General features: G+C 35.2%; 55 protein-coding genes (1 of these 55 only partly in view). 54 read left to right on the top strand and 1 reads right to left on the bottom strand.

Annotated features, from left to right (window positions below; genetic code table 11):
- Window positions 1–276 precede the first annotated feature (276 nt).
- From COC46_RS09790 to COC46_RS09610, 37 genes are all read left to right on the top strand, one after another.
- Window positions 277–1,131 (top strand): class II fructose-bisphosphate aldolase, encoded by an 855-nt coding sequence (locus COC46_RS09790; protein WP_025671031.1) that lies wholly within the window; start codon window positions 277–279, stop codon window positions 1,129–1,131.
- A 444-nt stretch (window positions 1,132–1,575) separates the two neighbouring features.
- Window positions 1,576–2,874, top strand: a complete 1,299-nt coding sequence (locus COC46_RS09785) for a UDP-N-acetylglucosamine 1-carboxyvinyltransferase (protein WP_098809521.1) — start codon at window positions 1,576–1,578, stop codon at window positions 2,872–2,874.
- Window positions 2,875–2,946: 72 nt separating this feature from the next.
- Window positions 2,947–3,912, top strand: coding sequence for a class II fructose-bisphosphatase (glpX, locus tag COC46_RS09780; protein ID WP_098809520.1), 966 nt, complete (start codon window positions 2,947–2,949; stop codon window positions 3,910–3,912).
- 344 nt (window positions 3,913–4,256) lie between these two features.
- The gene (rho, locus tag COC46_RS09775) at window positions 4,257–5,531 is read left to right on the top strand and encodes a transcription termination factor Rho (protein ID WP_098809519.1); all 1,275 of its coding nucleotides are present in this window, start codon (window positions 4,257–4,259) and stop codon (window positions 5,529–5,531) included.
- A 159-nt stretch (window positions 5,532–5,690) separates the two neighbouring features.
- The gene (locus tag COC46_RS09770) at window positions 5,691–5,936 is read left to right on the top strand and encodes a type B 50S ribosomal protein L31 (RefSeq protein WP_098809518.1); all 246 of its coding nucleotides are present in this window, start codon (window positions 5,691–5,693) and stop codon (window positions 5,934–5,936) included.
- Window positions 5,937–6,139: 203 nt separating this feature from the next.
- A complete protein-coding gene (locus COC46_RS09765) occupies window positions 6,140–6,754 on the top strand; it encodes a thymidine kinase (protein WP_098809517.1) in 615 nt (204 codons plus the stop codon).
- A gap of 166 nt (window positions 6,755–6,920) precedes the next feature.
- A complete protein-coding gene (gene prfA, locus COC46_RS09760) occupies window positions 6,921–7,988 on the top strand; it encodes a peptide chain release factor 1 (protein WP_141550889.1) in 1,068 nt (355 codons plus the stop codon).
- Window positions 7,988–8,848, top strand: a complete 861-nt coding sequence (gene prmC, locus COC46_RS09755) for a peptide chain release factor N(5)-glutamine methyltransferase (RefSeq protein WP_098809515.1) — start codon at window positions 7,988–7,990, stop codon at window positions 8,846–8,848. Before prfA ends, prmC begins: the two co-directional genes overlap by 1 nt.
- A gap of 137 nt (window positions 8,849–8,985) precedes the next feature.
- A complete protein-coding gene (locus COC46_RS09750; protein ID WP_098809514.1) occupies window positions 8,986–9,891 on the top strand; it encodes an ATP-grasp domain-containing protein in 906 nt (301 codons plus the stop codon).
- Window positions 9,888–10,742 (top strand): ATP-grasp domain-containing protein, encoded by an 855-nt coding sequence (locus COC46_RS09745; protein ID WP_098809513.1) that lies wholly within the window; start codon window positions 9,888–9,890, stop codon window positions 10,740–10,742. The genes COC46_RS09750 and COC46_RS09745 overlap by 4 nt, the downstream gene beginning before the upstream one ends.
- 535 nt (window positions 10,743–11,277) lie before the next feature.
- The gene (spoIIR, locus tag COC46_RS09740; RefSeq protein ID WP_483295514.1) at window positions 11,278–11,982 is read left to right on the top strand and encodes a stage II sporulation protein R; all 705 of its coding nucleotides are present in this window, start codon (window positions 11,278–11,280) and stop codon (window positions 11,980–11,982) included.
- A gap of 58 nt (window positions 11,983–12,040) precedes the next feature.
- Window positions 12,041–12,499, top strand: a complete 459-nt coding sequence (locus COC46_RS09735; RefSeq protein ID WP_098809511.1) for a GNAT family N-acetyltransferase — start codon at window positions 12,041–12,043, stop codon at window positions 12,497–12,499.
- Window positions 12,500–12,605: 106 nt separating this feature from the next.
- Window positions 12,606–13,649 (top strand): L-threonylcarbamoyladenylate synthase, encoded by a 1,044-nt coding sequence (locus COC46_RS09730; RefSeq protein ID WP_098809510.1) that lies wholly within the window; start codon window positions 12,606–12,608, stop codon window positions 13,647–13,649.
- 506 nt (window positions 13,650–14,155) lie between these two features.
- Entirely contained in the window at window positions 14,156–14,713 is a 558-nt protein-coding gene (locus COC46_RS09725) for a manganese efflux pump MntP (protein WP_098809509.1), read from the top strand.
- 121 nt (window positions 14,714–14,834) lie between these two features.
- Window positions 14,835–15,272 (top strand): low molecular weight protein arginine phosphatase, encoded by a 438-nt coding sequence (locus COC46_RS09720; protein ID WP_098809508.1) that lies wholly within the window; start codon window positions 14,835–14,837, stop codon window positions 15,270–15,272.
- A 127-nt stretch (window positions 15,273–15,399) separates the two neighbouring features.
- Window positions 15,400–15,849, top strand: a complete 450-nt coding sequence (gene rpiB, locus COC46_RS09715) for a ribose 5-phosphate isomerase B (protein WP_098809507.1) — start codon at window positions 15,400–15,402, stop codon at window positions 15,847–15,849.
- 116 nt (window positions 15,850–15,965) lie between these two features.
- The gene (locus COC46_RS09710) at window positions 15,966–16,532 is read left to right on the top strand and encodes a TIGR01440 family protein (protein WP_098809506.1); all 567 of its coding nucleotides are present in this window, start codon (window positions 15,966–15,968) and stop codon (window positions 16,530–16,532) included.
- Window positions 16,533–16,698: 166 nt separating this feature from the next.
- Entirely contained in the window at window positions 16,699–17,940 is a 1,242-nt protein-coding gene (gene glyA / locus COC46_RS09705) for a serine hydroxymethyltransferase (protein WP_141550888.1), read from the top strand.
- A gap of 212 nt (window positions 17,941–18,152) precedes the next feature.
- The gene (locus COC46_RS09700; RefSeq protein ID WP_098809504.1) at window positions 18,153–18,671 is read left to right on the top strand and encodes a DoxX family protein; all 519 of its coding nucleotides are present in this window, start codon (window positions 18,153–18,155) and stop codon (window positions 18,669–18,671) included.
- Between the two features lie 286 nt (window positions 18,672–18,957).
- Window positions 18,958–19,587: a uracil phosphoribosyltransferase gene (gene upp / locus COC46_RS09695; RefSeq protein ID WP_098809503.1), complete on the top strand. Its 630-nt coding sequence runs from the start codon at window positions 18,958–18,960 to the stop codon at window positions 19,585–19,587.
- Between the two features lie 114 nt (window positions 19,588–19,701).
- Window positions 19,702–20,643, top strand: coding sequence for a DNA-binding transcriptional repressor DeoR (locus tag COC46_RS09690; protein WP_098809502.1), 942 nt, complete (start codon window positions 19,702–19,704; stop codon window positions 20,641–20,643).
- A 214-nt stretch (window positions 20,644–20,857) separates the two neighbouring features.
- Entirely contained in the window at window positions 20,858–21,523 is a 666-nt protein-coding gene (deoC, locus tag COC46_RS09685; RefSeq protein WP_098809501.1) for a deoxyribose-phosphate aldolase, read from the top strand.
- Window positions 21,524–21,662: 139 nt separating this feature from the next.
- Window positions 21,663–22,067, top strand: coding sequence for a cytidine deaminase (locus COC46_RS09680; RefSeq protein WP_098809500.1), 405 nt, complete (start codon window positions 21,663–21,665; stop codon window positions 22,065–22,067).
- Between the two features lie 120 nt (window positions 22,068–22,187).
- Complete coding sequence (locus COC46_RS09675; RefSeq protein WP_098809499.1) at window positions 22,188–23,372, top strand: NupC/NupG family nucleoside CNT transporter; 1,185 nt, start codon at window positions 22,188–22,190, stop codon at window positions 23,370–23,372.
- A gap of 113 nt (window positions 23,373–23,485) precedes the next feature.
- A complete protein-coding gene (locus COC46_RS09670; RefSeq protein ID WP_098809498.1) occupies window positions 23,486–24,118 on the top strand; it encodes an AmiS/UreI family transporter in 633 nt (210 codons plus the stop codon).
- 177 nt (window positions 24,119–24,295) lie between these two features.
- Window positions 24,296–26,500 (top strand): S8 family serine peptidase, encoded by a 2,205-nt coding sequence (locus COC46_RS09665; RefSeq protein WP_098809497.1) that lies wholly within the window; start codon window positions 24,296–24,298, stop codon window positions 26,498–26,500.
- Between the two features lie 261 nt (window positions 26,501–26,761).
- On the top strand, window positions 26,762–26,986 hold the full coding sequence (locus tag COC46_RS09660; RefSeq protein WP_098809496.1) for an AtpZ/AtpI family protein: 225 nt from the start codon (window positions 26,762–26,764) through the stop codon (window positions 26,984–26,986).
- 4 nt (window positions 26,987–26,990) lie between these two features.
- Window positions 26,991–27,371, top strand: a complete 381-nt coding sequence (locus tag COC46_RS09655; RefSeq protein ID WP_098809495.1) for an ATP synthase subunit I — start codon at window positions 26,991–26,993, stop codon at window positions 27,369–27,371.
- Window position 27,372: 1 nt separating this feature from the next.
- A complete protein-coding gene (atpB, locus tag COC46_RS09650; RefSeq protein WP_098809494.1) occupies window positions 27,373–28,107 on the top strand; it encodes a F0F1 ATP synthase subunit A in 735 nt (244 codons plus the stop codon).
- Window positions 28,108–28,187: 80 nt separating this feature from the next.
- Entirely contained in the window at window positions 28,188–28,403 is a 216-nt protein-coding gene (gene atpE, locus COC46_RS09645; RefSeq protein ID WP_025568599.1) for a F0F1 ATP synthase subunit C, read from the top strand.
- A gap of 181 nt (window positions 28,404–28,584) precedes the next feature.
- Window positions 28,585–29,112 (top strand): F0F1 ATP synthase subunit B, encoded by a 528-nt coding sequence (gene atpF / locus COC46_RS09640; RefSeq protein ID WP_098809493.1) that lies wholly within the window; start codon window positions 28,585–28,587, stop codon window positions 29,110–29,112.
- Window positions 29,109–29,648 (top strand): F0F1 ATP synthase subunit delta, encoded by a 540-nt coding sequence (locus COC46_RS09635; protein ID WP_098809492.1) that lies wholly within the window; start codon window positions 29,109–29,111, stop codon window positions 29,646–29,648. The genes atpF and COC46_RS09635 overlap by 4 nt, the downstream gene beginning before the upstream one ends.
- A 22-nt stretch (window positions 29,649–29,670) precedes the next feature.
- The gene (gene atpA, locus COC46_RS09630) at window positions 29,671–31,179 is read left to right on the top strand and encodes a F0F1 ATP synthase subunit alpha (protein WP_098809491.1); all 1,509 of its coding nucleotides are present in this window, start codon (window positions 29,671–29,673) and stop codon (window positions 31,177–31,179) included.
- Between the two features lie 86 nt (window positions 31,180–31,265).
- The gene (locus COC46_RS09625; RefSeq protein ID WP_098809490.1) at window positions 31,266–32,120 is read left to right on the top strand and encodes a F0F1 ATP synthase subunit gamma; all 855 of its coding nucleotides are present in this window, start codon (window positions 31,266–31,268) and stop codon (window positions 32,118–32,120) included.
- A gap of 63 nt (window positions 32,121–32,183) precedes the next feature.
- Entirely contained in the window at window positions 32,184–33,596 is a 1,413-nt protein-coding gene (gene atpD / locus COC46_RS09620) for a F0F1 ATP synthase subunit beta (RefSeq protein WP_098809489.1), read from the top strand.
- Window positions 33,597–33,680: 84 nt separating this feature from the next.
- Window positions 33,681–34,082, top strand: a complete 402-nt coding sequence (locus tag COC46_RS09615; protein ID WP_098809488.1) for a F0F1 ATP synthase subunit epsilon — start codon at window positions 33,681–33,683, stop codon at window positions 34,080–34,082.
- Between the two features lie 885 nt (window positions 34,083–34,967).
- The gene (locus tag COC46_RS09610; RefSeq protein ID WP_098809487.1) at window positions 34,968–35,954 is read left to right on the top strand and encodes a nuclease-related domain-containing protein; all 987 of its coding nucleotides are present in this window, start codon (window positions 34,968–34,970) and stop codon (window positions 35,952–35,954) included.
- Here COC46_RS09610 and COC46_RS09605 read toward each other — a convergent pair.
- On the bottom strand, window positions 35,918–36,574 hold the full coding sequence (locus COC46_RS09605) for a TetR/AcrR family transcriptional regulator (RefSeq protein WP_098809486.1): 657 nt from the start codon (window positions 36,572–36,574) through the stop codon (window positions 35,918–35,920). The two genes, COC46_RS09610 and COC46_RS09605, sit on opposite strands and share 37 nt — an antisense overlap.
- 210 nt (window positions 36,575–36,784) lie before the next feature.
- Between COC46_RS09605 and COC46_RS09600 the strand changes: the two genes are divergently transcribed.
- The 17 genes from COC46_RS09600 to spoIID all read left to right on the top strand — a co-directional run.
- Window positions 36,785–37,447: an HlyD family secretion protein gene (locus COC46_RS09600; RefSeq protein WP_098809485.1), complete on the top strand. Its 663-nt coding sequence runs from the start codon at window positions 36,785–36,787 to the stop codon at window positions 37,445–37,447.
- 12 nt (window positions 37,448–37,459) lie between these two features.
- Window positions 37,460–39,205, top strand: a complete 1,746-nt coding sequence (locus COC46_RS09595) for a DHA2 family efflux MFS transporter permease subunit (protein ID WP_098809484.1) — start codon at window positions 37,460–37,462, stop codon at window positions 39,203–39,205.
- Between the two features lie 382 nt (window positions 39,206–39,587).
- Window positions 39,588–39,956 carry an NADH-quinone oxidoreductase subunit A gene (locus COC46_RS09590; protein WP_056469320.1) on the top strand — a complete coding sequence of 123 codons (369 nt, stop codon included), beginning with the start codon at window positions 39,588–39,590 and terminating at the stop codon, window positions 39,954–39,956.
- Complete coding sequence (locus tag COC46_RS09585; RefSeq protein ID WP_056469321.1) at window positions 39,947–40,465, top strand: NuoB/complex I 20 kDa subunit family protein; 519 nt, start codon at window positions 39,947–39,949, stop codon at window positions 40,463–40,465. Before COC46_RS09590 ends, COC46_RS09585 begins: the two co-directional genes overlap by 10 nt.
- Window positions 40,462–41,760, top strand: coding sequence for an NADH-quinone oxidoreductase subunit C (locus tag COC46_RS09580; RefSeq protein WP_098809483.1), 1,299 nt, complete (start codon window positions 40,462–40,464; stop codon window positions 41,758–41,760). Before COC46_RS09585 ends, COC46_RS09580 begins: the two co-directional genes overlap by 4 nt.
- Window positions 41,761–41,768: 8 nt before the next feature.
- Window positions 41,769–42,869, top strand: a complete 1,101-nt coding sequence (locus COC46_RS09575; protein ID WP_098809482.1) for an NADH-quinone oxidoreductase subunit D — start codon at window positions 41,769–41,771, stop codon at window positions 42,867–42,869.
- Entirely contained in the window at window positions 42,869–43,870 is a 1,002-nt protein-coding gene (nuoH, locus tag COC46_RS09570; RefSeq protein ID WP_098809481.1) for an NADH-quinone oxidoreductase subunit NuoH, read from the top strand. The genes COC46_RS09575 and nuoH overlap by 1 nt, the downstream gene beginning before the upstream one ends.
- 31 nt (window positions 43,871–43,901) lie before the next feature.
- Window positions 43,902–44,321 carry an NADH-quinone oxidoreductase subunit NuoI gene (gene nuoI, locus COC46_RS09565; protein ID WP_025568978.1) on the top strand — a complete coding sequence of 140 codons (420 nt, stop codon included), beginning with the start codon at window positions 43,902–43,904 and terminating at the stop codon, window positions 44,319–44,321.
- On the top strand, window positions 44,318–44,836 hold the full coding sequence (locus COC46_RS09560; RefSeq protein WP_098809480.1) for an NADH-quinone oxidoreductase subunit J: 519 nt from the start codon (window positions 44,318–44,320) through the stop codon (window positions 44,834–44,836). Before nuoI ends, COC46_RS09560 begins: the two co-directional genes overlap by 4 nt.
- Complete coding sequence (gene nuoK / locus COC46_RS09555) at window positions 44,833–45,147, top strand: NADH-quinone oxidoreductase subunit NuoK (RefSeq protein ID WP_025568976.1); 315 nt, start codon at window positions 44,833–44,835, stop codon at window positions 45,145–45,147. The genes COC46_RS09560 and nuoK overlap by 4 nt, the downstream gene beginning before the upstream one ends.
- Before the next feature lie 17 nt (window positions 45,148–45,164).
- The gene (gene nuoL, locus COC46_RS09550; RefSeq protein ID WP_098809479.1) at window positions 45,165–47,021 is read left to right on the top strand and encodes an NADH-quinone oxidoreductase subunit L; all 1,857 of its coding nucleotides are present in this window, start codon (window positions 45,165–45,167) and stop codon (window positions 47,019–47,021) included.
- Window positions 47,018–48,526 carry a complex I subunit 4 family protein gene (locus COC46_RS09545; protein ID WP_098809478.1) on the top strand — a complete coding sequence of 503 codons (1,509 nt, stop codon included), beginning with the start codon at window positions 47,018–47,020 and terminating at the stop codon, window positions 48,524–48,526. The genes nuoL and COC46_RS09545 overlap by 4 nt, the downstream gene beginning before the upstream one ends.
- A 3-nt stretch (window positions 48,527–48,529) precedes the next feature.
- Window positions 48,530–50,026 (top strand): NADH-quinone oxidoreductase subunit NuoN, encoded by a 1,497-nt coding sequence (nuoN, locus tag COC46_RS09540; protein ID WP_098809477.1) that lies wholly within the window; start codon window positions 48,530–48,532, stop codon window positions 50,024–50,026.
- 208 nt (window positions 50,027–50,234) lie between these two features.
- On the top strand, window positions 50,235–50,471 hold the full coding sequence (locus COC46_RS09535) for a DUF1146 family protein (RefSeq protein WP_098809476.1): 237 nt from the start codon (window positions 50,235–50,237) through the stop codon (window positions 50,469–50,471).
- Window positions 50,472–50,551: 80 nt separating this feature from the next.
- Window positions 50,552–51,271, top strand: coding sequence for a YwmB family TATA-box binding protein (locus tag COC46_RS09530; protein WP_098809475.1), 720 nt, complete (start codon window positions 50,552–50,554; stop codon window positions 51,269–51,271).
- Between the two features lie 32 nt (window positions 51,272–51,303).
- Window positions 51,304–52,608 carry a UDP-N-acetylglucosamine 1-carboxyvinyltransferase gene (gene murA / locus COC46_RS09525; protein ID WP_098809474.1) on the top strand — a complete coding sequence of 435 codons (1,305 nt, stop codon included), beginning with the start codon at window positions 51,304–51,306 and terminating at the stop codon, window positions 52,606–52,608.
- A gap of 277 nt (window positions 52,609–52,885) precedes the next feature.
- On the top strand, window positions 52,886–53,685 hold the 5' portion of the coding sequence (spoIID, locus tag COC46_RS09520; RefSeq protein ID WP_098809473.1) for a stage II sporulation protein D. 214 nt of this gene lie beyond the right edge of the window; only the first 800 of its 1,014 coding nucleotides appear in the window; it begins with the start codon at window positions 52,886–52,888; its stop codon lies off the right edge, out of view.

Genomic DNA, 53,685 nt, shown 5'->3' with positions numbered 1-53,685 from the left:
CACTCCCTCCTACTCGATTTGTATTCATCAAATGAAAGCGTTTTCGGAAAAAACGGATAAAAAGCATTAAAAAAATGCTTTATTGTCCAATATGTTACGATAATACGAACATTAGATGATATTGGTTGTGTTTTTATATCATTTTTTGTATTCTTATGTTGTGATATAAATACCTAATAATTTACATAATAAAGAACGATTTGTTGCATTATATTCTTGTTAGTACAATTATGGGTGCAGATTAATTTCCATTAATGATAATAAGGAGGGCTTAAAATGCCTTTAGTATCTATGACTGAAATGCTTAATAAAGCAAAAGAAGGTAAATACGCAGTTGGTCAATACAACATTAATAACTTAGAGTGGACTTTTGCTATTCTTACTGCTGCTGAAAAAGAACAATCACCTGTAATCCTTGGTGTATCTGAAGGTGCAGCTAAATACATGGGTGGATTTAACACTGTTGTAAAAATGGTTGAAGGTTTATTAATTGATTTAAAAATTACTGTACCTGTAGCAATCCATCTTGATCACGGTTCAAGCTTTGAAGCATGTAAGGCAGCAATTGATGCTGGATTTACTTCAGTTATGATTGACGCTTCTCATGATCCATTTGAACAAAACGTTGAAACAACTAAAAAGGTTGTAGACTATGCTCATTCTCATGGAGTATCTGTTGAAGCTGAATTAGGAACTGTTGGTGGACAAGAAGATCACGTTGTTGGAGACATCATTTATGCTGATCCAGCAGAGTGTAAAGAACTAGTAGAACGTACTGGTATCGATTGCTTAGCTCCAGCTTTAGGTTCAGTTCACGGACCTTACAAAGGTGAACCAAAATTAGGTTTTGACGAAATGGAACAAATCGGTAACGAGACGAATGTACCATTAGTATTACACGGTGGAACAGGAATCCCAACTGAACAAATTCAAAAAGCAATCGCTCGTGGAACTGCTAAAATTAACGTAAACACTGAGAACCAAATTGCTTTCAATAAAGCTGTTCGTGAATTTGTTGCAAATGATGAGAAACAATATGACCCACGTAAAGTTCTTGGACCAGGTCGTGAAGCGATTATTGCAACAGTAGCTGGTAAAATCCGTGAATTCGGTACTAGCAACAAAGCATAATATTTTAAGTTTTTTAGCTTAAAATATGATATATTATAATAAATTAAGGCCGTCTAAATTATGTTTAGACGGTTTTCTTGTTTAACAAATTCGTTTAAAAGTTTTGTCTGTTTTTTCATTTAGACTTGAAGACATAACACATTAATGATTAGAATTAGTAGAGGTTTATTTAATAATTTACCAATAATCTATTTCTACTTTTCTTTTATTATTCAAAAGTTATCAGAGGTTTTCCTTAATTTTTATGGAAATTGAAGTTGTTGTAAATAAAAATGTCGAGTAAATCCGATGCAGAAGTCTTTACAGTAGACTGTACCTCTCGTATAAACTAAGATTAGGGAAGTAGAAATTTGGGGAAAATAGGTAGAAACTAATCGACAGTCGAGAAGATAATAAATTTACTTCTCTACTATTTTCTTCTGCTCATTTAGAAGGGAGTATGCTATGGAAAAGCTTGTGTTAGAAGGCGGTATACCTTTAAAAGGGACAATTCGTGTTAGCGGTGCCAAAAATAGTGCGGTGGCATTAATCCCAGCAACTATATTAGCAAGCTCACCTGTAACACTTGAAGGTGTTCCAAATATTTCGGATGTTCAAACACTGTGTGACCTTTTAGAGGAAATTGGTGGCCAAGTTGAAATATCTGATGAAAAAATAATGATTGATCCAACAAATATGGTCGCAATGCCACTTCCAAGTGGAAAAGTAAAAAAATTGCGAGCTTCTTATTATTTAATGGGTGCGATGCTAGGTAGATTTAAGCAAGCGGTTATAGGCTTACCAGGGGGTTGTTATCTTGGACCAAGACCTATAGATCAACATATAAAGGGTTTTGAAGCATTAGGTGCAAAAGTTACGAATGAGCAAGGGGCAATTTATTTAAGAGCAGAAGAACTAAAGGGTGCACGTATATACTTAGATGTAGTAAGTGTCGGTGCAACGATAAATATCATGTTAGCAGCGGTTTTAGCAAATGGTAGAACCGTTATTGAAAACGCTGCAAAAGAGCCTGAGATTGTTGATGTTGCGACTTTATTAACTAGTATGGGTGCTAAGATTAAAGGTGCGGGTACTGATGTAATTCGAATTGATGGTGTCGAATCATTATCGGGCTGCACTCATACAATTATTCCGGATCGTATTGAAGCAGGAACTTATGCAATATTAGCTGCTGCAACTGTGCAAGAAGGGGACAAGGTTATTGTTGATAATGTTATTCCTCATCACTTAGAGTCGCTTATAGCGAAAATGAGGGAAATGAATATAGATATCGATACGAATGACGATCAAATAATCGTTACCGGATCAAATAAAGAACTAAAATCAGTTGATATTAAAACATTAGTTTATCCAGGATTTCCGACTGATTTGCAGCAACCCTTATCAGTATTATTAACGAAGGCTAATGGGACAGCCGTTATTACTGATACAATATATGGTGCCAGATTTAAGCATATTGATGAGCTTAGAAGAATGAGTGCTACCATTAAAGTTGAAGGTAGTACGGCAATTATTTCTGGTCCATCTCAGTTGCAAGGCGGTCGTGTAAAAGCAAGTGATTTAAGAGCTGGAGCAGCATTAGTTATAGCTGGTCTAATTGCAGAAGGTAAAACAGAACTAACTGGATTAGAGCATGTTGATCGAGGATATGAGGATTTGGTAGAAAAGCTTTTAGGATTAGGGGCAAATGTATGGCGTGTTCAACTAACCGAGCAAGAAGTTGAACAATTAAAAAATGCGTAAATTTGGGTGTCTATATACTCCAGTTTAACATAATTAAGATAGTTTTCATTTACATCAAAGGGGGAGTTTTGAATGGAAAGAAGTTTATCAATGGAGTTAGTACGAGTTACTGAAGCAGCAGCATTAGCATCAGCAAAATGGATGGGATTAGGCAAAAAGGATGAAGCAGATGATGCTGCTACAACAGCGATGCGTGACGTATTTGACACAATTCCTATGAAGGGGACAGTTGTTATTGGAGAAGGGGAAATGGACGAGGCTCCAATGCTTTATATTGGTGAGAAACTTGGAAATGGATATGGTCCACGAGTAGATGTAGCAGTTGATCCACTTGAAGGTACAAATATCGTAGCATCTGGTGGATGGAATGCTTTAGCAGTTATTGCGATTGCTGATCATGGTAATTTATTACATGCTCCAGATATGTACATGGAGAAAATTGCAGTAGGACCTGAAGCTGTAGGAAAAGTTGATATCAATGCAACTGTACTAGAAAACCTAACGGCTGTAGCAAAAGCAAAAGGAAAAAACATAAATGAAGTTGTTGCAACAGTTTTAAATAGAGAACGTCATGCGAAACTAATTGAAGAAATTCGCGCAGCAGGCGCACGAATTAAATTAATCAATGATGGTGATGTTGCTGGCGCAATTAACACAGCATTTGATCATACAGGTGTTGATATTTTATTTGGAAGCGGTGGAGCACCAGAAGGAGTTATCGCTGCAGTAGCTTTAAAATGCTTAGGTGGAGAACTTCAAGGAAAGCTATTACCTCAAAATGAAGAAGAGATTGAACGTTGCAAACTTATGGGCATTGAAGATCCAAACCGTGTATTATACATGGACGATCTAGTTAAAGGTGATGACGCAATTTTTGCTGCTACTGGAGTTACTGATGGAGAACTATTAAGAGGTGTACAATACAAAGGTAATGTAGGTTCTACGCATTCGTTAGTTATGCGAGCTAAATCAGGAACTGTTCGTTTTGTAGATGGACGCCACAGCTTAAACAAAAAACCAAACCTAGTAATCAAATAATAAGAATGCATAAAGGCTAGACGTTGAAAACCGTAAATAGAGTCGTTTATTTGAGAATCAAAATCTAGTTTAGTTTATTAAAATAATGACTCTTTCCTTTATTTGCCAAAGGGGAGAGTCATTAAATAGTTTAGTCGAAAAATAGTTGGCATAAAAAACTCTTTCGAATTATAATCTCAATAGATAGTAAACCTATTAATTCTAATTACTTAGAATATTTTTAGGGGAAAAGGTTACACTAAAGAGTAATACTTTATGTAAGTTTCCTTCAAAAAACCTTCTAAATAACCTTCCGAATTAAGAAAACCCTAATTTGACCGAAAAAAAGTAAAGAGTGGTGTTGTATGAGTTTAACAATCTCTGCATTAGAAAACATGAAATTAAAAGATTTGTATGAACATGCGAAAGTAATGAAAATTTCGTATTACAGCAAATTGACGAAAAAGGAACTTATTTTTGCGATCCTAAAAGCGCAAGCTGAAAAAGATGGATTAATGTTCATGGAAGGTGTATTAGAAATTATTCCTTCAGAAGGATACGGATTCTTACGTCCAATTAATTATTCACCTAGTTCAGAAGATATTTATATTTCTGCATCTCAAATTCGTCGTTTCGATATGCGAAATGGTGATAAGGTTTCTGGAAAAGTACGTCCTCCAAAGGAGAATGAAAGATACTTTGGTCTACTTCAAGTAGAAGCAGTTAATGGTGACGACCCTGAGAATGCTAAAGAACGTGTTCACTTCCCAGGACTTACTGCATTGTATCCTAATAGACAAATGAAGCTTGAAACTTCACCTGCTAAGTTTTCAACAAGAATTATTGATATGATTGCCCCAGTAGGGTTTGGTCAGCGTGGTTTAATTGTTGCCCCTCCAAAAGCAGGTAAAACAGAATTATTAAAAGAAATTGCAAATAGCATCACAACAAACCACCCAGAAGCAGAATTAATTGTATTGTTAATCGATGAGAGACCAGAAGAAGTAACGGACATCGAACGTTCTGTAAAAGGAGATGTCGTAAGTTCGACTTTCGATGAAACTCCTGATAGTCACATTAAAGTTGCAGAATTAGTATTAGAACGTGCTATGAGACTAGTAGAGCACAAGAAAGATGTCATTATTTTAATGGATAGTATTACTAGGCTTGCTCGTGCATACAATTTAGTTATTCCGCCAAGCGGTCGTACGTTATCAGGTGGTATTGATCCTGCTGCATTCCATAGACCAAAACGATTCTTTGGTGCTGCACGTAATATTGAAGAAGGCGGAAGCTTAACAATTTTAGCTACAGCATTAATTGACACAGGATCTCGTATGGATGATGTTATTTATGAAGAATTCAAAGGGACCGGAAATATGGAGTTACATCTAGATCGTTCATTAGCTGAACGTCGTATTTTCCCAGCTATTGACATTCGCCGTTCTGGTACTCGTAAAGAAGATTTATTAATACCAAAAGATCATCTGGACAAGCTATGGTTAATGAGAAAAACAATGTCAGATATTCCAGACTTTGTTGAACGTTATTTCAGAATGCTTCGTCAAACGAAAACAAATGAAGAGTTCTTCAATACAATGACTGAAGAAAGTAGGAAAACACCTGTCTCTCATAAATAGTTGGAAGATATAAGCAATCTGTAAGAGAAAATAGTGGGTTGCATTCTCCCGGGTTAGTTGCTATAATTTCATTTGTATGTTAAATGTAAATTATGTGGTATACACATGGTTTTGATAACTCTGATTTCAAGGATTTCAGGGCGGAAGGAGATGAAAGACATGAAAGCGAATATTCATCCTAATTACAAGAAAGTAGTGTTTATGGATATTAACACTGGTTTCAAATTCTTAAGCGGTTCAACAAAATATTCTAACGAAACAATCGAATGGGAAGATGGTCAAACTTACCCTCTTATCAAAGTTGAGGTTTCTTCTGATTCTCACCCATTCTACACTGGACGTCAGAAATTTGCTAACGCTGCAGGACGTGTTGAACGTTTCAACAAAAAATACGGCCTTAAGTAATATTGATGAAAAGCAGGCGAGTTATTGCTACTTTGCCTGCTTTTTTTACGCATTTATAGTCAAATATCATATAAGATTCAATTCAATTTAATGAATTTTAATATAAATAGACAAGATACTTACACGAATAAAAATGCAGAATCATTCGGCGTTTAAACTAAATAAAATAGTCTTTGTACTGATATAGAAAGGTGAGACACATAATGTTCTTTATGATGAAAAAAAATGGTTGGATTGAAATGATTTGCGGAAGTATGTTTTCTGGAAAATCAGAGGAACTAATTCGCCGTATTCGTCGTACACAGTTTGCAAAACAAAGCTGTGTAACATTCAAGCCATCAATTGATAATCGATACAGTGAAGTAGAAGTGGTGTCTCACACAGGTATGAAGGTACCTGCTTACGCAGTAACTCACTCATCACATATACTTAAATATGTTACAGAAGAAGTTGAAGTAGTTGCAATTGACGAGATTCAGTTCTTTGACGATGAAATTGTTCAAGTAGTTCAACAACTTGCAAACTCCGGTAAAAGGGTTATTTGTGCAGGTTTAGACCAGGATTTTAGAGGATTACCATTTGGTAAAGTTCCTGAAATATTATCAATTGCTGAACATGTTACAAAATTAAATGCAGTTTGTGCTACATGTGGCTCACCTGCAAGTAGAACTCAAAGGTTAATAAATGGTAAACCAGCTTTGTTTGAAGACCCTATTATATTAGTAGGTGCATCTGAATCTTACGAACCAAGATGCCGTCATTGTCACGAAGTACCAACTAAAACAGCTCAGCCAGCACTTCAAAATCTTCATGATTAAAAGACAGTAGGTTGAAAATTAACTATTAAGACCATATACTAAGAATTGTGGATAAAGCGTTGTAAATGCTTTGATCGGGAATTTAGAATTATAGAAGCGATTTTAAATCGCTTCTTTCGATATATATTTACAATCTATTTAAGACGAAAATGTCGAGGTGAAAATTATGTTTGATCGATTACAAGCTGTAGAGGATCGCTATGATAGATTAAACGATTTACTTAGTGACCCAGAAATAATAAACGACTCAAAAAAATTACGAGAATACTCAAAAGAACAGTCTGATATTCAAGAAACTGTAGATGCTTACCGTCAATACAAATCGGTGAAAGAACAAATTAAAGACGCAAAAGCTATGCTTGAAGAAAAGCTTGATGCTGATATGCGCGAAATGGTAAAAGAGGAATTAAACGATTTAGAAAACGAATCAAAGGATTTGGAAGAACAATTAAAAATCCTTTTAATTCCAAAAGATCCTAACGATGATAAAAACGTTATCGTTGAGATTCGTGGCGCAGCAGGAGGAGACGAAGCTGCACTATTTGCTGCTACGTTATACCGCATGTATAGCCGTTTTGCTGAGGTTAATGGCTGGAAAACAGAAATCATTGAAGGTAACTATACAGAGCTAGGTGGCTTTAAAGAGGTTATCTTTATGATAAACGGTAAAGGTGCATACTCAAAATTAAAATTTGAAAATGGTGCTCACCGTGTACAACGTGTTCCTGAAACAGAATCAGGCGGACGAATTCATACTTCAACAGCGACTGTAGCCGTTTTACCAGAGGCTGAAGAAGTTGAGATTGAAATTCATGAAAAAGATATTCGTGTAGATACATTTGCTTCAAGTGGTCCTGGTGGACAATCGGTAAATACAACGATGTCGGCAGTTCGTTTAACACATATTCCTACAAATACAGTTGTATCATGTCAGGATGAAAAATCACAAATTAAGAATAAAGAAAAAGCGATGAAGGTTCTTCGCGCTAGGGTTTATGATAAATTCCAAAGAGAAGTTCAAGCGGAATACGACCAAAACCGTAAACAAGCTGTAGGTACAGGTGATCGTTCTGAACGTATCCGTACTTATAACTACCCACAAAACCGTGTAACTGACCACAGAATTGGTTTAACAATTCAAAAACTTGATCAAATCGTTGAAGGTAAAATCGACGAAATTATTAATGCGTTAATTATGGATGATCAAGCAAAACGAATGGAACAAAGTCAATAATGACAACAAAGATATATGAAGCCCTAAAATGGGCTTCTTCTTTTTTACAAGAACACGGTCGTGATGAAAATGTGGGCGAAATTGCATTAAAACATATTTTGGACTACAGTCGAACGGAATTGTTGCTAAATATGAGAGAAGATTTGGAAGAACGTCAGTGGATGCAGTTCCAAGAAATGATTCATAAGCACGTAAAAGGCCAACCGATTCAATACTTAATTGGTTATGAATACTTCTATGGCCGAAAATTCCTTGTGAATGAGGAAGTACTAATTCCAAGACCAGAAACAGAAGAACTAGTCGTAGGTGTACTACACCGTATTCATAGACATTGGAATAATACAGATCAACTTGAGCTAGTAGATGTAGGTACAGGTAGTGGAGCAATTGCTATTTCACTTGCGCTTGAAAGTAATCAGCTTACAGTTCACACAGTTGATATAGCATCAGAATCTATTCAAGTTGCTAAACGTAATGCACAAGAATTGCATGCGGATGTTCATTTTATTCACAATGATTTACTCAATTACTTTATTGAAGAAAATAAGAAAATTGATATTGTTGTATCAAATCCGCCTTATATTCCACATGAGGATTGGCTAGGGTTAGATGATGTGGTTAAAAATCATGAGCCATACCGTGCTTTAGTTGGCGGTGAAGACGGTCTAGATTTTTACCGCCGCTTTGCAAATGACTTACCTAAAGTATTAAAAGAAAAATCTCTTGTTGCATTTGAGGTAGGCGTAAACCAAGGTGAGCCAGTTGCTGACATATTAAGAAAAGCTTTTCCGAATGCTACTGTTGAAGTTGTTTTCGATATTAATGGTAAAGACCGTATGGTATACATGGTAAAAGGCTAATGGAAAAAGTGAATCGTCATTATATTGACTAGAAAAAGTCAATGTATTGCGATTCTTTTTTTATATGATAAAGTGGTAAAAGATAAGGAATTTTTAATAATGAAAAAACAAAAATAATACGAAAGAAGATCGTTACAATGAAAAAGTTTAAAGGTTGGATTGTATTTAATGGTCATATAACAGCTACAAAATTTACAGAACTTTTTGAATGGTTGCAGGATACAGCAACTGCAAAAGGTATGGATGTTACTTTAGTTAAACATTATGAACTGATTCCGGTAATTAAAAAAGGCCAAGCGACTTTAAAAGGGAAGTATGCCAATGAAAACCCTGATTTTGTCATCTTCTGGGACAAGGATGTCCATTTAGCTAGGCATTTAGAAAATATGGGATTAAAATTATATAATTCTGCGAGGACAATTGAAGTCTGCGATGATAAAGCTTTAACTTTTCAAGAATTATCGAACTTCAATATCCCAATGCCAAAAACAATTACTGCTCCGCTCTTATTTCCAAATTGTGATTTAACAAACTATGATTTCTATGATGAAGTAATTCAGGAACTCGGTTTTCCATTAATTATAAAAGAGTCATACGGTTCATTTGGTAGACAAGTGTATTTGATTGAGAATAGAGAAGACTTTTTAATAAAAGTAAACGAGCTAAAACACAAGCCGCATATTTTTCAAGAGTTTATCGAATCGAGCAGAGGTACAGACATTCGCATCCAAGTAGTAGGTAAACAAGTAGTTACATCAGTATTAAGAAAATCAGAATCAGATTTTCGTGCGAATGTTACAAATGGTGGAAAGATGTATAAATACGAGCCGACCGAAGAGCAAATCAATTTAGCCCTAAAATGCGCTGAAATATTAAGAGCTGATTTTGCAGGAATTGATTTATTGTTCGGTGAAGACGGAAAAACATATTTATGTGAAGTTAACTCAAATGCACATTTTAAAAATATTTATCTATGTACAGATGTAGATACAACGAAGTATATAATTGATTATATTTTCGAGGACTTGGAGAAAAACGTATGATTGGTTGGCTAATCTATTCAGAAGCAGACGCAGATCGAAATAGATCGTATATCGACTGGTTGATAAGTGGGGCACTGGAAAATGGATTTGAGCTAAAGTTACTTTATACGGAAGATATCGTAATAGGTATTAGAAACGGTGTAAATACACTTTACTATCAAAGTAAAGAAATAAGTAAGCCAGACTTTGTTATAATGAGAGCAATATCACAAATATTATCTTCTCACTTTGAAGAAATAGGAATTAGAATTTTTAATAACTATGCGATTTCATCAATGGCCAATCATAAGTTTATAACGCACCAGAAGCTTGCTAAATTGGGAGTTCCAATGCTAGACACACTTTATTTTAAAAAAAACACAATCGCTAAAGCAGTCGACACAATTCAGTTCCCTTGCGTACTTAAAAATTGCACAGGAAGAGGCGGTAGTGAAGTATTTTTTATTAATAATCAAGAAGAATTATTGGAGACCGTACAGAACTCAAATTTCGATGAAATACTAATTCAAAACGTTGCTGAGCAACTAGGAAAGGATCTAAGAGTTTTCATTGTCGGTAAAGAAATTGTCACAGCTGTTCTAAGATATTCGGAAAGAGACTTTCGTGCGAATTTTTCATTAGGTGGAGGCGCAAAACTATATGAACTCTCTCAAGATGAAAAAGAACTCATTCAAAAAATAGTAGATTACTTCGACTTCGACTTTGTTGGAATTGACTTCATGTTCGACGCAAACAACCAACTAATCCTAAACGAAATTGAAGATGTAGTAGGAAGTAGAACATTATATACAGTATCGGATATAGATATTGTTTCGTTATATATGGAGTATATAAAAAAACAGATAAAATAATAGAAGATCCATTTGCTATAAAGGGAAAACTAGAGGCGATCCCTTTTAATAGATTGCTAATAGAACTGTTAGATTAACCTTTTTATCCACAAATAGATAACGTAAGGTGCTCGACTCCTATGGGAAATGCGAGCGCATGCACTAAAGAAAAAGAGTATCCTTGAGTAGAAATCAACTGTACTCTTTTTATCTTTAAGGCTCTGTTAATATTAATNNTAGTTAAATTCGAGACTAATTGAAATGGAAGGTACGAAGACTCCTATGGGAAATGCGGGAAACTTTAGACCCTGGAGTCTTGCTCAAGGAGGCTAAAGTCACGCCCCATGGAAAGCGAAGTACCTGGAATGGAAAATCAACATTCTTTTTTAACAGAGCCATCTTTAAAAAAATAGAATACTAGTGTTTAAGAAATAATCAATTTGTCTACACTGTTCCTAGAGGGATGGTGGAGAGAATGAAAACTAAAAATAAAACAAAACTAACATATAGAATTATTTCTTTATTTATCATATTATTAATCAGCTCATCGGTATTAATGCCACTTCGAGATACAAATGCAAAAGGTAGTGAAATGGTCGTAATTCCTAAGAAGGCAGTAAGATTAAGAATTCTAGCAAATAGCGATTCTAGTGCAGACCAAGCTCTTAAACGTAAAGTTCGAGATGAAGTTAATGCTCAAATCAACACTTGGGTAAAGGATTTAACAAGCTTTGAAGAGGGACAAAAGGTTATTAAAAGCCATATTCCAGATTTACAAAAGACAGTTGCCCGTGTCATTAATGAACAAGGCTCTAATCAACCATTTACAATTACTTATTCTAAAAAGGTTAAATTCCCTACAAAATTATATGGTAGCTTCTTATACCCTGCTGGCGATTATGAAGCAGTACTAATAGAACTTGGTGCAGGACAAGGGGCAAATTGGTGGTGTGTATTGTTCCCGCCATTATGCTTCCTAGATTTTTCAAATGGTGATGCAACGTTAACTAAAGATTCACTTCAAGCTCAACAAAAGGTTGAAAAGGAAACTAAAATTGAAAAAGAACCTAAAAAAGAAGATGACGTAGCTCGTTTAAGTAATGAAGATTCTTTAATTCAAAACAATGACTTATCAGTTCATAATGCTAGTGTTAGCAATGATGAAGATGTTGTTGCAGCTTCTACACTGCCTAATGAGGAACAAAATGATGATATAAAAGTAGAGAGTTTCTTCGTACAAATGTTTAAACAATTATTTTAGTTCTAGCAGTCTCCCTATGTGCATAAAGTAGTACAAGCATACTAGGGAGGTTTTTTTTATGAAGATACGATCAGCTAATCAAGAAGATTTTGAAACAATTTTTTCATTCTTAGGACAAGCAGGATTATCCACAAACGGACTTGAAGAACAACAAGAATCTTTTTTCATATTGGAAGATGAATTTGGAAAAGCACAAGCAGTTATTGGATATGAACAAGATGGAGAAGAAGCGCTATTAAGATCATTAGTAGTTGCACCTACCATTTATTCACAGCATATGGTACTCTTTTTACAAAGTGTTCTTGAGAAACTAAAAGAAGAAATGATTAGTAAAGTATATTTATTAACAAGACAGCATGTTGTCCAAGACTTATTCCTTTTACTAGGTTTCGGGCAAGTAGAACAAGAAAATGTTTCGAACAATATTAAGGAAATGAATCATTATCAAACTACTATTACGAATGAAGAAGTATTAGTTTATCAAAAAGAACTATACACAAAGTTATCCACAAATTAGCAAGTTTTGTCCACAATTTGTGGATAAAACTTGTTTTTCGTTCTTTGGATAATGTCTAAATTTGTAAAATATACACTATTATTCACTCTAAAGAGAGGTGCTACGTATGGAAACTAAAATATGGTATGTGGATAATCCTGTGAATAAAGAAGAAGTTTACCCACAGATTGTGGATGCAGCGAAAAATTTACAGTTAGGACAAGTTGTCGCTTTTCCAACAGAAACTGTTTATGGACTAGGAGCAAATGCTCTTTCAGATGAAGCAGTTCAACGAATTTTCCAAGCAAAAGGTAGACCAAGTGATAATCCACTGATTGTTCATATTGCGGATGAAGAACAGTTAAATAACCTAGTAGAAGAAATTCCATTAGATGCTAAAAAATTAATGGATGCTTTTTGGCCAGGGCCATTAACATTAATTCTAAAAAGTAAAAAGAATGTTTCAAAGTATGTTACGGCAGGTTTATCCACTGTTGGTATAAGAATGCCAGATCATCCAGTCGCTTTAGCGTTAATTGAGGCAAGTAATTTACCAATCGCTGCACCAAGTGCGAATACATCAGGAAAACCTAGTCCAACCTCTGCAAAACATGTATTTGAGGATTTAAATGGACGAATTGTTGGAATCGTGGATGGTGGTAGTACAGGGGTTGGTGTAGAATCAACAGTTATAGATTGTTCTCAAGAAATATTTACAATACTAAGACCAGGTAGTATTACGCCAGACATGATAAAAGAAGTTATCTCAACTGTTGAAGTAGATCCAGCAACAATGAGGGAAAATGAGGCACCAAAATCCCCAGGGATGAAATATAAACATTATGCACCCGACGCTCAAATGCATCTTGTAAACGGAAGTATAGAGTTTATGCACAAACTTATACACAATTCCAAAACGCAAGGAAAAAGAGTAGGAATCTTAACAACAGAAGAAAATGCAAATCAATATAATGCAGATGTTGTTCTTACATGTGGAAAACGCAGTGACTTATCAACGGTAGCAGCATCGTTATATGATTGTATTCGCAAATTTAATGAAGAACATGTGGATATCATTTATTGTGAAACGTTTCCTTATGAAGGAATCGGAATTGCAATTATGAATCGACTGTGGAAAGCTTGTGGACATTCAGTAGTTCAGGAAAAATAATAGAAGCCTTTTTGGGCTTCTATTCAGACTGCCCGCCAAACGCTCGCTTTCTTCGTTGCTTCGCCTGCTGAAGCGGTGCTCATTACCGTTTAGGGTAACTCCGCTCCTCATCAGGCTTCGCGCCTCGAAAGACAAGCGCTNNCAGTCTGAAATCAAATTTTTGGACTTTGTCTACACATTGAATAGAAGCTTTTTGTGGCTTCTATTTTTTATATTGTTGAATAAAGAGATTGCCAGTTTGTTTCGTGGTTTTTAAAGAATGTCTCTGTAGTTACTGTTCAGAAATAGTTTGACCTGAACTATTTATCACCAAAAAACACAACTTTAACAACAATGTTCACCTTGGCGTACGTATTTCTCCATACCGACAATGACATCATTTAACGTATCAAAATTAATAGAAGCTCATTGAGGTTTCTGGTCACGATTATTAAATTTTATTAATTTCCCTCATATGAATTATAGGACGTGCATATCTTTTAATAGCAAGTCCTAGGGGGGAAAGCATGAGTAGCTCATTAATCGATGAGATGATTACATTATCAATTATGGGATCTGCGCTAGGTTTAGATGCATTCTCAGTTGGATTAGGGATGGGTGTAATACAACTTAAATTTAAACAGATCATTAATATTGGGATTGTAATTGGGCTTTTTCATGTGATAATGCCCTTATTAGGAATGATCATTGGATATGAGTTATCTGAAAATCTTGGTCGATATGCTGTATTGCTCGGTGGAGTATTACTAATGGGGATCGGTTTTCATATGATTTACTCTACTTTATTTGGTAAAGAAGAAAATAAGTACTCACCTACAGGGTTCGGTTTACTGCTTTTTGCATTTGGTGTAAGCGTGGATAGTTTTTCGGTCGGTATTAGCTTGGGAACATTTGGTGCTAAAACATGGCTAACGATTTTATTATTTGGTATTATTAGTACACTTTTAACTTGGGCTGGATTACTTTTAGGAAGAAGAGTAGAAAAGGAACTTGGTAAATTTGGAGAACTTTTAGGTGGTTCGTTCTTATTGATTTTCGGAATAAAGCTTTTATTTTTTTCCTAATACATAAGTATGTTGAATAAGTTCAAGGATGGAGGAAATTGGAGACAATTGCCCCATCCTTTTGTTTTTTAGTAGAATAGATTAAATAAACCGTTCACATAAATGAGGGTGAGGTATTAAGATGAAAAAAATATTATTTGTTTGTACTGGAAATACGTGCAGAAGCCCAATGGCTGAAGCGCTGTTAAGGCATCATGGTAATGAGTTATATCAGGTACAGTCTGCCGGTGTATTTGCAATGTCAGGTGAACCTGCGTCTCAAAATGCAATATTGGCTCTAAAAAATAAAGGGATTGAAACGAATCACTCCTCGCAACAAGTAAATGAAGAACTACTGGAATGGTCATCGAATGTCTTATCAATGACGTCGAGCCATAAGCAAATGTTAGTTTCTAAATTTCCTCAGTATAAGGAGAAAATATTTACATTTTATGAGTATTTAAATGGGCAAAGTAAAGATATATCTGACCCTTATGGAGGTTCTTTATCAATTTATGAAAATACTTTGAATGAATTAGAAGGATTAGTAAAACAAATAGTGCAGAATCCAAACGAATAATTAATTTAATTAGCGATTGGATGATAAATTAGATTCCCTAAATTTGAACATAATAGTGTAAGATAGTAATGGAAAGTAATCCAATACATAGCAAGTAAATTGAAGAGATTGATACGGGGGTTATCTAATGAAAGTAGCAATAGCATCTGATCATGGTGGAGTAAATATACGTCAAGAAATTATGAGTTTAATGGACGAAATGGGCATTCAATACGAAGATTATGGTTGTGAGTGTGGTACATCTGTAGACTACCCAGACTATGCATTTCCAGTTTCACAAAAAGTAGCAAGTGGAGATGTAGACCGTGGTATTTTAATATGTGGAACAGGAATTGGTATGTCAATTGCAGCAAATAAAGTTGAGGGGATTCGATGCGCATTAGCACACGATACTTTCAGTGCAAGAGCAACACGCGAGCATAATAATACGAATGTTTTAGCAATGGGGGAGCGAGTGATCGGTCCTGGTTTGGCAAGAGACATTGCAAAGATTTGGTTAACGACAGAATTTCAAGGCGGTCGTCATGAAAACCGAATAAATAAAATTAAAGATTACGAAAAAAATAATCAATTATAAAAACGTAATAAAGCCGTTAATCCAAAACAGACTGTGAAGATTATCGGCTTTTTTAATAATGAGTGAAAGTATTTTGAAAAAGATTAAAATCTGGATCCCACGAGGGGAGAAAAGAAATGAATGAAGAATTAAGTTTAATAGTGCAACAAATAAAATCATTATTAAATGAACTAAATGATCACGTGAATTTTACAAATGAACATGTTTTAGTAATCGGATGCAGCACTAGTGAGGTAAGCGGACAAAGAATTGGAACCTCAGGGACTTTAGAAGTAGCGGAAGTTTTATTTAATGAAATTAAGGCTTTTCAAGATGAAACAGGGGTACAATTAGCATTTCAATGCTGTGAACATCTAAACAGGGCACTAGTTGTTCAAAGAAAGACGGCAAAAGGTTTACAACTAGACGAGGTGACAGTTGTACCAGTTCGTACAGCAGGAGGTGCTCTTGCATCATATGCATATAGACAGTTAGAGCATGCTGTAATTGTTGAACAGATTAAAGCTGATGCAGGAATCGATATTGGTGATACTTTAATCGGTATGCACTTAAAGCATGTAGCAGTACCTTTAAGAACAAACATCAAACAAGTTGGACAAGCTCATATTACTGCAGCAAAAACGCGTCCAAAGTTAATTGGTGGAGCACGTGCAGTCTATTCAATAGATGAAGACTTGAAATAATATTTTTTAATAGAATAGAATTGCTAAATGTTAGTATTTCGAAAGATAAATCTTTTATTTTTAATGCGAAACATGGTAAAATAGAAAGGAATTCGTTCGATTTATCGAATAATATAGTAAATTTATACTAATAATGTTCGTGTTTTACAATAAGGGGGATATAGCCGTGGAAAATTTAAAAAAGCAAGATCCATCATTGTATGAAGCAATTCAGTTAGAACTAGGTAGACAACGTACTAAAATCGAGTTAATTGCTTCTGAAAACTTTGTAAGCGAAGCAGTAATGGAAGCCCAAGGTTCAGTATTAACAAACAAATATGCTGAAGGATACCCAAGCAAACGATATTATGGCGGTTGTGAGTATGTGGACATCGCAGAAAACATTGCAAGAGACCGTGCAAAAGAAATTTTCGGAGCGGAACACGTAAATGTTCAGCCTCATTCAGGTGCTCAAGCGAATATGGCAGTTTATTTCACTATTCTAAAACAAGGTGATACAGTATTAGGTATGAATTTATCACATGGTGGACATTTAACTCACGGAAGTCCAGTAAACTTCAGTGGCGTCCAATATAATTTCGTTGAGTATGGAGTAGATCCAGAAACTCAAGTAATCAATTATGAAGATGTATTAGAGAAAGCTAAAGCGCATAAACCAAAACTAATTGTAGCGGGCGCAAGTGCTTACCCAAGAGCAATTGACTTTAAAAAATTCAGAGAAATTGCAGATGAAGTTGGCGCTTACTTAATGGTAGATATGGCTCATATCGCAGGTCTAGTAGCAACTGGTCTTCATCAAAATCCAGTTCCATTTGCTGACTTCGTTACAACAACAACTCATAAAACTTTACGTGGACCACGTGGTGGTATGATTTTATGTAAAGAAGAGTATGCAAAAGCAATTGATAAGTCAATCTTCCCTGGAATTCAAGGTGGACCATTAATGCACGTTATTGCAGCAAAAGCTGTAGCGTTTGGTGAAGCTTTACATGAAGATTTTAAAAAGTATACACAATCAATCATTGATAACGCGGCTCGTTTAGCTGAAGGCTTAAAATCTAACGGCTTAAACTTAGTATCTGGTGGTACAGATAATCACTTAATTTTAATTGATGTTCGATCATTAGAGTTAACTGGTAAAGTTGCTGAGCATGTATTAGATGAAATTGGTATAACATGTAACAAAAATACGATTCCGTTTGATCCTGCAAGTCCGTTTGTAACAAGTGGTATCCGTATCGGTACTGCAGCTGTAACTTCAAGAGGATTTACTTTAGAAGATATGGATGAAATTGCATCAATCATTGCTGAGACATTAAAAAATCATGAAAACCAAGAAGTATTAGAAGCATCTCGTAACCGAGTTAATGCTTTATCTAGCAAATACGAATTATATCCGACGTTTTAATTAATAAAATAGCTACCTTTAGAACTGCATTGAAAATTGTAAAAAAGCAATTGGAGATGCGGTACTAAAGGTAGCTTTTTTTTAGAATAGTATGCGATATAGTACACAAAAAGTTCATTAAAACTTGTGAAATATTTCACAATATTATTTGAGAATGGAGTACAATAAATCTGTAATCAATTAAAAAATCACTTCAACGGAGGCGGAAAATTATGTTTATTAATTTTTTACGAACTAATAAAATTGCATCTGGTTTCTTAACTATTATTCGTCTTTATTTAGGATATGAGTGGATCCATGCGGGTTGGGGTAAGTTATCAGCTGGTGGATTCGATGCTTCTGGATTTTTAGGATTTGCAGTAAAAAGTGCAACAGGTGAACATCCTGCTGTTCAAGTTTGGTGGGCAGACTTCCTTACAAGCTTTGCGATACCAAATATAGATTTATTTAACTTTTTAGTACCGATTGGAGAATTTGCAATTGGACTTGGACTTATTCTTGGATGTTTTACAAAAACGGCCATGTTCTTCGGCTTAATGATGAACTTCGCATTTATGTTTAGTGGTACAACTAGCACAAATCCACAAATGGTATTATTAGGAATCTTTATTATTATTGCAGGTTCAAATGCAGGACGTATTGGATTGGATTATTATATTAGCGAGTTTATTTATAAAAAAACTTCTTTCACTCCAAAAGTACCAACTAACAATGTAAGTAAAGTAGCTTAAATATAGAATCTAAAGAGAGAACCGTTTGGTTCTCTCTTTAGCATGTAGACGAAGTACAGAAAATAGAATTTCTATTCTACTTATAATTATGTAGAAGAGGAGTTTTTTATAAAAAATAGGTCAAAACAGCAATTAAATTAGCAAAAAAAGGAAAAAATATAGTTGGGTTGAAAAAAGACATAAATTAATTCTAAGCGATTGTATGATGTGGCTTGAATTATTTAACCGCTTTCGGTATTCTTTTTAAGAATCATAAATTACTAAGTAATTGCAAGGAGCGATATAAATGAGTAAAGTATACGTTTTTGATCATCCGTTAATTCAGCATAAAGTTTCTTTAATTCGTAAGAAAGATACAGGAACAAAGGAATTTCGCGCACTAGTTGATGAGGTTGCAGGCTTAATGGCATTTGAAATTACACGCGATTTACCATTACAAGAAGTGGAAATCCAAACACCAGTTGCAACTGCAAAAGCAAAAGTTATTGCTGGTAAAAAATTAGGGATTGTACCAATTTTACGTGCCGGTTTAGGGATGGTTGATGGTTTCCTTCAATTAGTTCCTGCGGCAAAAGTAGGACATGTTGGATTATACCGTGACCCTGAGACTTTAAAACCGGTTGAATATTATGTTAAACTTCCTACGGATGTAGAAGAACGTGATTTCATCGTGATTGATCCAATGCTTGCGACAGGTGGATCAGCAGTTGAAGCAATTAATTCATTAAAAACACGTGGAGCTAAAAATATTAAGTTTATGTGTTTAATTGCAGCTCCAGAAGGTGTTGAAGTTTTACAAAAAGCACACCCAGATGTTGATATTTACATAGCTGCTCTTGATGAAAAATTAAACGATCATGGTTATATTGTTCCTGGTCTTGGCGATGCTGGAGACCGTTTATTTGGTACGAAATAATTGCTTTTTCGAAGCTTTCCTAACCTTGGAGAGCTTTTTTTAATGAAACGGGGTATAATAGTTAAAAATTTGATACGTGAAATAAGGATCGGTAAGTAAAAGGGGTATAATGGAATGTCACTCGAAAAACAAAGGCTAATAATAGATGCTGCAAGACTATATTATGACTCTGATTTTAGTCAACAAGAGATTGCTACCCAATTAGGAATCTCGCGTCCGACTGTATCACGATTACTCCAACAGGCAAAAGAATTAGGATATGTACGAATTGAAATTATTGATCCTCTAGAAGGCAATCAAGACTTAGCAAGAGAGTTAAAGCAAAAATATAATTTACAATCTGTTGAGGTTTGCTACTCACCGATCGACGACAATAATGAGATTTTACAAACGATCACAAAAAAAGCTGCAGATGTGTTAGTCGATTTAGTTCATGATGGTGATATTGTAGGTGTAACTTGGGGAACAACGATGTATCATATTGCAACGAAACTAAGTAATAAACAAGTAAAAGGGGTAGAAGTCATTCAACTTAATGGAGGAGTAAGTTACTCTAAAACGAATACTTATGCATCCGAAACGGTAAACCTGTTTGCTGAAGCATTTAATACCGTTCCAAGGTACTTACCACTTCCGGTTATTTTTGATAATCCACAAGTAAAACAGATGGTCGAAGAAGACCGTCATATTGGTCGATTAATTGAATTAGGGAAGCAATCAAATGTCGCCATTTTTACTGTAGGAACTGTAAAAAAAGACGCGTTATTATTTAGAGTGGGTTATTTAAACGAGAAGGAAGAACAGGACCTACAGACATTTGCTGTAGGAGACATTTGCTCACGCTTTTTTGATAAAGAAGGAAATATTTACTCTGAACTTCTTGATCGTCGAACGATTGGAATTGAGTTAGACGAGTTAAGAAGTAAGGAGAAATCTATTTTAGTTGCAGGCGGAGAAAGAAAAATAAATGCGATCCACGGTGCGTTAATGGGTAAATATGCAAACGTGTTGATAACGGATCAATTTACGGCAAAACGATTGCTAGAGCTGGGGTAAGGAGAAAAAAGGTAAAAGTCTCTTTATCTTGAAAAAGGAAGCCAGAAAAAGGCTTCTATTTTTTTGTAATTTATAGGAAAAATTATCCTTGAACATAAGTTCAAAATATATTTTACAAAATTTCATAGTGGTGTTATAGTAAAGACAGATTCGAAGTAACATCGTAAATAACATTAATTTTATGAAAATAACCTCATTAAGGGAGCGATTATATATGAATTATGCAAATTTAGTAGATCACACATTATTACGCGCTGACGCAAAAAGAGAAGAAATTGCAAAGCTTGCTGAAGAAGCAAAGGAATTTAGCTTTGCATCAATTTGTATTAATCCTACTTGGGTTTCTTATGCAAGTGAATTACTAAAGGATTCTTCAGTGAAAGTTTGTACTGTAATTGGTTTCCCTCTAGGAGCAAACACTCCAGAAGTAAAAGCATTTGAAACTACAAACGCAATTGAAAATGGTGCTGGAGAAATTGATATGGTGATCAATATTTCTGCATTAAAAGAAAAAAATGACGAATTAGTTGAAAGAGATGTTCGTGCAGTTGTCGAAGCTGCTAAAGGTAAAGCTTTAGTAAAAGTAATCATTGAAACTTGTCTTTTAACTGATGAAGAAAAAGTTAGAGCTTGTGAATTATCAGTTAAAGCTGGTGCTGACTTTGTAAAAACGTCAACAGGATTCTCAACTGGTGGAGCTACAGTAGAAGACGTAGCGTTAATGCGTAAAACTGTTGGAGAAAACGTAGGGGTTAAAGCATCTGGTGGTGTTCGTAACTTAAAAGACGTAGAAAATGTAGTAGCTGCAGGTGCAAACCGTATCGGTACTAGTTCTGGTGTTAAAATCGTTCAAGGTGAAGAAGCAAACACAGCTTATTAATTTCGAAATAATTTTAATATAAAAAAAAGTGAGTGAGTTATTGCTCTTTAGCTCTTACGTTGGTAATATGGTAAAGCGAAGACAAAACTCACACACTTTAATTAAGAATTACCTAACAATTCATTAAAGGGTGATAACAATGAATACTCAATCATTAATCAATGAAGCTTTAAAAGCCCGTGAAAATGCATACGCACCTTATTCGAAATTTAAAGTAGGTGCAGCAATTTTATTGAATAATCAAACTGTCTATACAGGTTGTAACGTAGAAAATGCTTCTTATGGACTAACAAATTGTGCGGAAAGAACGGCTATATTTAGTGCAGTAGCTGCTGGAAATACTTCAGCAAAGATCGAAGCGATTGCAATAGTAGGGGATACTGAAGGCCCAATTTCACCATGTGGTGCATGTAGACAAGTAATTGCAGAGTTTAGTGATGAAAATACAAAAGTATACTTAACTAACTTAAAAGGTGAGATCGCAGAAACAACGGTTAAGGAATTACTTCCTGGATCATTTAGTTCAAAAGATTTACAAGGTTAATCCTTGTCTGACATCTAACTTCTATATGATGTCTGACATCCAACAAATGCAAAGTTGTGTTCGTTTTGAAAGCGCTTATATTTATAAAAATAAAATTTATTGGATTTTCGGGGGAGAAACATGAAATATATTATAGCTCTTATCGGATTACTAGTTGTTTTCGGTCTAGCTTACATTGCTAGCAGTGATCGTAAAAACATTAAATATCGTCCAGTAGTCATAATGGTCGTTATTCAAATCGTTTTAGCTTTCTTATTATTAAATACAGAAGTAGGTTTAATCTTAATTAAAGGAATTTCTAACGGGTTTGGGAAGCTATTAGAATACGCTGCTGAAGGTGTGAATTTTGTATTTGGTGGATTGGCGAATGATGGTGCTTTTCCTTTCTTCACAAATGTATTATTGCCAATCGTATTTATTTCTGCTTTAATAGGTATTTTACAATACACAAAAATTTTACCGTTTGTCATTAAGTATATTGGTTTAATTTTAAGTAAAATCAATGGTATGGGTAAATTAGAATCCTATAATGCGGTAGCATCTGCAATATTAGGACAATCTGAAGTATTCATTTCAGTGAAAAAACAACTTGGTCTTTTACCAAAAAATCGTTTATATACGCTTTGTGCTTCAGCAATGTCAACAGTATCTATGTCAATCGTAGGTGCATATATGACAATGATTGAACCAAAATATGTAGTAACGGCAATTGTATTAAATTTATTTGGTGGATTTATTATTTCATCAATTATTAATCCTTACACTGTTTCAGCTGAAGAAGATATTTTAACGGTGCAAGAAGAAGAAAAACAAACATTCTTTGAAATGCTTGGTGAGTATATTCTTGATGGTTTTAAAGTAGCAATCATCGTAGCAGCAATGTTAATTGGATTTGTTGCATTAATCGGCGGAATTAATAATATTTTCGATATGATTTTTGGAATCTCTTTCCAAGGGATTTTAGGTTATGTTTTTGCTCCATTCGCATTCATTATGGGTGTACCATTTAAAGAAGTAGTTGATGCTGGTAGTATCATGGCAACAAAGCTTGTTTCAAACGAGTTCGTTGCGATGATGGATTTAGCGAAAGCAAGTCAACATTTCTCAACTCGTACATTAGGAATTGTTTCAGTATTCTTAGTATCATTTGCTAACTTCTCATCAATTGGTATTATTGCAGGGGCGGTTAAAGGTTTACATGAAAAACAAGGTAATGTTGTAGCTCGTTTCGGTTTAAAATTATTATTTGGTGCAACATTAGTAAGTGTTTTAACGGCAATTATCGTTGGGATCGTTTTACATTAATTTAATCCAAGCGTTTGACTTTGATCAGGCGCTTGTATTTTTTTTCTAATCTTAAAATAGGAGGGTTGAGTTAAAAAGTTAATCATAAAAAATTTTCTTTTTAACAATTCACTATGGGAACTGTAGGTTTACTCTTATCTGGTGCAACTCTATTTTTAAATAGTCTTGTTTTATTAAATAAAGCGAATGCTAAAAGTGCAGCTTTATTAAATTTATTTGTTGGTACTTTACAGATTATTTTTCCTTTCTATATCTTAATGCATTTAGGTGCTGGAAAGTGGGAATTATTTAATACGGCAAGTATCTTCTTTTTTGGTATTACTTATTTATATGTTGGATTTACAAATTTAAAAGGATTTAATGGCACTGGTTTAGGGTGGTTCTCACTTTGGGTATCAATCATGTCTGTGCTATGGGCTTTCGTTAATTTTGTAATTATACATGATGTAGTCACTGGGCTATTATGGGTTATGTGGGCATATTTATGGTACTTATTCTTTGCAGGCCTAGTATTAGGTAAGAAAATTGAAAGATACACAGGAATCGTTGCAATGATTCAATCGTGGACTACGATTACCCTTCCTGCCTTTTTTATGATTTTAGGGATCTGGCAAGATGCAATAATTTCAAAAGTATGGATCGTAGTTTTAGGAGCTTCAATATTGTATTTTGTCATACATGAAGTTAAAGTGTTTGTTACAAATAAGAGATTTCAGTTGTTTAATCAACCTGAATTAAAAAATTAATATTTAACACATATAAAAGACTAACTATTAGGTAAGTTCTATACTTCACCTTTTAGTTAGTCTTTTTTTATTTTGCAATCTATGTAAGTGCTAGAGAAAATTACCTTTTTATACATGAATGAACGATTAGTGAGAAAACTAAAAGAAAATATCTAGTTAAAGGAGAACCTACGTTGAATGAAAAAATATTTTCTTAAAATAATTATTTGTTTAGTTTTTTTGTTTGTACCATTCAAAAATATGTATGTTAATGCACATGAACAGCAGAAACAAGTAGCTTTAATTTCGATTAAAGATGGAATGATCACACAGGCTTTAAAATATATTGGTGAGCGTTTTCCAAATGTAACAGTAAGACAGCAATACACTGAGACATACTATGGCTTTTCAGTATCAGGTTCCCTTGAAGAGTTATCACAGTTAGCTAAAATGCCGTTAGTAAATGATATGCATTTTGTTACAACTTATAGAGCTCATTTAGAAGATAGCATTCCTTTTATTGGTGCGGAAGAAGCTCAATTATATAAGGATCAAAGGGGAAGAAAGATTACTGGAGAAGGAATTAAAGTAGGTGTAATCGATACTGGTGTTGATTATAGACATCCTGATTTGAAATCGAATTATGGTGGAGGTTACGATACGATTGATTTAGATAAAGATCCTATGGAAACTAAGCTTGAAGAAAAAAGTACATTTCATGGTACCCATGTAGCTGGTGTAATAGCGGCAAATGGAAAAAGAAAAGGCGTAGCTCCTAAAGCTAAAATCTATGCATACCGAGCGTTGGGGCCAGGTGGAGTTGGTACTTCTGAAACTGTAATGGCCGCAATCGAACGAGCAGTGAAGGATCAAGTAGATATCATTAATTTGTCATTAGGTAATGATGTGAATGGGCCGGATTGGCCAACAAGTATTGCATTAGATAAAGCAGTAGAAAAGGGTGTGCTTGCAATAACTGCAGCAGGAAATTCTGGTCCTGGATTATGGACAGTTGGTTCACCTGCAACTGCGTCAAAAGCATTAACTGTTGGTGCAAGCTATCCTCCAGTTCTTTTTCCATCTATTCATGTGAAAAATAAAGAAACAATTATTAATCCTATGATCGGTTCTGCTAAATGGAGTAAAGGTATAAATGGGCGATTCGTTTTTAAGAAATATGGTGAAAAAGGCGATTTAAAAAGAGTAAAAAACAAAATTGTATTACTTGAAAGAGGCAAACTCACATTTACTGATAAAGTAAAAAATGCTCAAGATGCTGGAGCAAAGGCTGTAATTGTATTTAATAATATTGATGGCAATTTCATAGGACAAATTAAAGGGAAATACACTATTCCTGCAGCCACTATTTCAAGAAAAGAAGGTTTAATGATTAAAAAGTTAATTGAAAAAATTAAAATAGATGCTAAAACTGGACATGAAAAAAAAGTTGATATTCTTGCGGATTTTAGCTCTAGAGGACCAGTAACTGGAACTTGGCAAATGAAACCGGATTTATTAGCACCAGGTGTACAAATAAAAAGCACAATTCCAGGTGGATATTTAGCGCTTCAAGGAACAAGTATGGCTAGTCCACATGTTGCAGGTGCAGCAGCTCTAATAAAACAATTGCACCCTGATTGGAGCATGGATGATTTGAAAAGTGTGCTAGTTAATACAGCAACACCATTATATAAGAATAATAAAAAGATGTATCATGCATACGAACAAGGGGCTGGAAGGTTAGATATTGAAAAAGCTCTAGAGACAGAAACTACATTATATCCGATGTCTTTATCTTTAGGAGTAACAAGAAAAGCGGATTTAAAAGTAAAGAAAGATTTTGTAGTAAGAATTTCTAATAAATCAAATATGCCAAAACAAGTCACAGCTATAAATAATCAGCCAGCTAAGGGAATACAATGGGTATTACCTAAGGCTTTTACGGTTCCTGCACATACTAGTAAGAAGATTAGTCTTTCTGCAACCGTAGATACGAAGGTATTAAAAGATGGATTTTATGATGGGGCTATTACATTTAGCACAAACGATGACGAAAATCTAAGAATGCCGTTTTTATTGCTACAGGGAGAACCGAATTTTCCGTCAGTAATGGGATTTCACTTTGGAAGAGTAAAAGGTAAAAATCGTTATAAATACGAACTCTATTTACCAAGTAAGGTTGAGGAATACAAGATTGCTGTTTTTGAATCAGAAACTTTCCGTTTGTTAGGTGTAATTGATGAACAGAAGAATAGTAAGAGGGGGATTATCAAGAAAGAACTAGTTTTAAAAGAATTTCCTAAAAATGGAATTTATAAGTTTGTGATCTTTTATAAACGTAAACAATATGAAAGTGCAACTGAATCTTACGTTAATGTCGCTAAGATTTATGTAGAAGACTAAAAATTGGTAAGTAAATTTTAATAGTTTTTTAATTTAGGTAATTGACACATTTTTGTAACATATTGTATGCTTAACATGAATGTTTAAAAGGGTTTACATTAAGTGTAAATACTATCTTATCAAAATTTTTTGAACGTTTTGTGAACAATTTGTGAACGTTTTCAATGTTTAGAGATTTTAGTTAATATTTGTTGTAGAATAAACCATGATAAGATTTTTGGCAATTTTTTGGGAATGAAAATTGACATGGAGGGATTTTGTATGAAAAACAACAATCAACATCCTCTTAAAGCAATGGCACTCATGTCTTCCATTCTAGCTCAACTTGTCGGTTCTATTCTCATAGGCATCTTTCTAGGGAGATGGATTGATTCATTTTTTAATTGGCCAATACCAGTATTTATGATCTTATTTTTACTGTTAGGATTATTTACTGGAATCTATGGTACGCTTAAATTAGTTAAGCAATTTACACCAGGGGACTAGTTACATGCAAAAAGAAAATTTTAGACGATTCACACGAGATATGTTGTATATCACTGCTTTAGCTGTTTTGGGTTGGGCATTTACCGACTATAAGACAATATTCACAGGTTATATTCTCGGAACAGTAACTAGCTTTTATTGTATATGGATTCTACACAGAAAGATAAATACCTTTTTTGACCGAGTTTTAAAGCAACAAAAAGTTCGATCTTTAGGTACTGTAATTTGTCTTTCAGCGGTGGCTCTAGCTATGGTCATCGCGCTTCGGTATGAAAATTTTGTGAGCATACCGGCACTAACTGCGGGATTAATGACAGGACATCTTGTCGTTATGATACATTTTGCATTACAACAAACGTCTTTTGCAAGGAAGAGAGGTGAATAAATTGGAACACGGCACTTATGGTTTTAAATTTATTGGTTTAGATTTTACGTTAACAAATGTTCTAATGACAACCATTGCTGCAGTAATCGTTTTTATCATCGCAGTTACATGCGCAAGAAGTCTAAAAATACGCCCATCAGGAAAGCAAAACTTTTTAGAGTGGGTTATAGATTTCGTTAAAGGCATTATAAACAGTACAATGGATTGGGAAACTGGTGGTCGCTTCCTTACACTAGGTGTGACATTACTTATGTACATATTTGTCTCAAATATGTTAGGTCTACCATTCGATATCTCAGTCGATGGAAAATCAGTTTGGAAATCACCTACATCAGACCCAGTCATTACTTTATCATTAGCAATCTTTATTGTTGGTTTATCACATTATTATGGTATTAAGATGCGAGGTTTTGGAGCGTATGGAAAAACATTCTTCCAACCAATGCCATTCTTATTCCCATTAAAAATTATTGAAGAATTAGCAAACACATTAACGCTAGGTCTTCGACTTTACGGTAACATTTACGCGGGTGAAATCTTACTTGGTTTACTTGCAACAATGGGTACACATGCTTATGCAACAAGCGCAGGCGAAGGCGTTCTTTGGACAATTGCAGCATCAGTACCAATGATCGTATGGCAGGGATTCTCTGTATTCGTTGGTTCAATCCAAGCGTTTATCTTCGTAATGTTAACAATGGTTTACTTGTCACATAAAGTGGCGGACGAGCATTAATCTGCTCACTAAATTTGGTAGTTAGATAAAAATTATTATAAAAAATATATTTCTTATGATTAAGAAGGAGGAAATTTAAAATGGCTTTAATCGCAGCGGCAATCGCAATAGGTTTAGGTGCACTAGGTGCAGGTATTGGTAACGGTTTAATTGTATCACGTACAGTAGAAGGTGTTGCTCGTCAACCAGAATTACGTTCAACTCTACAAACTTTAATGTTCATCGGGGTTGCATTAGTTGAGGCACTTCCAATCATCGCGGTAGTTATCGCATTCATGGCTTTCGGTAAAGCTTAAGATTAATTAAGCAGTTTAAAAATGGCGAAGTTTTGTGTTCACATTTACTTCGCCATTCCTTTATGACATTTTAGTTGTAAAGCTTAAATTTTGAAAATAAAGCATAGGTCGGTTAGTGTCCTAAGCTATGTTATAAAAAGAAAAACTTATTAAATGATACCCTTGAAGGGAGTGAAGGCTTGTGTTAAACGGATCATTATTCGTATTAGGTGAAGCACACGCATCAGGTATAGCTTGGGGCGATGTAGTGTTTCAATTAGTAATCTTCTTAATCCTACTTGCTTTATTACGTAAGTATGCATTAGGACCAGTAATGGGAATTATGAAACAACGTGAAGATCACATCGCTAATCAATTAGATTCAGCTGAGAAAAACAACGCTGATGCAATGAAACTAGTTGAAGAGCAAAAGCAAGAGTTAGTGGCTGCTCGTACAGAAGCTCGTGAGCTTCTTGAGAAAGCTAGAAAGCAAGCTGATGTACAACGTGAAGAAATCGTTGCAGCAGCGAAAGCAGAAGCTGAAAACATGAAAGAAAGCGCTAAGCGTGAAATTACTCGTGAAAAAGAGCTTGCAGTACAATCAGTTCAACAACAAGTGGCTTCATTATCTGTATTAATTGCTTCTAAAGTACTTGAAAAAGAAGTGAAGTCTGAAGACCAATCTGCTATTTTTGATCAATATCTTAAAGAAGTAGGCGAAGCTAAATGAGTAACGAAATAGTTGCAAAGCGCTACGCAAACGCTCTTTTTGAATTAGCTACTGAACAAAATTTAGTAGAAACTGTTGAACATGACTTACAAGTAGTGAAAAAGGAATATGTAGGAAACTTAGAATTAAATAAGTTTATACAACACCCTGGAGTAACGAAAGAAAGCAAAAAGTCTGTCTTAAATGACACGTTTGCTTCAATTTCTGAAACGGTGTTAAATCTAGTTTGTTTATTAGTTGATCGTGGGCGAGTAAGCATCATTCCTAACTTAGTAACTGAATATGTAAAGATTGCGAACGAAACTCGTAATATTGCAGATGCAACAGTATACTCTGTAACGGCAATGTCTTCTAAAGAACTAGATAAAATTGGAGCGTTATTCGCTTCTAAATTAGGTAAAAACTCAATACGTTTGAAAAACGAAATTGATCCATCTTTAATTGGTGGTTACAAAGTTCGTGTTGGAAACCGTATTTTTGATGGCAGTTTAAAAAATAAACTTGTTCGAATTGAACGTGAATTAATCGCAAAATAGTTTGTAGATAGGGGTGAAATGCATGAGCATCAAAGCTGAAGAAATCAGTGCGCTGATTAAAAAGCAAATCGAAAATTACCAAACTGAAATAGAAGTTAGTGATGTTGGTACAGTTATCCAAGTTGGTGACGGTATCGCTCGTGCTCATGGTCTTGACCAATGTATGTCTGGAGAACTAGTTGAGTTCTCTAACGGCGTTATGGGACTAGCACAAAACTTAGAAGAAAACAACGTAGGTATTATTATCTTAGGACCTTACACAGGCATTAAAGAAGGCGACGAAGTTCGTCGTACTGGACGTATCATGCAAGTTCCAGTTGGTGAAGCATTAGTTGGGCGTGTAGTAAACTCATTAGGTCAACCAGTTGATGGTTTAGGCCCAATTGAAACAACTAAATCTCGTCCAATCGAAAACGCTGCTCCTGGCGTAATGGCACGTAAATCAGTACATGAGCCATTACAAACAGGTATTAAAGCGATCGACGCTCTTGTACCAATCGGACGTGGACAACGTGAGTTAATCATCGGTGACCGTCAAACTGGTAAAACAGCTGTAGCAATCGATACTATCCTTAACCAAGCAGACCAAGATATGATCTGTATTTATGTAGCGATCGGTCAAAAAGAATCAACTGTTCGTGGACTTGTTGAAACTTTACGTAAGCATGGCGCATTAGATTACACAATCGTTGTAACTGCACCTGCTTCATCTCCAGCTCCAATGTTATACTTAGCTCCTTTTGCTGGTGTAACAATGGGTGAAGAGTTTATGTACAATGGTAAACACGTATTAGTAGTATACGATGATTTATCAAAACAAGCGGTAGCTTACCGTGAACTTTCATTACTATTAAAACGTCCTCCAGGTCGTGAAGCTTATCCAGGGGATGTATTCTACTTACACTCTCGCTTATTAGAGCGTGCAGCTAAGTTAAATGATGAGTTAGGTGGCGGTTCATTAACTGCATTACCATTCATCGAAACACAAGCTGGTGATATCTCAGCTTATATTCCAACAAACGTAATTTCGATTACTGACGGACAAATCTTTTTACAGTCTGACTTATTCTTCTCTGGTGTACGTCCAGCGATCAATGCAGGTCTTTCTGTATCACGTGTTGGTGGTTCAGCGCAAACTAAAGCGATGAAATCAGTAGCAGGTACGCTACGTCTTGACTTAGCGTCATTCCGTGAGTTAGAAGCATTTGCTGCGTTCGGTTCTGATTTAGATAAAGCAACTCAAGCGAAACTTAACCGTGGTGCTCGTACTGTTGAAATACTTAAACAAGGTTTACACAAACCTTTAAAAGTAGAAAAGCAAGTAACTAGTCTTTATGCGTTAACACGTGGTCACTTAGACAGCGTAGCAGTTGAAGACATTACACGTTTCGAAGAAGAAATGTTAGCTTGGATGGACAGCAACGCTAAAGGTCTTTTAGATGCTATTCGTACAACTGGTAAATTACCAAACGAAGCTGACCTTGACGCTGCAATTACAAACTTTAAAAAGAACTTTATTGCTTCTAAATAAGAGGGCAATTTAAATAACTGAAATTGAAGGAACGGGCCATTAGCTCGTCCTTCCTTTAACTGTTTACCAAAAGGTGGTGAAAACCTGTGGCATCATTACGCGATATAAAAACGAAAATTAATTCAACAAAGAAGACAAGCCAAATCACAAAAGCGATGGAGATGGTTTCTGCTGCAAAATTAAACCGTGCTGACCAAAATGCTAAGCAATTTGTTCCTTATATGGAAAAAATGCAAGAAGTTGTTGGAAGCATTGCGAAAGGTGTAAACAGTAGACATCCGATGCTTGTAACTCGTCCTGTAAAAAAGACTGGTTATATCGTTATCACTTCTGACCGTGGTTTAGCGGGTGCATTTAATAGTAACGTATTACGTGCAGTAACAAATACAATTAAAGAACGCCATCAGTCAAATGATGAGTTTGCAGTTATTGTATTAGGTCGTGTTGGACGTGATTACTTTAAGCGTATAGGTTATCCAATCGTTGAAGAGGTTTTAGGTATTCCTGATCAACCTTCATTCGATGATATTCAAAAATTTGCAAATCGTACAGTACAAATGTACTCTGATGGCATTTTTGATGAGCTATACTTATCTTATAACCATTTCGTAAGTAAGATTTCTCAAGAAGTTACTGAGAAAAAGCTTTTACCTTTAACAGATATTGACACAGGTAAAGCGACTACTAATTACGAATTTGAACCTTCTGATGATGAAATCTTAGAAGTTTTACTGCCACAATATGCAGAAAGCTTAATCTATGGTGCATTATTAGATAGTAAGGCTAGTGAACACGCTTCTCGTATGACAGCGATGAAAAGTGCAACTGATAATGCGAAAGAAGTTATTAGTAAGCTTACTCTTCACTATAACCGTGCGCGTCAAGCAGCAATTACACAAGAAATTACTGAGATTGTTGGCGGAGCAGCAGCACTTGGCTAATCTGCTAACAACGGGTTAATAAATTGATCGGCTTTTAAGGAAACAATGCTAGGAGGAAAAGCGATGAGCAATGGTATTATTACTCAGGTATTAGGACCAGTTGTAGACGTTAAGTTCGAAAACGGCCAATTACCACAAATTTATCATGCGTTACGTGTTCGTCAAGAAGCGGGCAGCGCAAATGAAGTAAACATTGATTTAACATTAGAAGTTGCTCTTCACTTAGGTGACGATACTGTTCGTACAGTTGCAATGGCATCAACTGATGGATTAGTACGTGGTATGGAAGCAGTTAACACAGAAAGACCAATTTCGGTTCCAGTTGGAGACGCTACATTAGGACGCGTATTCAATGTGTTAGGTGACAACATAGACTTAGATGAAGCAGTTGGAGAAGACGTACGTCGTGACCCAATTCACCGTCAAGCACCTAAATTTGAAGAATTAACTACAAAAGTAGAAATCCTTGAAACTGGTATCAAAGTAGTAGACTTATTAGCTCCTTATATCAAAGGTGGAAAAATCGGTCTATTCGGTGGTGCGGGTGTAGGTAAAACTGTATTAATTCAAGAATTAATAAACAACATCGCACAAGAGCACGGCGGTATCTCAGTATTCGCTGGTGTAGGTGAGCGTACTCGTGAAGGTAACGACTTATACCACGAAATGAAAGACTCTGGCGTAATCAACAAAACAGCGATGGTATTCGGACAAATGAACGAACCACCTGGAGCACGTCAACGTGTTGCCCTAACTGGTTTAACAATGGCTGAATATTTCCGTGATGAGCAAGGCCAAGACGTGTTATTCTTTATCGATAACATCTTCCGTTTCACACAAGCAGGTTCTGAGGTTTCTGCCCTTTTAGGACGTATGCCTTCAGCGGTAGGTTACCAACCAACTCTTGCTACAGAAATGGGTCAATTACAAGAGCGTATCACTTCAACAAACAAAGGTTCTGTAACTTCGATTCAAGCGATTTACGTTCCTGCAGATGACTATACGGATCCAGCACCAGCTACAGCGTTCGCTCACTTAGATGCAACAACTAACCTAGAGCGTCGTTTATCTGAGATGGGTATTTACCCAGCGGTAGATCCATTAGCATCTACATCTCGTGCATTAAACCCTGATATCGTTGGGGAAGAGCACTATGAAGTAGCTCGTCAAGTTCAATCAACTTTACAACGTTATAGAGAACTTCAAGATATCATCGCAATCTTAGGTATGGATGAGTTATCAGAAGAAGATAAATTAGTCGTAGCTCGTGCTCGTCGTATTCAATTCTTCTTATCTCAAAACTTCCACGTTGCGGAGCAATTCACAGGACAAAAAGGTTCTTACGTACCAGTTAAAGAAACTGTTAGTGGATTCAAAGAGATCTTAGAAGGTAAATATGATACTCTTCCTGAAGATGCATTCCGTCTAGTTGGACGCATTGAAGAAGTAGTAGAAAAAGCAAAAACATTAGTATAATAATTGTCTAATCGAAAAGCATGTTCATCATTCTTAATTGAATGAACTTGATTAGCTCACGAAGCTAGACAGGAGGAGTTCACTATGAAGACAATGAAAGTCAGTATCGTCACTCCTAATGGACCGGCTTATGAAGGCGAAACAGAATTCGTTAGCACGAAAGCAACTAGCGGTGAGCTAGGTATCTTACCTGGACACATTTCAACTGTGGCACCGTTAGCAACAGCACCTGTTAAAATTAAATCACAAACTGGAACTGACTATGTTGCAGTTAGTGGCGGATTCATTGAAATTCGACCTGAAGCCGTTACAATATTGGCTCAATCTGCTGAAGTTTCAACTGAAATCGACGTTGAACGTGCAGTAGAAGCAAAAAAACGTGCAGAACAACGTTTAAATGAAAAACGTCCTGACACAGACATCAAACGTGCAGAACTTGCTTTACACAAAGCAATGAACCGTTTAAATGTTGCACAATATAAGTAATTGAAAAAAGAGTCCTTTTTTAGGGCTCTTTTTTTGATTTAGTGGTAAACAAAAGTTGCAAATAATGTTCTGGTATAAAAAAGTAGTTTGGTGCAAATGTAAACCGGGGCGGTGCAAATAAGAATGTCAAAAGTGCAATTAAAGACTAGGGCAGTGCAATTAAACAGTGGGATGGTGCAAATAAGTTTAATTGATCAGCAAATAAAATGTTAGGTGCAAATAAAAATTGAACAAAGTACAATTAAAGACCAAGGCTATTCAAATATGTAAAGATAATCACGCATATCGCAAATTACTAGTTCAAGGGCGCAAATAAAAAAGTCAAATCGCAATAAAAAATTGAAAATAGCAAATAAAAATTGAGAATCGCAAATAAATTTCGAGAATCGCAAATAAAAAAGTCAAATCGCAATTAAAAATTGAAAATAGCAATAAAAATTGAGAATCGCAATTAAATTTCGAGAATCGCAAAATAAAAAAGTCAAATCGCAATAAAATTGAAAATAGCAAATAAAAATTGAGAATCGCAATTAAATTTCGAGAATCACAAATAAAAATAGTGAATCGCAATTAAATTTCGATAATCACAAATAAAAAAGTCAAATCGCAATTAAAATTAAGAAATCACAATTAAAATCACTCAAATCGCAAATACAAGTTGATATTCTTAAAGATTAAGCTACTATATTATTTAAAACATCATATTCTCGTTAAATTTAAATCCACTTTTTAAAGAAATTAACTATAATCAGACTAAATTACCTTTAAACAGCTTAAAAACTTAAGAAGAGGCGACACTTCACTTAACATTTCAAAATCTTGAAATAGGAGGTTACATATAAATCATGTCGAATTTTATCATTAAAATAAAAAAGAGGTGATTAAATGATTTTAAAAGAAAGATCGATTCCGCTGACTATCAAGAAGTTAGAAGCTTTATTGAGGAGAATACCTGTTGAACATAATCAAAGAGTTAAAATAGAGGAGGATCTCTCAAAATTTAAAGCTGGTTATCAAGGTGAAAAGTCTTTAGATTATCACTTGAGCTTTTTCAAAAAAGAAAGGTATATTGTAATTCATGATTTAAGACTATTAGACAGTGAAATGCGTTTTTTTCAGATTGATACAATTATCCTTTCACCAAGTCTTTTATTAATCATTGAAGTGAAGAATTTTGTTGGAACACTTTATTTTGATCAAAGCTTTAACCAGCTGATTCGGAAAACTGATGGGAAAGAAGAAGCCTTTATAAATCCAATAATTCAAGTTGATCGGCAAAAGCTTCAACTTCGCAATTTGTTAGAGCAAAATAAGTATTCGAATTATCCAATTGTTCCATTAGTTGTATTAAGTAATTCAAAATTTATTATTAAAGCCTCAAACAATATACGAGAAATTGCTAGTAGAGTTATTCATTCAGATGCGCTTTATAAGAAAATAGAAGAACTTGAAATGAAATATTCTAAAAATTTATATACATTTAAGGAAATACGTAAGCTTGCCAAGCTTTTGATAAAGCAAAATCAACTATTAGATCAAAATATACTTGAGAAATACAATGTTACAAAAGACGAACTACTGACGGGAGTAATTTGTGAAGCGTGCAAAGAGTATTCGATGATCAGAACAAAGGGGTCTTGGTATTGTCCTCATTGTGGATGTGTATCAAAAAAGGCTCATTTACATTCGCTATATGACTATTATTTATTAATTGGTAATACCGTTAAGAATAAACAACTTCGTGAATTCCTCCATATATCATCAATATACTCGGCTTCAAGACTCCTATCCAAACTAAACCTACCATCATCAGGAACAAAAAAAGACAAAACCCACTATTTAGACGAGTTGTCACATCCATCCGCATTATAGTGTAATTCCGATCCCGCTGTTGTTAATATTCCATTTCTTGATATTTTAAAAAGATAGTCTGCCATGTGTTTTTTTGAGTAGGGCATGTCGTTTTCTACCCAGAAGGAGATTACGCTCATAGTTGCGCCGGATACATAGCTTACTAGCAGGTCACTTGGAACAAGGAATTTATTCTTTTTTGGCTGAATGAATACAATGCCTTTTTCGAATGCGGTTGCTAGTACATCGTAAAGACTTCTTCTAAAGAGATTTGGTCCTTGTCTTCTAAGTAAGACTTTGTAGAAGTAGCTGTTTTTTTCGATATGTTCGAATAGGTGATAATACGACTGTAGGGTCATCTCATCAAGTGAGCTTGGGTTTCCGTCATACGTACTAAAATCAACATTCTTCATAGCCTTGTCTAAATCAATTAGTTTTTCTCTTACAATTTGGCGTACCATTTGGTATTTGTCTTCGTAATGGCTATAAAAGGTCGCTCTGTTAACATTGGCTTTCTTGGTTATATCTTGAACGCTGATTGATTCAAATTCGTTATTATCAGCTAATAGTGTAATTAATGCATCTTGTAAAAGTTGTCTAGTTCGAATGACGCGAGGGTCGCGATTATTTTTTATGGACATTTTACATCTCCTTTATTAAATAACGTTAAGAAATTAAACAATAAATAACAATAGTGTTGTTTAAGCAACAAAATCTAGATTATTAACGGTTGAGTACGTTAATAAATCAATTATAATTAAAAACTATGAGAAGTAAAACGACAATGTGTTGTTTTACTTTTCTTATCTTTATAGAGAGAAACGATTAAAAATTTAGGAGGAATTTTATTTATGGGGAATATGAAGAAGATAGTGTTTGTTAACATAATTACTTTAATCGTACTAGTTGCTGGTGGATTTGCCGGTTATTACTATTATGATCAATCAACAAATTATATAAAAACAGATAATGCTAAAATAGATGGTCAACAAATTGTGATTTCATCTCCTGCTGCTGGTAAACTTAAGTCTTGGTCAGGTACATTCGGAAAAACTTTTTCAGCAAATGAATCGATTGGTAAAGTTTTAACAGCACCTCAAGCTGCTGGGGAGACTGCACATGAAGTATCAGTTTCCGTGCCAACAAATGCTACAATTGTTCAAACAACTGCAATTAAAGACCAATTAGTTGGAACAGGTTCTACACTTGGTTATGCATATAACTTAAATAATCTTTGGGTTACTGCAAACATTAAAGAAACTGAAGTAGAAGACGTGAAAAAAGGTCAAGAGGTTGATGTGTATGTTGACGCATACCCAGATACTACTTTAACAGGAACTGTAGAATTTGTAGGTTTAACTACTGCAAATACTTTTACTTTATTACCTTCTGGAAACTCTAATGCAAACTATACGAAAGTAGAACAGGTTGTACCTGTGAGAATTGCTTTAGATCATAACAAGTCATTTGAAATTGTTCCAGGAATGAATGCTTCTGTTCGTATCCATAAGTAAGGAGGAATTTCTATGTCTAGTGGAATGATCACAGTATATGGAGGGTTTTGCTTAATTGTTTTCTTTATTATTAATCGAATTGTATTAAGAAATAAAGAAAACGAACCGATAATAGATAAAAGAAAAGAAACGGTCCAATCTGAAGAAGTTCAAAAGAAATCAATGCCATCTGAATCAAATGAACAACAGAGCTTTAGTATGGGGAAAGTTTTGACTGTACTATTGCTTGGTATGTTCGTGTCAATTTTAAATCAGACATTAATAAATGTGGCTTTACCGAAGTTGATGGCAGATTTTAATGTAACCACTTCGACTGCACAATGGTTATCTACTGGTTTTATGTTAGTAAATGGTATTTTAATCCCAATTAGTGCTTACTTAGTTGAAACATTTACTTATCGCAAATTATTTATTTTTTCGATGATTGCCTTTACAATTGGTTCAATTATTTGTGCTATATCAGGAAATTTCCCGCTTATGATGGTAGGGCGTATAGTTCAAGCGGTCGGTGCGGGTATTTTAATGCCACTTGGTATGAATATATTTATGACGATCTTCCCGCCTGAAAAGCGTGGGGCTGCAATGGGATTAATGGGAATAGCAATGATTCTTGCGCCAGCTATTGGTCCAACAATAACTGGTTATGTAGTTCAAGATTATTCTTGGCATTTCTTATTTTATGGAATGGCTGGGTTCGGTGTTATTTCCATTATTTTAGCTAATGCTTGGTTCCATATTTCACGTAAACGTTCATTCCCAACTTTGGATGTTTGGGGAATCGTGAGTTCATCAGTTGGATTTGGAACTTTGTTATATGGATTTAGTGAAGCAGGTAATGAGGGCTGGAGTAGTACTGAGGTAGTTCTTTCTTTAGTCGTTGCAGGTATCAGCTTAAGTTTGTTTGTATGGAGAGAATTAACGGCAAAAACACCATTAATAAACTTAAGAGTATTTAAATCCTTTTCTTTTTCTTATACTTTATTAATTAACTTAATCGTTACAACAGCATTATATGGAGGGATGATTTTACTCCCACTGTATTTACAAAACATTCGTGGATTTACTCCAATTAAAGCAGGTTTACTATTACTTCCTGGTTCGTTAATTATGGGGGCACTTGGTCCGCTTACTGGTAAATTATTTGATAAATATGGGATTCGTCCTTTAGCGATATTTGGGTTACTCATAATGACTTATACGACTTATGAGTTCACTAAATTATCGATTGATACACCGTATTTGAAGATTATGTTTTTCTATACTTTACGTTCATTTGGTATGTCATTTATCATGATGCCGATTATGACAGCTGGTTTAAATAAGTTACCATTAAAGATGATTTCACATGGTACTGCAACACAAAATACATTGCGACAAGTTGCTGGTTCAGTAGGTACTGCAATCCTTGTTACAATTATGACCACTCAAACTACAAATCATATGGCTGACTTTTCAAATGAAGTAAATTCAACAAATCCTTTCATCATGGATTGGGTTCATCAAACTGGCGCGCAGTTAGCTGGAGCGGCTGGATTAACTCCTACACAAGGTGGAGCTTTAGCAGTTACGACGCTTTATAGTCAGGCGTCAAAATTAGCATCAATTAATGGAATTAATGATGCATTTATCTTTGCTACTGCATTATCAGGGATCGCATTAGTACTTTCATTCTTTATGGGAAGTACAAAAAGTAGAAAGATTACACAACCTCAATCTAAAAATCAAAATAAGCAGTCTTCAGAAACGATTGCATCTTAAAAAGGAGCCAGTTCATTTTTGAACTGGTTTTTTTTCGACTATTATCACTCTATTTTAATTTGTGGAAATTGTGAATAACTTTCTGTGGATTTGTGGATAACTCTTATACTAATATAAAGTTTCTGTGATTAGTAATGTCATTAAAAGTATTATATATTTATTAGAACGACGTACATCTCTGATTATTTAGGATTAATGGAATTTATTTTCCAACTATATTATCATTTTTCAGATTAATGTCAATAAATATCGACACGTTTTTGTCACATTTGTTATAATGGATACGATTACAAAACTGAATAGTAAAAATTAATGAAAAATACATTATATTTATAATAAGTATATAATGTAGAGCTCTTTAGTTAGAGGAGGGACAAGTTTCGTGAATGCTTATTTAAATAATTATGTGATTGTAGTTGTGTTTCTAGTTATAGGAATTGCACTTCCAGTTGTTGCACTTTCGGTTATTGGTAAAATTTTAAGACCGAACGTACCAACTGAAGCGAAGGCAACGACTTACGAAAGTGGGATTGAACCATTTCATGATGCGAAGGTTCGTTTTCACGCTGGATATTACATTTTTGCCCTATTATTCGTTATTTTCGATGTTGAAACTGTTTTCTTATATCCGTGGGCAGTTGCATATGATCAGTTAGGACTGTTTGCTTTTGTTGAGATGATTATCTTTATTCTTATGCTATTGTTGGGACTTATTTATGCTTGGAAGAAGAAGGTGTTGAAATGGTTATGAAGTTAGATGGAATTTCTGTTGCTGAAATGGAAGAACTCCAAAAGAATATATTTTTCACGACGTTGGAAGAAGTGAAAGCATGGGCAAGAAGCAACTCGTTATGGCCATTAACATTCGGGTTAGCTTGTTGTGCAATTGAAATGATGGGTGTAGGTTCATCACATTATGATTTAGACCGTTTTGGATCATTTTTCCGTACTTCTCCTCGTCAATCTGACTGTATGATTGTTTCAGGAACTGTAACGAAAAAGATGGCCCCAATTGTTAAACGTTTATATGACCAAATGCCTGAACCAAAATGGGTAATTGCGATGGGTTCATGCGCAACTGCTGGAGGTCCTTATGTTAACTCGTACGCGGTTGTAAAAGGAGTGGACCAAATTGTTCCAGTAGACGTGTATATTCCTGGATGTCCTCCAAATCCAGCAGCATTAATTTATGGTATTAACAAATTAAAAGAGAAGATTCGTTACGAGGCTAAAACTGGAAAGCAGGTGACGAATAAATGAGTGAAGATAAGTCTAAAGAACAATTAAAAAAAGAAGCTGCAGAGAAAGCGAAAGAAGCAGCTAGACGCAAAATGGAGCAGCTGAAGGCTGAAAAAGAAGCCGCAAAAAACAGTGAAGAAGCATCAGTAGTTGACGAACCAGCTGATGAAAATGAAGTAAAACAAGAAGAACCATCAACTGAAGATGAAAAAGCGAAAGCGCTAGCAGAAGCTAAAGCGAAAGCAGTAGCAGCGGCAAAAGCGAAGGCAGCAGCTATCTTGCAACAAAAAGCAGCAGAAGCAGGAGAACACGCAGAAGAATCAGCTTCTGATGATGAAAAGGCAAAGGCTTTAGCAGCGGCGAAAGCGAAAGCAGTAGCGGCAGCAAAAGCGAAGGCAGTAGCAATCACGAAACAAAAAGCAGCAGAAGCAGGAGAACAAGCAGAAGAATCAGCTACTGATGATGAAAAGGCAAAGGCTTTAGCAGCAGCGAAAGCGAAAGCAGTAGCGGCAGCAAAAGCAAAGGCAGCAGCAATCGCAAAACAAAAAGCCGCTGAAGGTGGAGAATCTACAGCAGACGGTGCTGATGATGAAAAAGCGAAAGCAATTGCAGCAGCGAAGGCAAAAGCAGTAGCGGCAGCAAAAGCGAAGGCAGCAGCATTGGCAAAACAAAAAGCAGCAGGTGGAGAAGACACAGCAAGTGCTGGTTCAGACGATGATGCACAAAAAGCGAAAGCAAAGGCAATTGCAGTTGCAAAGGCGAAAGCAGCGGCAGCAGCAAAAGCGAAAGCAAAAACAGGTGGTGCTACAGAGGCTCCAACTGAAGAAGTAAAAGCTTCTCATAATCAACCATTATTAGATGAAGTAAAGGCATTAATTGAAAAAGAGTTCGGAGCGGAAGTTATTGAGGAAGCAACTATTAATACGCTTTCTAAGCATGATTTAACTTTTACGATTAAAAGAGATGCTTATTTTAAAGTAGCACAGTTTTTAAAAAATAATAATCAGCTACAATTTACTTATTTATCTGGATTACATGGAACTGATTTCGTTGATTACATGGAAGTATACTCTTACATATATTCATATGAACGTAAACATGGAATCGCTTTAAAAGTAAGAGCAGACCGTGAACAACCTATAGTTGATAGTATTACTCCAATATGGGAAGGGGCAAACTGGCCGGAGCGTGAGACGTATGACTTACTTGGAATTCAGTTTGAAGGACACCCAAGATTGGAACGTATTTTACTGCCAGAAAATTGGGTTGGCTATCCACTAAGAAAAGATTACGTTCAATTTGACGAGGGGGTGTAGGATAAGTCATGATTCGTACGGAAGAAATGCTATTAAATGTCGGACCTCAGCATCCTAGTACACATGGTGTATTTCGTCTTGTGTTAAAGATTGATGGAGAGATCATTAAAGAGGCGACACCTGTCATTGGTTATCTGCACCGTGGTACAGAAAAAATCGCTGAAAATCTTCAATATACACAGATTATTCCATATACAGACCGTATGGATTATCTCTCAGCAATGACAAATAACTATGTTATCTGCCATGCTGTTGAAACAATGATGGATATCAAAGTTCCGGATCGCGCGGAGTATTTACGCGTTATCTCCATGGAATTAGGTCGAGTTGCTAGTCACTTAGTTTGGTGGGGTACAAACCTACTAGATATAGGGGCAGTGAGTCCATTCCTTTATGCTTTCCGAGAGCGTGAAATGATTATCAATTTACTAAACGAACTTTGTGGAGCAAGATTGACTTTTAACTACATGCGTGTAGGTGGAGTTAAGTGGGATGCTCCTGAAGGTTGGATTGAAAAGGTAAAAGAATTTATTCCTTATATGAGAGAGCAGTTAAAAGGATACCATGATTTAGTTTCAGGAAATGAAATCTTTATTAATCGTGTTAAAGGTATCGGTGCCTATTCACAAGAAGATGCGATTAACTTCTCATTAAGTGGTGCAAATCTTCGTTGTACCGGTATCAAATATGATCTGCGAAAAGATGCTCCATATTCTATTTACGATCGTTTTGATTTTGATGTACCAGTAGGAACGGTTGGAGATGCATGGGATCGCTATATGTGCAGAATGCTAGAGATTGAAGAGTCATTAAAGATTTTAGAACAAGCTGTTGAACAATTCCCTGCTGAAGGTGATATTTTAGCAAAAGTTCCTAAAATCATCAAAGCTCCTAAAGGTGAAGGATACGTAAGAATCGAGTCACCACGTGGAGAAATCGGTTGCTATATTGCAAGTGACGGTAAAAAAGAACCGTATCGTTTGAAGTTTAGACGACCATCTTTTTATAATCTGCAAATTCTTCCAAAGCTATTACAAGGTGAAAACATCGCAAACTTAATTACTATTTTAGGTGGTATTGATATTGTACTTGGGGAGGTAGACGGATAATGATAGAAAATCTTCTACAAAGTACACCGTCTTGGATAAATTTTCTCATCTATTTAGGCTTAGGCGTTATTTTTCTATTTGTAGTTTTAGGTTTCGTTACGTTTGGAATTCTTTCAGAGCGTAAAGTAATGGGATTCATGCAAGGGCGAATTGGTCCAAACCAAGTTGGTGGACGTTTTGGTTTACTTCAAACTGTTGCAGACGTATTAAAACTTCTTTTAAAAGAAGATACGATTCCGAAAGCAGCAGATAAGCCATTATTCATTCTTGCACCAATCATTGCATTCGCACCTGCCTTTATGGTATTAGCAACTTTACCTTTCACAGAAAACTTACAGTTCGCTGATATAGGTGTTGGATTGCTTTACTATATCGCTGTTTCAGGATTAACAACTGTTGGTGTTGTTACAGCAGGTTGGGCATCAAATAACAAATACTCGTTAATCGGTGGTATGCGTGCGGCAGCACAGATGATTTCATATGAAATTCCGTTAGTAATGAGTGTATTAGGTGTAATCCTATTAACTGGAAGCTTAAACTTAAATGATATTGTTAATGCACAAGAGAATGTATGGTTCATTGTAACTCAGCCGATTGCTTTTATTGTGTTCTTAATTGCAGCAGTTGCTGAATTAAACCGTACACCTTTTGACTTACCAGAAGCAGAATCAGAATTAGTAGCAGGTTATCATACGGAGTTTTCAGGTTTCCGTTGGGCATTCTTTATGCTTTCGGAGTATGTTTACTTTTTTGCAATGTGTTCATTAATTACGATTGTATTTTTAGGTGGATGGAATCCAATTGCAGGTCTAGATTTTATTCCTGGAGCTGTATGGTTCTCTTTAAAATTTAGTGTGATTTTATACTTATTAATTTGGTTCCGTGTAACGTTCCCACGTTTACGAGCTGACCAATTAATGGAGTTCGGTTGGAAAGTACTGTTACCAGTTTCATTAGCTAATATTTTAATAACTGCTTTAGTAAAAAGCTTGTTCTTCTAAACAAATCGACCAATCTAAAGGGGTGTGAGTCATGATTGGGTTAGTAAAAGGATTAAAATATACTCTTCAAAATTTAACGCGCGAGAAAGTAACATATGATTATCCAAATCAGCCGATTCCGTTACCAGATCGCTTTCGTGGGATTCAAAAGTTTTATCCAGAAAAATGTATTGTTTGTAATCAATGTTCAGCAATTTGTCCGACAGACTGTATTACATTAACTGGGAAAAAACATCCTGATCCTACGAAAAAGGGAAAAATTATCGACACTTATGATATCAATTTCGAAATTTGTATTTTATGTGATTTATGTACAGAGGTTTGTCCGACAGAAGCGATTATCATGACAAATAACTTCGAACTTGCTGAATATTCACGTGATGAATTGTTCAAAGATCTTCAATGGCTTGATGAAAATGATCAAAACATTCGAAAGGAGAATAAAGCATGAGTGGTTTTGTAGTTGCTTTCTTTCTTCTTTCTTTATCAGCAATTTTAGGTGGAGTTATGATGTTAAATTCTACGAAAGTTATGCATATGATGCTTTCGCTTGTTTTAACATTCGTTAGTATTGCAGGGATTTATGTTCTTCTATCAGCGGAATTCGTAGCTGTTGTTCAAATTCTTATTTATTCAGGTGCAGTAACAATCTTAATGATTTTTGGAATCATGTTAACAAAACATGATATTGAAAGTGAAAACCCAAAAAGAAATTGGCGAAATATTGCTGCGTTAATAGGTATTGTTTTATTTGGAATTGTTATGTTCTTAGGCATAAACGGACTTTCAATCGACCCATCAGATGTAGATTTAGCAACAAACAATACGAAAAATATCGGATTACAATTATTTTCAAATCATATCGTACCATTTGAAGTAATGTCTGTACTATTACTAATTGCTTTAGTAGGTGCGATCATTTTAGCAAAATCAGATGATTCAAAAGAGGAGGGTACGAAGGAATGAGTTCAGTTCCAATTAATGCTTATCTTCTTTTAGCGCTTATTTTATTTTGTATCGGATTATATGGTGCATTAACGAAGCGAAACACTGTAATCGTGTTAATTTGTATCGAGTTAATGTTAAACGCCGCAAATATTAATTTAGTGGCATTTAGTAAGCTTGGTGTGGCACCGTCTCTAACAGGACAAATTTTCTCATTATTCACGATTTCAGTAGCAGCTGCTGAAGCTGCAGTAGGCGTGGCAATCTTAATTGCATGGTATCGTCATCGTCAGACAGTCAATATCGATGAAGCTGATTCATTGAAAAGATAATTAGGAGGTGGAATTTGATGATGCAGTATGCTTGGCTTGTTCCGGTACTTCCGCTAATTTCGTTTCTAATCCTAATATTAGCTGGTACAAGAGGAAAGAAAGGTAGTGGGATTTTAGGAGCAACTTTAACAGGAATCTCATTCATCATCTCCTTGTTCGTCTTATTTGACCGTCTACAAGGGGATACAGTGCAGAAATTATATACTTGGTTAACAATTGGTAATATTGAAATTCACGTTGGTTATGTAGTAAATGCACTAAATGCGTTAATGTTAGTAATCGTTACGTTTGTTAGTACACTAGTACATATATACTCAACTGCTTATATGGAAGATGATGATCGCATTACGGTGTTCTTTGCGTATTTAGGGTTATTTACATTTGCAATGCTAGCGCTTGTTATTTCACCTAGTATTCTACAACTTTATGTATTCTGGGAGTTAGTAGGTCTAGGATCATTCTTGCTTGTTGGTTTCTACTTCTATAAAGAAGAAGCAAAAGCAGCAGCTAAAAAAGCGTTCATTATGACTAGAATAGGGGACGTTGGTTTATTTATTGGGATGGTCCTTTTATTTTGGAAAACAAAAAGCTTTGACTTCGATCAAATCTTCAATGTAATCCAAGGTGGACAAGTAAGTAATGGCATGTTAACACTTATTGCAATTTTAATTTTCATTGGAGCAATGGGTAAATCAGGTCAATTCCCACTTCACACTTGGCTTCCTGATGCGATGGAAGGTCCAACACCAGTTTCTGCATTAATTCACGCGGCGACAATGGTAGCAGCCGGTGTTTATTTAGTAGCAACAACATATCCAATATTTATAGCTAGTGGAACTGCTTTAACTGTAGTTGCGATTGTCGGAGGATTTACGGCGATCTTTGCAGCAAGTATTGGTCTTGTACAAAGAGATATTAAGCGTGTGCTTGCATACTCTACAGTCAGTCAATTAGGTTATATGATGCTTGCATTAGGTGTGGGAGGATATACAGCAAGTATTTTCCACTTAACTACTCATGCATTCTTTAAAGCATTGTTATTCTTAGCAGCAGGTAGTGTTATACACGCTGTACACACTCAAGACATCTTTAAAATGGGCGGATTACGTCAGAAAATGAAGTGGACATCTACGCTATTCTTAATTGGAACATTAGCCATTACAGGTGTACCTTTACTATCTGGTTTCTTTAGTAAGGATGAGATTATAGCAGCAACTTGGGAAAATGGAAATTACGTTTTATTTGTTGTCGCTTTAGTTGCAGCATTCTTTACTTCTTTCTATATGTTCCGCTTATTCTTCTTAGTTTTCACTGGTGAAGAAAAAACAAAAGGTGCTCACGAGTCACCGAAGTCAATGGTTCTTCCAATGGCATTATTAGGGGTTCTTGCTATATTTGCAGGGTATATTAATACGCCATTCTTTGGTCGCCACTTAAATGACTTTTTATTAGATGGAGTTCCATTTGAAATCACAGAACATAGTCACGAACCAGTTTGGATTATGATCGTAGCAACACTTGTATCATTGGCAGGTATTACACTTGCTTACAATATGTATGGAAGAAAAGCTCAGCAAACTAACGAAGAAGAAAATGGATTATTCCATGAAATTCTACTTAATAAATATTATGTGGATGAATTATATAACGTAACAATCGTAAAAGGTATGTTTGCAATCGGTCACATAATGTTTGCGATTGAACGTTTTGTAATTGAAGGACTTGCAGTTCTAGTAAAAGGAATTGTAAGTAGTATCGGTGGAATTGGTTCAAGGCTTCAAAGTGGTCAAGTGCAAACTTATGGATTTATTACACTACTTGGTCTTGCTCTAATCTTACTAGCAATCGTTGTGACAGGGGGGTACAACTTATGATGTCGCATTTCTTATTATGGGTTGTTTTCTCACCTTTATTAGGATTATTACTAGTCTCTTTTGCTCCAAAGAATTCTTATAAGCTTTGGGCATTATTGACGTCAGTTTTATCATTCGCAGTTACTATACTTGCATATATTGCAGGTCAAAACCTTTCTAGTTTAAAAGATTGGAATATTTCATACGATTGGTTCTCGTTTGGAAAATTTTTCGCTAGTTCTACTAGATTGTTTGAAGTAAAGTTTGAGCTTGGGGTAGATGGTCTATCATTAGTGATGATTTTACTTACGGGTATTATCTCATTAATCGCAGTAATAGCAGCTTACTCAATTAATAAAAGTTCAAAAGGCTTCTATCAACTACTATTTATATTACAAGTGGGTATGTTTGGTGTGTTTGCAGCTCAGAACTTAGTGTTATTCTTCTTATTCTTTGAAATAACGCTAGTTCCGATGTTCTTCTTAATCGGAAAATGGGGCCGATTTGATAGTGAACGTGCTGGTTACCAATTCTTAATTTACAACGGATTGGGATCTGCATTCTTACTATTTGTTATCGCTGTTCTATTTGCTCGTACAGGCACAACAAACTATGCAGCATTATCAAGTATCAGTCCAATGGGGCAAACTACAGTGAGCCCAATTTCGGATACTTTAAAAATGGTTTTATTAATTTGTTTATTAATTGCATTTGCAATCAAGCTACCTTTATTCCCGTTCCACCGCTGGATGGTGAATGTTCATACTCAGGCAAATCCTGCTGTTGTAATCATTCACGCTGGAATCCTATTAAAAATTGGAACTTACGGTTTAATTCGTTTTGCTTTAGGTGTTTTCCCAGAGCAATTTGAAAAAATGTCAGTAGCTCTTGCGATTATTGGTGTAATTAATTTACTTTACGGAGCTTATATTGCTTTAATACAAAAAGATTTACGTTCAGTATTAGCTTATTCAAGTTTCTCACATATGGGGATTGTTATTATTGGATTAGCAGCTATGAATAGTGCTGGGATTCAAGGGGCAATTTTACAATCAGTATCTCACGGTTTAATTGCAGCACTCCTGTTTTTAATAGTTGGAATGCTAGAAAATCGAGGCGATTCTACTAGCTTTGATCGTATTTCTGGTCTATCAAAATCAACACCTAGACTTGCTGGGTTACTACTTTTTGGCGGTATGGCATCACTAGGTTTACCGGGTCTATCAGGATTCGTTGGAGAATGGCTATCATTTGTTGGCCTTTTCCAAAGTCATAAAGTAATTGCAACAGTAGGTACTCTAGGGATCATTTTAACTGCGGCTTATATTTTAAGAGCTATTCTACAATTAAGCTTCGGAAAAAATAGTGAATTTATTTCGTCATTCACTGATTTATCAAAACGTGAAGCAATCGCATCAGGTATTTTAGTATTTGCGATCGTCCTGTTTGGTGTATACCCAGCTTTCGTAAATGATATGATTGTGTCATCAGTGGATTTTATCATTCAAGGGATTAGAGGTGTATAGAAGATGACATGGAAGGCTTTATCTGAATTTCAATGGGGAACAATGGGTCCAGAGATCATTCTAGTAGCTGCTGCGCTTCTTCTATTAACTCTTGAACTCTTATTACCTAAAAATGCGAGTCGTAAAATAGTTGGTTGGGTTGGCCTACTTAGTGTTGTTGGATCATTTATATGGTTAATCACACTTTATTCCCATAAACCAATAAGTCTATTAGCGGGATCGTTTAAACTTGATTCATTCGGGCTTTTATTTAAAACAGTATTATTAATTGGTGCAATCTTAATCCTATTACTTGCACTAGGAGATAAAACAATTGCAGAACGTTCAGAATACTATACATTGTTTATAACGGCATTAATTGGAGCAATGTATATGGCTTCAAGTAGTGACTTAATTACTTTATTTATTGGATTAGAGCTACTTTCAATTTCATCTTATATTCTTGTTGGAATTCAAAAGAGAAGAGAGGGTTCCTCAGAGGCCGCACTTAAGTATGTAATTAACGGTGGTATTTCAACTGCCATTACATTATTCGGATTAAGCTATGCTTATGGCTTAACAGGGACTACAAACATTACTGAAATGAATATGGTACTTTCCCAAGGGATACCAAGTAGTAATGAATTTCTAATGATTCTAGCATTCGTATTAGTATTCGTTGGATTATCATTTAAACTTGCATCTGTTCCGTTCCATATGTGGGCGCCAGATGTATATGAAGGTGCACCGACACCTGTCACGGCATTCTTAGCAACTGTTTCAAAAACAGGTGGATTTATTATCGTACTTCGCATCTTCTTAGCAGTCTTTACTGGTGCCTTGTTGATGAAGGAACAAAAATCAGTATTTGAAGTAATGCAGCCCGTAGTTGCTACACTAGCCGCATTATCGATGATTATTGGTAATACAATTGCTCTAAAACAAGATAGTCTAAAGCGTATACTTGCATACTCAGGTATTGCACATGGAGGTTATGTTCTAGTTGCATTTGTCAGTATTTCACCATTCATGTTCGAAAGTATTTGGTTCTATTTATTGGCTTATACATTTATGACAATCGGGATTTTAACAATTGTTTATAATGTACAACAACAAAGAGGAACTGATTCTTTATCATCATTTGCAGGCCTGATTAAAACGAATCCGTTTTTAGCAATTACAATGACAATATTTATTTTATCTCTAGCGGGTATTCCATTAACTGCAGGATTTATTGGAAAGTTAAGTATCTTCATGGGGGCATTTGTCCAAGTTAAAGGATACTATGTATTAGGTGGAATTTTACTATTAACAACAGTCGTATCTTACTTTTACTATTTTGGCATCCTTCAAAATATTTTCTTTAGAAGTGGCGAAGAACGAAAAATAGTACTTCCTAAGACACATCTATTCGTTGTACTAGTTTGTGCGATTGTAACGATTGGTTTAGGTATTAAACCATCTATAGCTTTAGATTTATTCCATAAACTAGACATTGTTAAAGACTTCTTTATGGCGTAAAATATAGTTAAATTAGAAAAGTGTAGGGTTATTCCTACACTTTTTAATTTGTGTAAAAAAATTTATTTAGTTTTCAGACTGATTGAAATAGCATATCGTTCAAGAAACAGTGCAAATAGAGAGACAAAGTAACGCCTTAACAATACTCTTTTTGTAAACAATCTGAAAGCTTTTTCTTTAAAGAACGAGCGAAAAGAGGACGTGAAAAATGGAAGCTTTGGTTGGGACAGATGCGTTATTAGCAATAATAGTCCATTTACTTTTCATTATTTTAACTTGGTGGGCGATAACCGCAATTAAATGGGAAAGTATTATGAAAAAAGGACATGTCGCCCAAATTCGACTTTTTATGGTTTTATTAACAATTACGATTTCTTCTGCTGTAAGTAGTTTTTTCTTAGATTATCTTCAGTATGCAAAAAATATCACATATTTATTGAAATAATTTGTCAAAAAGTATGTTACGATGGCCCGTATAAACCCTTCTCTACCTGTGAAAAATGGAAGTAAGAGAGGGGATTATTTATGAAAAAGACTATGTATTTATTTTTAATTACGATTACTTTTGCGATTGCACTTTTTTATAATTGGGGAAAAATCGGTATGGCTGACACAGGAGTCGGTCAATTGAATCGTTTTGCAGATGTATTAAATAAAAAAGACATTTCGGTAACAAGTTGGAATTTATATGCTAGAGAAGCTAAAATGAACACTTCGGTGGCCAAAATAGTTGGTAAATATAAAGAAGATTTTAAAAAATTTAAGTGGACTAATACAAATAATGGTAATAAAATAATTGGTACATTTAGCCATTCATCGGTCACAGAACGAATCGTTGTTACATCTACTAGCAGTAATAGTAGTTATGTAATTTATGAACTGAGTGGGACTAAATGGGACCAACGAGCTGAGAAAGAAACAAGAATACTCATTAAGAACTCACTGGAAAATATTTTTAGTAAAGAACCTACTTTTTTTACTTGTATAAAGGGGACAATGGGTGGTAAACTTGAAGGTGTTTTGCAGGGTATAAAAAATGATTTATTGGGGACTTTTAAAGCAACAAAAATTGAAGAAATAAAAGAAGGGGCATTCGTCTCTGTTTCAGCATATACTGAACAGTGGAATGACGCTCTGGTTGCAAATGGCAAAAAAATAAATTTACAAATTGCAATACATGAAAACAATGTTGATAAATCAACGACAATTATTATTGGAACACCGATTATAACAGTAGAATATTGATAGATCTATTTTAGGACACGGAGGGGAAAAGTTTGGATAAAATCATTGTCCGTGGCGGGAAACAGCTTCAAGGCACAGTTCGTGTAGAAGGTGCAAAAAATGCTGTCTTACCAGTTCTTGCTGCAGCGCTACTAGCTAGTGAAGGAAAAAATATAATTCATGACGTACCAACTCTATCTGATGTTTACACGATTAACGAAGTTCTTCGTAATTTGAATACAGAGGTTGAGTTCAAAAATAATACAGTAACAGTCGATGCTTCAAAGGATTTACATGTTGAAGCACCATTTGAATATGTTCGTAAAATGCGAGCATCTATTCTTGTAATGGGACCACTATTAGCTAGAAACGGTCATGCACGTGTAGCGTTACCAGGTGGATGTGCAATTGGATCTAGACCGATTGAACAACATTTAAAAGGTTTTGAAGCAATGGGAGCTCAAATTACGGTAGGAAATGGTTTTGTAGAAGCAAAATCAAACGGTCGTTTAAAAGGGGCAAAAATCTATTTAGATTTCCCAAGTGTAGGAGCAACAGAAAATATCATGTCTGCAGCAGCACTTGCTGAAGGAACTACTGTTCTTGAAAATGCTGCAAAAGAACCTGAAATTGTTGACTTAGCAAACTTCATCAATTCAATGGGTGGTAAAGTTCGTGGTGCTGGAACAGGTACTATTCGAATCGAAGGGGTACCAACACTATTTGGTACAACTCACCACATTATCCCAGACCGTATTGAAGCTGGAACATTTATGGTTGCAGCAGCAATTACGAATGGAAATGTATTAATTGAAAATGCAGTTCCAGAACACTTAAGCTCAGTTGTAGCTAAAATGCGTGAAATGGGAGTAACAATTATCGAGGAAGAAGAAGGTCTTCGTGTAATTGGATCAGACAATTTAAAACCTGTAGACATCAAAACAATGCCTCACCCAGGCTTCCCAACAGATATGCAATCACAAATGATGGCACTTCTATTAAAAGCTAATGGAACAGGCATGATTACTGAAACAGTATTCGAAAATCGTTTCATGCACGTTGAAGAATTCCGTCGCATGAATGCAAATATTAAAATTGAAGGTCGTTCTACGATTATTCATGGACCAAATGATCTTCAAGGAGCAGAAGTAGCTGCTACTGATTTACGTGCTGCTGCATCACTAATCCTTGCTGGTCTTGTTGTAGATGGATATACTCGCGTTACTGAGTTAAAACATTTAGATCGTGGATATGTAAATTTCCATGAAAAGCTTGCTGCACTTGGAGCGGACATTGAACGTGTAAACGAACCAAGCACAGCAATAGAGGAAGAAACACTAAAAGATTTACAAGCGTAAACTAAAAACTAATTCAGATGCCTGGCACTATGTGTTACCCCACATAGAGTCAGGCATTTTTGCATTTTCATGCAACTATCTACTATCAGTTATAGACAGAAACCGTATAAAATATTCTAAAAATAATAAAAAAATAATACAATTTGTTATAAGAACCTAATGTTAAATCGATCTATATTGTTCTAAATGCTTGTCCATATACATAAATTATTTTTAGAAAGGGCAATTAGTTGAAAATTGTCATTTAAAGTTGTTTTGAAATGGATAGGAGGAAAATATGAAGTCATTTAAAACATTAATCACTGCAGGATTAACTACTTGCTCAGTCGTCATTATTATCCCAACATTGCTTGTTCTACCGTTTCATAGTCATACAGATGGTAGATTGGTTGATCAGCTACAGAAAAAGGCTAACCAAGTTGCAGCAGCGAACAAAAATGACAATCTAAGTATTGAGGTTTTTAGAACAAAAACGCAAAAAGTTGAAAAGTTACCAATCGAAGAATACGTACTAGGAGTCGTAGCTTCAGAAATGCCAGCAAAATTTGAACCGGAAGCATTAAAAGCTCAATGTTTAAGCGCAAGAACGTTTATTATCAAGAGATTAAAAGAAGGTAAGCCACTCGAAGAAGGCGGAATAGTAGATGATACTGTTCAATTCCAAGTCTTTCAGGACCGTGATGATTTAAAGAAAAGATTTGGATCTAAATACGAAGTAAACATAGCAAAAATAGAAAATGCAGTAAAAGCCACCGAAGGACAAATATTAACATACGATGGACAACCTATTACAGCTTCATTCTTCTCTTCAAGTAATGGCTACACAGAAAACTCAGAAGAATATTGGAGTAGTAGTGTACCATATTTAAAAAGTGTAAAAAGCCCATGGGATTCTGTTGCACCTGACTATATTTCAAAAAAAGCATTCACCATAAGTGATTTTGAAAATAAACTTAATGTTAAAATTAATAAATCAGACATAGGAAAAGTCATTTCAAGAACTAAAGGTAAACGTGTAGAAAAAGTAGCATTTGGCAAAAAGACTCGCTCAGGCAAAGAAATTCGAGAAAAACTAAA

It is taken from the genome of Bacillus sp. AFS041924 (assembly GCF_002577195.1).
Taxonomy (GTDB): domain Bacteria; phylum Bacillota; class Bacilli; order Bacillales; family Bacillaceae_G; genus Gottfriedia.
Note: the sequence above shows the minus strand (reverse complement) of the source record. Positions and strands in the feature narration are given on the sequence as shown.

What these genes read in the sequence shown, in the direction of transcription:
- COC46_RS09545 (WP_098809478.1), top strand. Translation starts at nt 47,018, where the DNA reads ATGATGTCGCATTTCTTATTATGGGTTGTTTTCTCACCTTTATTAGGA.
- prfA (WP_141550889.1), top strand. Translation starts at nt 6,921, where the DNA reads ATGTTTGATCGATTACAAGCTGTAGAGGATCGCTATGATAGATTAAAC.
- rho (WP_098809519.1), top strand. Translation starts at nt 4,257, where the DNA reads ATGAGTTTAACAATCTCTGCATTAGAAAACATGAAATTAAAAGATTTG.
- COC46_RS09635 (WP_098809492.1), top strand. Translation starts at nt 29,109, where the DNA reads ATGAGTAACGAAATAGTTGCAAAGCGCTACGCAAACGCTCTTTTTGAA.
- atpA (WP_098809491.1), top strand. Translation starts at nt 29,671, where the DNA reads ATGAGCATCAAAGCTGAAGAAATCAGTGCGCTGATTAAAAAGCAAATC.
- COC46_RS09690 (WP_098809502.1), top strand. Translation starts at nt 19,702, where the DNA reads ATGTCACTCGAAAAACAAAGGCTAATAATAGATGCTGCAAGACTATAT.
- deoC (WP_098809501.1), top strand. Translation starts at nt 20,858, where the DNA reads ATGAATTATGCAAATTTAGTAGATCACACATTATTACGCGCTGACGCA.
- COC46_RS09765 (WP_098809517.1), top strand. Translation starts at nt 6,140, where the DNA reads ATGTTCTTTATGATGAAAAAAAATGGTTGGATTGAAATGATTTGCGGA.
- COC46_RS09745 (WP_098809513.1), top strand. Translation starts at nt 9,888, where the DNA reads ATGATTGGTTGGCTAATCTATTCAGAAGCAGACGCAGATCGAAATAGA.
- COC46_RS09655 (WP_098809495.1), top strand. Translation starts at nt 26,991, where the DNA reads ATGCAAAAAGAAAATTTTAGACGATTCACACGAGATATGTTGTATATC.
- COC46_RS09680 (WP_098809500.1), top strand. Translation starts at nt 21,663, where the DNA reads ATGAATACTCAATCATTAATCAATGAAGCTTTAAAAGCCCGTGAAAAT.
- COC46_RS09575 (WP_098809482.1), top strand. Translation starts at nt 41,769, where the DNA reads ATGATTCGTACGGAAGAAATGCTATTAAATGTCGGACCTCAGCATCCT.
- spoIIR (WP_483295514.1), top strand. Translation starts at nt 11,278, where the DNA reads ATGCCACTTCGAGATACAAATGCAAAAGGTAGTGAAATGGTCGTAATT.
- upp (WP_098809503.1), top strand. Translation starts at nt 18,958, where the DNA reads ATGAGTAAAGTATACGTTTTTGATCATCCGTTAATTCAGCATAAAGTT.
- COC46_RS09530 (WP_098809475.1), top strand. Translation starts at nt 50,552, where the DNA reads ATGAAAAAGACTATGTATTTATTTTTAATTACGATTACTTTTGCGATT.
- atpD (WP_098809489.1), top strand. Translation starts at nt 32,184, where the DNA reads ATGAGCAATGGTATTATTACTCAGGTATTAGGACCAGTTGTAGACGTT.
- prmC (WP_098809515.1), top strand. Translation starts at nt 7,988, where the DNA reads ATGACAACAAAGATATATGAAGCCCTAAAATGGGCTTCTTCTTTTTTA.
- COC46_RS09580 (WP_098809483.1), top strand. Translation starts at nt 40,462, where the DNA reads ATGAGTGAAGATAAGTCTAAAGAACAATTAAAAAAAGAAGCTGCAGAG.
- nuoL (WP_098809479.1), top strand. Translation starts at nt 45,165, where the DNA reads ATGATGCAGTATGCTTGGCTTGTTCCGGTACTTCCGCTAATTTCGTTT.
- COC46_RS09615 (WP_098809488.1), top strand. Translation starts at nt 33,681, where the DNA reads ATGAAGACAATGAAAGTCAGTATCGTCACTCCTAATGGACCGGCTTAT.
- nuoI (WP_025568978.1), top strand. Translation starts at nt 43,902, where the DNA reads ATGATTGGGTTAGTAAAAGGATTAAAATATACTCTTCAAAATTTAACG.
- COC46_RS09725 (WP_098809509.1), top strand. Translation starts at nt 14,156, where the DNA reads ATGAGTAGCTCATTAATCGATGAGATGATTACATTATCAATTATGGGA.
- COC46_RS09785 (WP_098809521.1), top strand. Translation starts at nt 1,576, where the DNA reads ATGGAAAAGCTTGTGTTAGAAGGCGGTATACCTTTAAAAGGGACAATT.
- atpE (WP_025568599.1), top strand. Translation starts at nt 28,188, where the DNA reads ATGGCTTTAATCGCAGCGGCAATCGCAATAGGTTTAGGTGCACTAGGT.
- COC46_RS09595 (WP_098809484.1), top strand. Translation starts at nt 37,460, where the DNA reads ATGTCTAGTGGAATGATCACAGTATATGGAGGGTTTTGCTTAATTGTT.
- COC46_RS09675 (WP_098809499.1), top strand. Translation starts at nt 22,188, where the DNA reads ATGAAATATATTATAGCTCTTATCGGATTACTAGTTGTTTTCGGTCTA.
- COC46_RS09605 (WP_098809486.1), bottom strand. Translation starts at nt 36,574, where the DNA reads ATGTCCATAAAAAATAATCGCGACCCTCGCGTCATTCGAACTAGACAA.
- COC46_RS09670 (WP_098809498.1), top strand. Translation starts at nt 23,486, where the DNA reads ATGGGAACTGTAGGTTTACTCTTATCTGGTGCAACTCTATTTTTAAAT.
- nuoN (WP_098809477.1), top strand. Translation starts at nt 48,530, where the DNA reads ATGACATGGAAGGCTTTATCTGAATTTCAATGGGGAACAATGGGTCCA.
- COC46_RS09660 (WP_098809496.1), top strand. Translation starts at nt 26,762, where the DNA reads ATGAAAAACAACAATCAACATCCTCTTAAAGCAATGGCACTCATGTCT.
- COC46_RS09730 (WP_098809510.1), top strand. Translation starts at nt 12,606, where the DNA reads ATGGAAACTAAAATATGGTATGTGGATAATCCTGTGAATAAAGAAGAA.
- nuoH (WP_098809481.1), top strand. Translation starts at nt 42,869, where the DNA reads ATGATAGAAAATCTTCTACAAAGTACACCGTCTTGGATAAATTTTCTC.
- COC46_RS09700 (WP_098809504.1), top strand. Translation starts at nt 18,153, where the DNA reads ATGTTTATTAATTTTTTACGAACTAATAAAATTGCATCTGGTTTCTTA.
- COC46_RS09735 (WP_098809511.1), top strand. Translation starts at nt 12,041, where the DNA reads ATGAAGATACGATCAGCTAATCAAGAAGATTTTGAAACAATTTTTTCA.
- nuoK (WP_025568976.1), top strand. Translation starts at nt 44,833, where the DNA reads ATGAGTTCAGTTCCAATTAATGCTTATCTTCTTTTAGCGCTTATTTTA.
- rpiB (WP_098809507.1), top strand. Translation starts at nt 15,400, where the DNA reads ATGAAAGTAGCAATAGCATCTGATCATGGTGGAGTAAATATACGTCAA.
- COC46_RS09610 (WP_098809487.1), top strand. Translation starts at nt 34,968, where the DNA reads ATGATTTTAAAAGAAAGATCGATTCCGCTGACTATCAAGAAGTTAGAA.
- COC46_RS09710 (WP_098809506.1), top strand. Translation starts at nt 15,966, where the DNA reads ATGAATGAAGAATTAAGTTTAATAGTGCAACAAATAAAATCATTATTA.
- COC46_RS09770 (WP_098809518.1), top strand. Translation starts at nt 5,691, where the DNA reads ATGAAAGCGAATATTCATCCTAATTACAAGAAAGTAGTGTTTATGGAT.
- COC46_RS09750 (WP_098809514.1), top strand. Translation starts at nt 8,986, where the DNA reads ATGAAAAAGTTTAAAGGTTGGATTGTATTTAATGGTCATATAACAGCT.
- COC46_RS09720 (WP_098809508.1), top strand. Translation starts at nt 14,835, where the DNA reads ATGAAAAAAATATTATTTGTTTGTACTGGAAATACGTGCAGAAGCCCA.
- COC46_RS09585 (WP_056469321.1), top strand. Translation starts at nt 39,947, where the DNA reads ATGGTTATGAAGTTAGATGGAATTTCTGTTGCTGAAATGGAAGAACTC.
- COC46_RS09560 (WP_098809480.1), top strand. Translation starts at nt 44,318, where the DNA reads ATGAGTGGTTTTGTAGTTGCTTTCTTTCTTCTTTCTTTATCAGCAATT.
- COC46_RS09535 (WP_098809476.1), top strand. Translation starts at nt 50,235, where the DNA reads ATGGAAGCTTTGGTTGGGACAGATGCGTTATTAGCAATAATAGTCCAT.
- COC46_RS09665 (WP_098809497.1), top strand. Translation starts at nt 24,296, where the DNA reads ATGAAAAAATATTTTCTTAAAATAATTATTTGTTTAGTTTTTTTGTTT.
- glpX (WP_098809520.1), top strand. Translation starts at nt 2,947, where the DNA reads ATGGAAAGAAGTTTATCAATGGAGTTAGTACGAGTTACTGAAGCAGCA.
- COC46_RS09790 (WP_025671031.1), top strand. Translation starts at nt 277, where the DNA reads ATGCCTTTAGTATCTATGACTGAAATGCTTAATAAAGCAAAAGAAGGT.
- COC46_RS09600 (WP_098809485.1), top strand. Translation starts at nt 36,785, where the DNA reads ATGGGGAATATGAAGAAGATAGTGTTTGTTAACATAATTACTTTAATC.